This is a genomic window from Chitinophaga rhizosphaerae, assembly GCF_003958645.1.
GTDB classification, from domain to species: domain Bacteria; phylum Bacteroidota; class Bacteroidia; order Chitinophagales; family Chitinophagaceae; genus Chitinophaga; species Chitinophaga rhizosphaerae.
On the sequence record NZ_RXLO01000001.1, the window covers coordinates 807,402 to 865,072 of the forward strand.

At 56.7% G+C, this 57,671-nt stretch carries 42 protein-coding genes and 1 pseudogene (1 of these 43 only partly in view); 18 read left to right on the forward strand and 25 right to left on the reverse strand.

All coding sequences use genetic code 11. The annotated features are described in order from the left end of the window. Positions 1–47 precede the first annotated feature (47 nt). The 5 genes from proB to EJ361_RS03295 all read left to right on the forward strand — a co-directional run bounded on the left by proB (position 48) and on the right by EJ361_RS03295 (position 4,410). On the forward strand, positions 48–1,091 hold the full coding sequence (proB, locus tag EJ361_RS03275; protein ID WP_126243902.1) for a glutamate 5-kinase: 1,044 nt from the start codon (positions 48–50) through the stop codon (positions 1,089–1,091). Positions 1,092–1,101: 10 nt separating this feature from the next. Continuing rightward, entirely contained in the window at positions 1,102–2,349 is a 1,248-nt protein-coding gene (locus tag EJ361_RS03280; RefSeq protein ID WP_126243903.1) for a glutamate-5-semialdehyde dehydrogenase, read from the forward strand. A 64-nt stretch (positions 2,350–2,413) separates the two neighbouring features. Continuing rightward, positions 2,414–2,836 carry a hypothetical protein gene (locus EJ361_RS03285; protein WP_126243904.1) on the forward strand — a complete coding sequence of 141 codons (423 nt, stop codon included), beginning with the start codon at positions 2,414–2,416 and terminating at the stop codon, positions 2,834–2,836. Next, entirely contained in the window at positions 2,815–3,486 is a 672-nt protein-coding gene (locus tag EJ361_RS03290) for a baeRF3 domain-containing protein (protein ID WP_126243905.1), read from the forward strand. The genes EJ361_RS03285 and EJ361_RS03290 overlap by 22 nt, the downstream gene beginning before the upstream one ends. 45 nt (positions 3,487–3,531) lie before the next feature. Then, positions 3,532–4,410, forward strand: a complete 879-nt coding sequence (locus EJ361_RS03295) for an MBL fold metallo-hydrolase (RefSeq protein WP_126243906.1) — start codon at positions 3,532–3,534, stop codon at positions 4,408–4,410. Between the two features lie 39 nt (positions 4,411–4,449). Here EJ361_RS03295 and EJ361_RS03300 read toward each other — a convergent pair whose 3' ends face one another. Both EJ361_RS03300 and EJ361_RS03305 read right to left on the reverse strand, forming a co-directional pair. After that, a complete protein-coding gene (locus EJ361_RS03300; protein ID WP_164714061.1) occupies positions 4,450–5,448 on the reverse strand; it encodes a PorP/SprF family type IX secretion system membrane protein in 999 nt (332 codons plus the stop codon). A gap of 76 nt (positions 5,449–5,524) precedes the next feature. Next, positions 5,525–7,654 (reverse strand): type IA DNA topoisomerase, encoded by a 2,130-nt coding sequence (locus EJ361_RS03305; protein ID WP_126243908.1) that lies wholly within the window; start codon positions 7,652–7,654, stop codon positions 5,525–5,527. Positions 7,655–7,856: 202 nt separating this feature from the next. On the opposite strand from EJ361_RS03305, the gene EJ361_RS03310 reads away from it, so the two are divergent. Continuing rightward, positions 7,857–8,432, forward strand: coding sequence for a DUF4256 domain-containing protein (locus EJ361_RS03310; RefSeq protein WP_126243909.1), 576 nt, complete (start codon positions 7,857–7,859; stop codon positions 8,430–8,432). Beyond that, positions 8,420–8,824: a YybH family protein gene (locus EJ361_RS03315; protein ID WP_126243910.1), complete on the forward strand. Its 405-nt coding sequence runs from the start codon at positions 8,420–8,422 to the stop codon at positions 8,822–8,824. Before EJ361_RS03310 ends, EJ361_RS03315 begins: the two co-directional genes overlap by 13 nt. Positions 8,825–8,867: 43 nt before the next feature. Here EJ361_RS03315 and EJ361_RS03320 read toward each other — a convergent pair whose 3' ends face one another. The 3 genes and pseudogenes from EJ361_RS03320 to EJ361_RS26120 all read right to left on the reverse strand — a co-directional run. After that, positions 8,868–9,581, reverse strand: coding sequence for an EcsC family protein (locus EJ361_RS03320; RefSeq protein WP_126243911.1), 714 nt, complete (start codon positions 9,579–9,581; stop codon positions 8,868–8,870). A 145-nt stretch (positions 9,582–9,726) separates the two neighbouring features. Continuing rightward, positions 9,727–10,623: a LacI family DNA-binding transcriptional regulator gene (locus tag EJ361_RS03325; RefSeq protein ID WP_394344726.1), complete on the reverse strand. Its 897-nt coding sequence runs from the start codon at positions 10,621–10,623 to the stop codon at positions 9,727–9,729. Continuing rightward, positions 10,597–10,737, reverse strand: a pseudogene (locus tag EJ361_RS26120) (LacI family DNA-binding transcriptional regulator); the annotation flags it as partial. The pseudogene EJ361_RS26120 and the gene EJ361_RS03325, both read right to left, overlap by 27 nt. 390 nt (positions 10,738–11,127) lie before the next feature. On the opposite strand from EJ361_RS26120, the gene EJ361_RS03330 reads away from it, so the two are divergent. The 3 genes from EJ361_RS03330 (at position 11,128) to EJ361_RS03340 (ending at position 17,616) form a co-directional block, all read left to right on the forward strand. Next, positions 11,128–14,271, forward strand: a complete 3,144-nt coding sequence (locus EJ361_RS03330) for a SusC/RagA family TonB-linked outer membrane protein (RefSeq protein WP_126243913.1) — start codon at positions 11,128–11,130, stop codon at positions 14,269–14,271. A gap of 23 nt (positions 14,272–14,294) precedes the next feature. Then, on the forward strand, positions 14,295–16,118 hold the full coding sequence (locus EJ361_RS03335) for a RagB/SusD family nutrient uptake outer membrane protein (RefSeq protein ID WP_126243914.1): 1,824 nt from the start codon (positions 14,295–14,297) through the stop codon (positions 16,116–16,118). 130 nt (positions 16,119–16,248) lie between these two features. Continuing rightward, entirely contained in the window at positions 16,249–17,616 is a 1,368-nt protein-coding gene (locus EJ361_RS03340) for a Gfo/Idh/MocA family oxidoreductase (RefSeq protein WP_126243915.1), read from the forward strand. Here the strand turns inward: EJ361_RS03340 and gloA2 are convergent, their stop codons facing one another. Beyond that, entirely contained in the window at positions 17,617–18,006 is a 390-nt protein-coding gene (gene gloA2, locus EJ361_RS03345; RefSeq protein ID WP_126243916.1) for an SMU1112c/YaeR family gloxylase I-like metalloprotein, read from the reverse strand. A 16-nt stretch (positions 18,007–18,022) separates the two neighbouring features. Then, a complete protein-coding gene (locus EJ361_RS03350; RefSeq protein WP_126243917.1) occupies positions 18,023–19,966 on the reverse strand; it encodes a lectin-like domain-containing protein in 1,944 nt (647 codons plus the stop codon). Positions 19,967–20,120: 154 nt separating this feature from the next. On the opposite strand from EJ361_RS03350, the gene EJ361_RS03355 reads away from it, so the two are divergent. The 4 genes from EJ361_RS03355 (at position 20,121) to EJ361_RS03370 (ending at position 25,880) form a co-directional block, all read left to right on the forward strand. Continuing rightward, complete coding sequence (locus EJ361_RS03355; RefSeq protein WP_126243918.1) at positions 20,121–21,272, forward strand: putative sensor domain DACNV-containing protein; 1,152 nt, start codon at positions 20,121–20,123, stop codon at positions 21,270–21,272. Positions 21,273–21,300: 28 nt separating this feature from the next. Beyond that, positions 21,301–22,623, forward strand: coding sequence for an ATP-binding protein (locus EJ361_RS03360; protein WP_205686914.1), 1,323 nt, complete (start codon positions 21,301–21,303; stop codon positions 22,621–22,623). 1 nt (position 22,624) lies between these two features. Beyond that, the gene (locus EJ361_RS03365; RefSeq protein WP_126243920.1) at positions 22,625–23,881 is read left to right on the forward strand and encodes a tetratricopeptide repeat protein; all 1,257 of its coding nucleotides are present in this window, start codon (positions 22,625–22,627) and stop codon (positions 23,879–23,881) included. A 142-nt stretch (positions 23,882–24,023) separates the two neighbouring features. Beyond that, the gene (locus EJ361_RS03370) at positions 24,024–25,880 is read left to right on the forward strand and encodes an outer membrane protein assembly factor BamB family protein (RefSeq protein WP_126243921.1); all 1,857 of its coding nucleotides are present in this window, start codon (positions 24,024–24,026) and stop codon (positions 25,878–25,880) included. 73 nt (positions 25,881–25,953) lie between these two features. Here EJ361_RS03370 and EJ361_RS03375 read toward each other — a convergent pair whose 3' ends face one another. Both EJ361_RS03375 and EJ361_RS03380 read right to left on the reverse strand, forming a co-directional pair. Beyond that, positions 25,954–26,478, reverse strand: a complete 525-nt coding sequence (locus EJ361_RS03375; protein WP_126243922.1) for a GNAT family N-acetyltransferase — start codon at positions 26,476–26,478, stop codon at positions 25,954–25,956. A gap of 157 nt (positions 26,479–26,635) precedes the next feature. After that, entirely contained in the window at positions 26,636–28,255 is a 1,620-nt protein-coding gene (locus EJ361_RS03380; protein ID WP_126243923.1) for a DUF4139 domain-containing protein, read from the reverse strand. Between the two features lie 149 nt (positions 28,256–28,404). Between EJ361_RS03380 and EJ361_RS03385 the strand changes: the two genes are divergently transcribed. Both EJ361_RS03385 and EJ361_RS03390 read left to right on the forward strand, forming a co-directional pair. Then, positions 28,405–28,971 (forward strand): hypothetical protein, encoded by a 567-nt coding sequence (locus EJ361_RS03385; protein ID WP_126243924.1) that lies wholly within the window; start codon positions 28,405–28,407, stop codon positions 28,969–28,971. 194 nt (positions 28,972–29,165) lie between these two features. Further along, on the forward strand, positions 29,166–31,319 hold the full coding sequence (locus EJ361_RS03390) for a DUF5916 domain-containing protein (RefSeq protein WP_240646533.1): 2,154 nt from the start codon (positions 29,166–29,168) through the stop codon (positions 31,317–31,319). Positions 31,320–31,401: 82 nt separating this feature from the next. Here the strand turns inward: EJ361_RS03390 and EJ361_RS03395 are convergent, their stop codons facing one another. The 7 genes from EJ361_RS03395 to EJ361_RS03425 all read right to left on the reverse strand — a co-directional run bounded on the left by EJ361_RS03395 (position 31,402) and on the right by EJ361_RS03425 (position 41,649). Beyond that, complete coding sequence (locus EJ361_RS03395; protein ID WP_126243926.1) at positions 31,402–32,835, reverse strand: glycoside hydrolase family 30 protein; 1,434 nt, start codon at positions 32,833–32,835, stop codon at positions 31,402–31,404. Next, on the reverse strand, positions 32,832–33,686 hold the full coding sequence (locus EJ361_RS03400; protein WP_126243927.1) for a glycoside hydrolase family 16 protein: 855 nt from the start codon (positions 33,684–33,686) through the stop codon (positions 32,832–32,834). The genes EJ361_RS03395 and EJ361_RS03400 overlap by 4 nt, the downstream gene beginning before the upstream one ends. 50 nt (positions 33,687–33,736) lie before the next feature. Then, the gene (locus tag EJ361_RS03405; RefSeq protein ID WP_126243928.1) at positions 33,737–34,570 is read right to left on the reverse strand and encodes a hypothetical protein; all 834 of its coding nucleotides are present in this window, start codon (positions 34,568–34,570) and stop codon (positions 33,737–33,739) included. A gap of 24 nt (positions 34,571–34,594) precedes the next feature. Continuing rightward, on the reverse strand, positions 34,595–36,139 hold the full coding sequence (locus tag EJ361_RS03410; RefSeq protein WP_126243929.1) for a RagB/SusD family nutrient uptake outer membrane protein: 1,545 nt from the start codon (positions 36,137–36,139) through the stop codon (positions 34,595–34,597). Between the two features lie 20 nt (positions 36,140–36,159). Continuing rightward, on the reverse strand, positions 36,160–39,516 hold the full coding sequence (locus EJ361_RS03415; RefSeq protein WP_126243930.1) for a TonB-dependent receptor: 3,357 nt from the start codon (positions 39,514–39,516) through the stop codon (positions 36,160–36,162). 319 nt (positions 39,517–39,835) lie between these two features. After that, positions 39,836–40,984, reverse strand: a complete 1,149-nt coding sequence (locus EJ361_RS03420) for a FecR domain-containing protein (protein WP_126243931.1) — start codon at positions 40,982–40,984, stop codon at positions 39,836–39,838. 47 nt (positions 40,985–41,031) lie between these two features. Next, positions 41,032–41,649, reverse strand: coding sequence for an RNA polymerase sigma factor (locus EJ361_RS03425; protein ID WP_126243932.1), 618 nt, complete (start codon positions 41,647–41,649; stop codon positions 41,032–41,034). Positions 41,650–41,772: 123 nt separating this feature from the next. Here EJ361_RS03425 and EJ361_RS03430 point away from each other — a divergent pair, with 123 nt between their 5' ends. Beyond that, positions 41,773–42,789 carry an LLM class flavin-dependent oxidoreductase gene (locus tag EJ361_RS03430; protein ID WP_126243933.1) on the forward strand — a complete coding sequence of 339 codons (1,017 nt, stop codon included), beginning with the start codon at positions 41,773–41,775 and terminating at the stop codon, positions 42,787–42,789. A 64-nt stretch (positions 42,790–42,853) separates the two neighbouring features. Beyond that, complete coding sequence (locus EJ361_RS03435; RefSeq protein ID WP_126243934.1) at positions 42,854–43,756, forward strand: DUF4349 domain-containing protein; 903 nt, start codon at positions 42,854–42,856, stop codon at positions 43,754–43,756. Positions 43,757–43,825: 69 nt separating this feature from the next. Here the strand turns inward: EJ361_RS03435 and EJ361_RS03440 are convergent, their stop codons facing one another. From EJ361_RS03440 to EJ361_RS03480, 9 genes are all read right to left on the reverse strand, one after another. Next, on the reverse strand, positions 43,826–45,541 hold the full coding sequence (locus EJ361_RS03440; RefSeq protein ID WP_164714062.1) for an OmpA family protein: 1,716 nt from the start codon (positions 45,539–45,541) through the stop codon (positions 43,826–43,828). Positions 45,542–45,695: 154 nt separating this feature from the next. Then, a complete protein-coding gene (locus EJ361_RS03445) occupies positions 45,696–46,691 on the reverse strand; it encodes a helix-turn-helix transcriptional regulator (RefSeq protein ID WP_164714063.1) in 996 nt (331 codons plus the stop codon). 328 nt (positions 46,692–47,019) lie between these two features. Beyond that, positions 47,020–48,993 (reverse strand): c-type cytochrome, encoded by a 1,974-nt coding sequence (locus tag EJ361_RS03450; RefSeq protein ID WP_205686915.1) that lies wholly within the window; start codon positions 48,991–48,993, stop codon positions 47,020–47,022. 21 nt (positions 48,994–49,014) lie between these two features. Continuing rightward, entirely contained in the window at positions 49,015–50,814 is a 1,800-nt protein-coding gene (locus tag EJ361_RS25810) for a 3-keto-disaccharide hydrolase (protein WP_240646534.1), read from the reverse strand. A gap of 437 nt (positions 50,815–51,251) precedes the next feature. Beyond that, on the reverse strand, positions 51,252–52,109 hold the full coding sequence (locus EJ361_RS03460) for a hypothetical protein (RefSeq protein ID WP_126243938.1): 858 nt from the start codon (positions 52,107–52,109) through the stop codon (positions 51,252–51,254). 44 nt (positions 52,110–52,153) lie between these two features. After that, a complete protein-coding gene (locus EJ361_RS03465) occupies positions 52,154–53,230 on the reverse strand; it encodes a DUF4998 domain-containing protein (RefSeq protein WP_126243939.1) in 1,077 nt (358 codons plus the stop codon). Positions 53,231–53,262: 32 nt separating this feature from the next. Then, positions 53,263–54,468 carry a DUF4959 domain-containing protein gene (locus EJ361_RS03470; RefSeq protein ID WP_126243940.1) on the reverse strand — a complete coding sequence of 402 codons (1,206 nt, stop codon included), beginning with the start codon at positions 54,466–54,468 and terminating at the stop codon, positions 53,263–53,265. A gap of 30 nt (positions 54,469–54,498) precedes the next feature. Further along, positions 54,499–56,391 carry a RagB/SusD family nutrient uptake outer membrane protein gene (locus tag EJ361_RS03475; RefSeq protein WP_164714064.1) on the reverse strand — a complete coding sequence of 631 codons (1,893 nt, stop codon included), beginning with the start codon at positions 56,389–56,391 and terminating at the stop codon, positions 54,499–54,501. A gap of 44 nt (positions 56,392–56,435) precedes the next feature. After that, a protein-coding gene (locus EJ361_RS03480) for a TonB-dependent receptor (protein ID WP_205686916.1) crosses the window boundary here: on the reverse strand, positions 56,436–57,671 show its end. The gene runs 2,151 nt beyond the window's last position; the window shows 1,236 of its 3,387 coding nt (coding positions 2,152–3,387); the start codon falls outside the window, past its right edge; the stop codon is at positions 56,436–56,438.

The window sequence follows — 57,671 nt, forward strand, 5'->3', positions numbered from 1 at the left end:
GCGGGCGGCTTGCAGAAACGGGCGCGTTTGAATATTTTTATACCCGAATGAAAAATACGAACAAACCGATACTTGTCATAAAATTCGGTACCGCTTCCATTACGCACGGCAACGGCGAACTGAACGAGTCCGTCATCGCCGAGATCGCCAAGCAGGTGGCGGCCGTGCACGACCGCTATAACGTGGTGCTCGTTTCTTCCGGCGCCGTGGCGGCGGGAAAGCGTTTCCTGAAAGATTATGCCGGCTCCATCAGCGAGCGCAAAGCGGCGGCAGCCATTGGCAACCCGTTACTGCTCAACCGGTATACGCATTATTTTTTCCAATACGGCATTCCCGTGGCGCAAAGCCTCTGCGAGCGCAGCCACTTTTCGAACCGCAACCAGTTCCTGCAGTTGCATAAAACGTACGAGGAGCTTTGGGCCAGCGGCATCATCCCCATCGCCAATGAAAACGACGTGGTGAGCGACCTGGAGCTGAAGTTTTCCGACAACGACGAGCTGGCGACCCTCATCGCCGTGGGTTTCGGCGCCTCCATGCTGCTGTTCTCCACCAGTGTAGGCGGCGTGCTCGACCGCGAAGGGAAGATCGTTCCCCTCATCCCCGAAATCGACGAAGCCACCTTTTCGCTGGCAGATACCAGCAAATCGAGCCTGGGCCTCGGCGGCATGGTGTCCAAGCTCACCTTCGCCCGCCTGGCCACCCGCATGGGCATCCAGGTGGTGATTTTCGGGATCGGCACGCCGGAAGGGGTTTCCCTGGCCACGGAAGGCAAAACGGGAACGCTCTGCCCCCCGCAGCCCTGCAGCATGCCCGCCCGCCGCAAATGGCTGGCCAGCGGCAGCCTGGTGACCGGCAGGATACAGGTAGACGCCGGCGCGCAGAAAGCCCTGGAAAAACGGCACTCCCTCCTCGCCGTCGGCGTCAGGGAAGTACTGGAGAAATTCGAATGCGGCGAAGTGATCGAAATTGCGGGAGAATCCGGCGAAGTGTTTGCCGTGGCCCGCGCCAAAGTGAGCTCCGACGACCTGGCCGGCGACCGCCGCGTCAAGAACCTGGAAGTAGCCCATGCCGACGAAATCGTCATCCTTTAAACTGAACATTATGACCACCATCATACCCCTGCTCGAAAAAGCACAAAACGCCTCCCGGTCCGTCAAGTCTTCGGGAGACGCGGCCAAACAGGCCATCCTCCGCCGCATCGGCGAACTCCTGCTGGCCAATGCCGCCGCCATCATGGACGAGAATAAAAAAGACCTCGACCAGATGCCCGACGGCGACCCGCGGAAAGACCGGCTGCTGCTCAACGACGCGCGCATCCGCGACCTGGCCGCCAGCCTGGACGACATCGCCCAGCTCCCCGACCCTTCCGGCCAGCTGTTGTCCGAAAAAAAGCTGGATAACGGGCTCCTGGTGCGCAAGGTGACGGCGCCCCTGGGCGTGGTGGGCGTCATTTACGAATCGCGGCCCAACGTAACGGTAGACGTGGCCGCCCTTTGCATCCGCTCCGGCAACGCTGCGGTGCTCCGCGGCGGAACGGACGCGTTCCATACCAATACCGCGCTTGTTTCCCTCATCCGCCAGGCGCTGGAAGAAAACGGCGTGGATCCCGATGCCGTGGTGCTCCTGCCGACCGACCGCGCGCTGGTCAACGAGCTGCTTAACGCCACCCAGTTCGTGGATATCATCATCCCCCGCGGCTCCCAATCCCTGATCGATTTCGTACGGCAGCATTCCCGCGTGCCCGTGATCGAAACCGGCGCCGGCGTTTGCCATACTTACGTGGAAGCTTCCGCCGATCTCGAAAAAGCCGCCAGTATCGTCACCAATGCGAAAGTGAGCCGTCCTTCGGTGTGCAACGCGCTGGACACGGTGATCGTCGACGGCGCCATCGCCGGCAGTTTCCTCCCCATCCTCGCGCCCCGGCTGGCGGCGTACCAGGTGGAGATTTTCGCGGACGAATCAGCGTTCCCCATCCTGCAGCAAGCCGGTTACCCTTACCTGCAACACGCCGGGGAAGCGGATTTCGGACGGGAATTCCTCGATTTCAAGTGCTCCGTCAAAGTTGTGGGCAACGCCGGGGAAGCACTGGCGCACATCCGCCGTTACTCCAGCCGCCATTCCGAAGCCATCGTAACACAGAATACCGCGCTGGGTGAGCGTTTCCAGCAGGAAGTGGATGCTGCGGCGGTGTACGTCAACGCCTCCACCCGGTTTACCGACGGCGGCGTATTCGGTTTGGGCGCCGAAATCGGTATCTCGACACAGAAACTCCACGCCCGCGGCCCTTTCGCACTGGAAAAACTGGTGACCGAAAAATGGATCGTGACCGGCGACGGGCAAACCCGCTGATCCTTCCCGCTACGAACAAAAGACATGGAATGGTTGTTCTCATTTAGAACAACCCAGAATTCCCATGTTGAAAGATCAAATGCATAAGCTCGCCCAAAAGCAGGAAGGCCCCTGCGTCACCATCGCGCTGGCGACCCACCGCACGCATCCGGATAACCAGCAGGATGCCATCCTGCTCAAAAATCTCGTCAACGAAGCGGAAAACAGGCTCCTGAAAGATTATGACCGGCGCAGCATAGACGCCCTCCTTAAAAATCTCCATTCCCTCGAACCCCAAATCGATAACCGCCTCAACGATTTCGGGCTGTATGTTTTCGCCTCCGCAACTACCGCCGAATATGTGCGCACCATGTGGCCGCCGGCGGAAAATAAAGTGTACGTCGACAAGGAATTTGCCCTGCGGGATATCATCAAGGCATACAACGTTCGGAAGATTATTACATCCTCCACCTCAGCCAATCCGGCGTGCAGCTCTACGAGGCGCTGAACGACCGCATTTACGACGAGGTTTCGGGCAACGGGTTCCCTTACCGCGACAATCCGCATTACATAACCGACCGCCTGGCAAAAAGCGATCCCAAAAAAGTCGACAACCAGATAAAAGAATTTCTTAATAAAGTCGATAAATCGATGGTGGCCATCCATGGCGTGCATCCGCTGGAAATCATTGTGGCGGCCACGCGCGAGAATTTCGATTACCTGCTGGAAGTGGCCGACCAGCCGAAGATCTATTCCGGTCATTTCACGATAGACGCGGGCCGGGCGGATATTCATTATTTGTCGGACAAGGCCTGGCCGGTGGTGAAAGATTTGCAGAAAGCGCGGCGGACCGCGGCAATAGAAGAGCTGATGGCCGGCGTTCCGAGCGGGAAGGTGTTGACAGACATGCAGGAAATATACCTGGCGGCCCGGGAAGGCCGCGGAGAGCTGCTCCTCGTGAAAAGCAATTTCAACCAGCCGATCAGTATTACGCCCCAGGGGTTCGGTTACGCGAAAGACGGCACGGTGCCCGGTATCAACGACGATATCGTGAACGACATCGCCTGGGAAGTGGTCGATAAAAAAGGCCGGGTATTCTTTACCGACCAGGCGGCGCTCCGCCAGTTGGGCGATATCGCATTGCTCACGCGGTATTAATTCAAATCCGGCGGAATTGCGCTGAATTCGTTTTCTTTGCAAAGCATGTCGCTTTATTTCACATCGCTCAATTCGGGCAGCAACGGGAACTGTTATTACATCGGGAACGACCGCGAGGCCGTGCTGGTGGATGCGGGTATTTCGTGCCGGGAAACCGAGCGCCGGATGGCGCGTTTGGGGCTCGATATGGGAAAGGTGAAGGCGATCGTGGTGTCTCACGAACACGTGGACCACATCCGCGGGATACCCGTGCTGAGCAAGAAATACGATCTCCCCGTTTACATTACCGAAGCCACGCTGCGGCATAGCGGTATGCAGCTGGAAGGGCGGACTTTCCGTGCGGACGAGGCCATCCGTATCGGCGACCTGCACATCCAGCCGTTCGTCAAATACCACGACGCGGCCGACCCGCACAGTTTCCTTATCAGCTGCGGCCAGGCGCGGGTGGGCGTTTTCACGGACATCGGGCGGCCCTGCGGCGAGCTGGCGCGCCATTTTTCCATGTGCCATGCCGCGTTCCTCGAAACCAATTATGATACCGAAATGCTCGACAAGGGGCGCTACCCGGTTTTCCTGAAAAACCGGATCAGGGGAGGCCACGGCCACCTGTCGAACAACGAAGCCCTGGAAGTTTTCCTGCGTCACCGCACCAGCCACCTGAGCCACGTGCTGCTGTCGCACCTGTCGCAAGACAATAACGACCCCGATCTGGTGCATTCCCTCTTCAGCCGGCACGCCAACGGTACGGAGATCGTTGTGGCAGGGCGATACGCCGAAACACCGGTGTTCCATATCAACCCCACGGAAGCGCCGCTGCCGCCGGTACATATTCCCATCCCCCGGCAACCGGCCATCCTCCCCCAGCCTGCCAGCGGCAAAAAGAAATCAAATGAAAACCGGCCTGTCCAAACATCTTTGTTCTGAACAGACCGGAATCACATCGCATGGTCACCAGCTAACCCACTAGAAATATCTTGGACTGACTTCCCGTATACCTTTTTTCGGCATGAAAAGGCTGATGGAAATCTCGTGCGAGCCGGATTGGTAGTTCCGCAGCCCGCTGGTGGTAAAATCATATGCATACCCGACCCGCAGCCATTTTGCGGCCATGAATTCCACCATGGCGGAAGCTGCGTCGCGGTTCGTAAGGTCCATGTTTTTGCCCGATGCGTCCCAGATGCGGATGCCCGTGCGGTACGATCCGCCGATCCATACCAGTTCGTGGATATTCAGGAAGCAGGAAAGATCTACGTTACTGGGGCCTTTGAAATCGTCTTTCCAGAGGAAGGACGGCTTCAGCTTGAAGTTCTCCGCGAGGCTGATCACCGTTCCAGCGCCCAGGTACAGGTGCGGATTGCGCTCCAGCGTGCGGAAGTATTCGTCGTTCCAATTGAACCCCTTCACCCCCGTGGTTTGCAGCAGATTGCGGATGGAGGCCGTGGCGTACCATGCAGGTGTATGGTAAAACACCCCGAAATTGGCGTCCGGCTCCATATGCGAGGCATTCGTCACGGGGATGCTGTTGTCGTGCTCGTCTACATAGGTCAGCAGCGTACCGTCGAGCCGGTACTGCGTGAACCCGCCGCCGATGCCGAAGCAGAGGCGCCTGGCGCCGGAAGCGTCGAGCGGAATGCGGTAAGTATAACCTGCGCCTACGCTGAGGGTCTTTTGCGGACCTAGCTCTTCGTGCATGAAATTGGCGCTGAGGGCCATGCGGTCTTCCGCCGCCGGCGTGAGCCAGTCGATAGACGCGCCCGCCGTTTTGGGCGATCCGGGAATGCCTTCCCATTGCCGCCGGTAGATGGCGTTGAAACTGGTGCCCCCGCGATACCCGGCGTAAGCCGTGTTTACGTTCAGCATATTGAAGACATACTGGCTGAACTGCACGTCTTGCTGCGCCCGGGCGCTTTCACATAGGAGCATGGCTAAAAGTAACAAACAAGCAGGGTAGTGTTTTGCCATAAAGAGCGGTTTAAGCCGGCCGCTGGCCGACATACTACTCTATAACACGCGGATTCGCAGATGGTTGCAAAAATTTTCAGGAAGTCTGGACCACCATATTGAAATGTTCGTCGAGCGCCAGGCGGCCTTCTTTTTCGCCATCCGGCGTAGCGAGGCCTTTGATTTTCCCGGTTTTCCCTTTGGTGAGGAGGTCTTCCAGTTGTTTGTCCGTCAGTTTTTTCCCGAACAGTTCGAACGGGATTTTGAACCCGCAGGCGGCGAAGTTGGCGCAACCGTACGCGGTGTTCCCTTTTTTGACGGGGTGGGCCTTGCATTTGGGGCAGGTGGCGGCGGTGGGATCGGCCGGTTTCTTCGGCGCTTTGGGCTTGGCTTCCTTTTCCTTTTTCCCGGGCTCGGTCGGGCGTTCCGGCGCGATGGTGATGGATTTGCCGGTATTGTTCTTTACGTCGCGGATAAGGGCGATCACCATGTCGGTCAGTTCCTGCCGGAAGGCGTCCATGGCATATTCCCCTTTCTCCATGAGGCGCAGCTTGCGTTCCCAGGCGCCGGTGAGCTCGGGGCTTTTGAGCAGCTCGTTTTCGATGGTATCGATAAGGTCGATACCGGTTTGCGTGGCGAAGATGTTCTTTTTCTTCTTTTCGATGTATTTGCGGCGGAAAAGGGTTTCGATGATGTTGGCACGGGTGGAAGGGCGGCCGATGCCGTTGTCTTTCAGCAATTCGCGCATTTCCTCGTCTTCCACCTGCTTGCCGGCCGTTTCCATGGCGCGGAGCAGCGTGGCTTCCGTGTAGGGTTTGGGCGGCGTGGTTTTGCCTTTGTGGATGCGGGGCTCGTGCGGACCGCTTTCCCCAACTTCGAAAACGGGCAGGATCTTTTCGCCTTCTTCGGCGGGCTCGTCGCCCTCCCTGGGTGTGGGTGCATCGTTGGCGTAGACTTCCTTCCAGCCGGGCTCGAGGATCTGTTTGCCGGTGGCTTTGAATTCGACCTGGCCTACTTTGCCGAGTACGGTGGTGTTGGATATTTTACATTCCGGATAGAACGCGGCGATGAACCGGCGGGCTACGAGGTCGTAGATGCGTTTTTCATCGAGATGCAGGTTTTCGGGGTACATGCCGGTGGGGATGATGGCGTGGTGGTCCGTCACCTTTTTATCGTCGAACACGGACTTGAGTTTCGGGATGGGCTTTTCCAGCAGCGGTGCGATGAGGGCCGCGTAGGGCGTCAGGTCTTTCAGGATGCCGGCGATCTTGGGATGGAGGTCTTCCGAAAGGTACGTGGTGTCTACCCGCGGATAGGTGACCAGTTTCTTTTCGTAGAGGCTCTGGATGTACCGCAGGGTATCGTCTGCCGAATAGCCGTATTTCTTGTTGGCTTCCACCTGGAGGGCGGTAAGGTCGAACAGGCGGGGATTGCCTTCCTTTCCTTCTTTTTTCTCGAATGAGGTGATCTCGAAGGGGTGTTCCCTGAGATAGGCGAGCCCTTTTTCAGCGCGGTCCACGACAACGATACGATCGATGACGGCCGTGAATTCGACTTTTTTATAGATGGTTTTCAGTTCCCAGTATTCGGCCGAAACGAAGGCGTTGATCTCCTTCTGCCGGGCTACGATCATGGCGAGGGTGGGCGTCTGGACGCGGCCGATGGAGAGGACGGCCTTTCCCTGCGCGAACTTCTTGGTGAAGAGCCGGGTGGCGTTCATGCCGAGGAGCCAGTCGCCGATAGCGCGGGCGCTGCCGGCGGCGTAAAGGTTATCGTATTGGGCGGCGTCTTTGAGGGACTGGAACCCGTTGCGGATGGCTTCTTCGGTGAGCGAGGAAATCCACAGGCGCTTGACGGGCGCGGTGCACCGGGCTTTGAGGAGCACCCATCGCTGGATGAGCTCCCCTTCCTGGCCGGCGTCTCCACAATTGATGACCTCTTCACATTGCTGGATGAGGGTTTCGATGACACGGAACTGCTTTTCCACCCCGGTGTTTTCGATCAGTTTGATGCCGAACTGGGCGGGGATAATGGGCAGGTCGGCCAGCGACCAGTACTTCCAGTGGGGAGAATAGTCGTGCGGTTCCTTGAGGGTACAGAAGTGCCCGAAGGTCCAGGTAACCTGGAACCCGTTCCCTTCAAAATATCCATCTTTCCGGGTTTTGGCGCCCAACACTTCGGCAATGTCTCGCGCTACGCTCGGTTTTTCCGCTATACAGACTTTCATATCAGCCGCGAATTTCGGGGAAAAGGGGGAATATTTCAAGTGAATCGCTGTTCACGGCTTGCCGTTTTGTACCGGCGATGGTGGATATATCAAATGGAAGATTCCGGATAATTCCTGTATCCGTGCGCGTGAAATTTCGTGCCGGGTTGATTACATTTGATATAGTTTTCATACCATTATCTACTGTTAAAATCCTACGTATATGCCCACCACACCCAACAGCAAAAAGAAGTTAACCGCAGATCAGCGGGATGCGCTGCTCAAAACACTGAAGGCCCGCTTCGAAAAAAACATGCGGCGTCATAAAGGGATCGACTGGAGTAAGGTCCAGGAAAGGATCGAAGCGCATCCGGCGAAGTTATGGTCGCTGAACGAAATGGAGGAAACCGGCGGCGAACCGGATGTGATCGGTTTCGACAAAAAATCCGGCGAAATCACTTTCTGCGACTGTGCTCCCGAGAGCCCCAAAGGCCGGCGGAGCACCTGTTACGACTATGAAGCCCTCCAGTCCAGGAAAGAACACAAGCCAAAAACGAGTGCCATCGATATGGCGAACGAAATCGGCATCACGATCCTCACAGCAGCGCAATACCGCGAATTGCAGGAGCTTGGGGAATTCGACCTGAAAACGTCGAGCTGGGTCAAAACCCCGGACGATATCCGTGAGCTGGGAGGCGCCATCTTCTGCGACCGGCGGTACAACAAGGTTTTCATGTATCATAACGGCGCCGAGTCGTACTATGGGGCGCGCGGGTTTCGGGGGATATTGACTGTCTAGCAGCATCCAACCGGATTCCGCGGGAAAGCGATGTAGAGGCGGCGATCGCCTGCTACCATCCGCAGGTGGTCTCTTTCGACGTTGTGAAGAACTTTTCCTACCGGGGCACCGGCGCCCTGCGGCTCAGGCTCCAGGAGTGGCTGGGAACGCTGGCCAAAGTGATCGATTTCGAGATACAGGTGATACATGTTGAACAGGAAAGTTCCATTGCGTGGTGTGCCACGGAGAATCATGTTGTGGCGGAAATGGTACAGGGCGGCAAGCTGGATATGTGGTGGCGGGAAACAACCTGTTATATTAAGGAATCCGATCAATGGCTGATCCGGCACACACATAGCTCGGTGCCTTTCGATCCCTCAACGGGCAAGGCTTCGGTGGATTTGAAGCCTTAGCGCGACCCATTTAGATAAATCGACCATCGTTCCCTTAGCCATATCAGCGCAACAACCGCATCCGGTAAGCGTTGATCGCCGTTTCGCCCAGTTTCTTCACCAGCCGGTAATTCACGACAACGCCCACCGCCGCACCGATCACCGGCATCAGCTGCGCCATTTTGGCGATGTCGAGATAATCGCGGTATTCCTGTTGGAAAGCCCTCCAGTCAAAGGACTCTTCCTTTTCCGGCAGCGTATCCCACCGGCGGGCCCAGTCTTCCATCTGCGAAAATACCTTCCGCCGATGGTCCTGGCTGCTGAAAGCCAACTGGAAAATCAACAGGATGTACAATCGCTCGCGGTAATCCTTCACATCAAAACCATAGATGGTAGCGATATCGAACAGCAGTTTCAGTTTCATGGATAACAGGATCGGGAAATCCGCCAATCCCAGCAGGATCCCCCCGGCACCGGTCACCCCGCCTTCCGCCGCGGCGGTATGCTTGTAAAAATCGGTCCGCTTTCTCACGGCGGATTCCATATCCGCAAAAGACGCATAATCCTGTTTACCCGGCACGGTGTACTTCGACCCGAACAGTACCCCGCGCACCATTTCCCGGATCGTGGCCGTGATGGCGCGATGCACCTTTTCAGGGATGATCCGGTTCACCCGCGCCTGCAGGGTGTGCGACAGCCGCTGCACCATGCTGGGCGCCTTCCGCATGCGGAGCTTCCAGGTTTCCATCTCCGCACGCGCCTGTAATTCGTATAGCATGTTGGATCTTTAGTAAATGATGACGCGTTTTCTGAATGTACGATCACTTCGGCTGCTGCCAAAATCATTTACGGTGCAAATCTGCCGGTTCAGTCCATTGAATTCCTTATTAATAGTCCGGTTTTCATCCGGAAAACGGATCTGCTCAAACATGCACCACCAGTTTGCAGGGCAATTGGATACTCCGGGCCGATTGTTCCGCTCCTTCCCTTTCACGTATCCGCGAAAACAGCTGCATCGCCGCCTCCAGCCCCATTTCATGGGAGCTTTCTTCGATAGACGCCGCGGGCTTATGGTCCAGGTAATCGAGGATCGGCAGGTTCCCGAACCCTGTAAACGGCATCACCCCCACCAGCAGGGGATGGTATTTCTTTAAAAAAGCGATCCCGTCCAGCGCCATGTAATTCTTGAATGCGAACACGGCCGTGGGCGGCACTTCCAAGGCCAGCATCCGCGCCAGCGCCACCTCTGTATGCTCCCGCGAAAAATCCACCACTTCCACAAGCTCTTCCCGCAACGGGATGCCATGCTGCTCCAACGCCAGTTTATACCCCTCGTACCGCGCATTCCCCGTCCGCATCCCTTCCGGCCCCCGCAAATGCGCGATGTGCCGGTGGCCCTGGCGAATAAGGAAATCCGTAGCCAGGCGGCCGCCCTCCATGTTATCGCTCGATACAAAATCGAACGCCGGCGTGGCCGGCTCCCGCCCGATGCACACCACCGGGATCCCGATCGACAATAACTTCTGATATGGCGCCATGTCGGTCCGCGTCTTAGAAATCGCCGCCACCACACCGTCTACCCGGTTGCGGATCATCAGGTCGATGATCCTTTCTTCCTTCTGCTCGTCTTCCCGCGACTGCGCCAGCATCACATGGTACCCCCTTTCCTCCGCCGCCGCTTCCACGCCATTGGCCGCGAAAGCATAATATTGGTCGAGTATGTCGGGAACGATGAGGCCCAGCGTAGACGTGCGGTTCAGCTTGAAATGCCGCGCCGCCTCATTGGGAATGTAGTTCAACTCCAGCGCCAGCGCCTTCACCCGCTCGCTCGTCAGCGAACTGATCGTGGCATCGTTGTTCAATGCTTTAGACACCGTCGATACAGACATATTCAATTTCCGCGCAATATCTTTGATCGTTACTCCCCTTTTCATATTTCAATAAACGATTTCAAACGTTGTAGTAGACTTTTTTCACCCCTTGTGTAAAGTTAAATCGATTGCAAATACTAATTTGGTAAAAGAACAATGAAAAATCACGTTTGCAGCAATTTAATTTTTTCACGTTAAAACAATCCGTTCCACTACCCGCCATTCGAACCATATTGTACAACGCGACACACGAACGATCGCTATTTAATCATGTATTGAAAACTGATATGGGTCCGTCCGCCATCCGGATCAAATTACATCACGTTTGCGGTAATTTAATTTTTCACGTTTAAAACTGACATTGGCCAAACAAGCCTGTTCGACCATTTCACACAGCACATTTAACACTAACACGTCGATATTACCATTTCTAAATCCTTAATCTGATTTACCATGACAATGCGTATCGGAAGGAGGCCTTATTGGACCTCCCCGGCCTGCTGCGCCCTGCTACTCGCGCTATCGGCCGGAATCCCCGCCGCCAGCGGCATGTATGCAAACGTTCCCAACACTTCCCTCCGGGTCGTCAAAGACATCAGCGGCGTAGTCCGCGACAAATCCGGCGCCGTGCTCCCCGGCGTTACCGTCGCCATCGAAGGCACCACCAAAGGCACTACCACAGACGCTCAGGGAAAATTCTCCCTCGCTGCCGTGCCCGACAATGCCGTCCTCGTTTTCACCTTCATCGGTTATCAGCCGCTGAAAATGCCGGTCGCTTCCACGAGCTCATGGAACATCATCCTGCAAGACAATGCCACGCAACTCGACCAGCTCGTAGTAGTGGGATATGGCACCCGTAAAAAATCGGACCTCACCGGCGCCGTAGCACAGGTACAGGTGAGCAAACTGGAGAACGAAAATCCAGCCACCGTCCAGGACGCGCTCCGGGCCAATGTTCCCGGTCTTTCCGTGACATCCTCCAACTCCGCGAAAGGCGGCGGCGACCTCCAGATCCGCGGCCGCTCTTCCCTCAACGCCAACAGCGCACCGCTCCTCGTGCTCGACGGTGTCATCTACCCCGGCGCATTGGCAGACATCAACCCGAACGATATTCAAACGATAGACGTCCTCAAAGACGCGAGCGCCGCTGCCGTTTTCGGCGCCAAATCCGCCGCAGGCGTAGTATTGATCACCACCAAGAAAGGCTCCTCCGGCAAGCCCCAGGTGACCCTCAACAGCAACATCGGCCTCGCCACCCTCGCCATGGACCAGCCGCTGTACGACGGCCCCGGTTTCGTGCGCTGGCGCACAGACGTGCTAAAAAGCATGAATGCCAACGCAAAACCTTACCAGTTCGACGATCCCCGTCAGCTCCCGTCAGACATCACCATCGACCAGTGGAAAGCCTACGACAACTCGCAGGGCGACCCCGTCGATATCTGGCTGAACCGGCTGAAGATCCTCTCGCTGGAAGTGAAAAACTACAAGGCGGGCAAGCAAACCAACTGGTACGACCAGATGTTCCAGAAAGGCCTTCGTAACGATCATACGATCAGCGTGGGCGGCAGAACGGAGAACACTTCGTATTATATTTCCGCGGGATATACGAACAACGAAGGCGTGATCCTCGGTGATAAATTCAAGACTTTCCGCACCCGTATCAATATCGAGACCAAAGCCGCCAAATGGGCCACGATCGGGATTAACATGCAATTCGCCGACAGGGATGAAAGCCAGGTGACGGTAGACTGGGGGCAGATGATCAACGCCAGCCCGTGGGGAGAAAAATACAAAGACGACGGGGTGACGCTGCGCGACAGTCCAAACGATGACATCGGCAACAATACCAATCCCTTCCTCAACTACGAATATACCGACCGGCTGCAGAAGTTCCACACGCTCTTCGGGAGCCTGTACGCCAAGGGCGAGATCGGCTACGGGTTCTCGTACCAGGTGAACTTTACGCCGAACTTCGAATGGGGAAAATACTTCAACGCCAACCTGGCCAAGGATTTCCGGTATGCGGCCCGGCGTGGTTACGCCGTTCGCCGGCAGCAGGATTTCTTTAACTGGCAGATAGACAACATCCTCCGCTGGAACAAAACTTACGGCGATCATGACTTCGACGTAACGCTGCTGTACAACGCTGAAAAATACCAAAGCTGGCGCAACCAGATGGAAAACGAAGGCTTCGACCCGAACGACAACCTGTCCTGGCACAACATCGGCGCGGGCATCAAGCCCGTGATCAGCAGCTTCGACTCCCTGGCCACGGGAGACGCGCTCATGGGGCGCCTCAACTATGCCTGGAAGCAGAAATACATGCTGACGGCGTCTATCCGCCGCGACGGATATTCCGCCTTCGGACAGGCGAACCCGCGCGCCAACTTCCCCTCCATCGGCCTGGGATGGGTGTTCAGCAAGGAGAAATTCGTGAACCTGCCCTGGCTCGACTTCGGCAAGCTGCGCGCCTCCTGGGGCGTGAACGGCAACCGCGACATCGGGCGGTACGTGGCGCTGGGAGACCTTTCCACCGGGAAATACCAGTACATCATGCCCAACGGCAATATCGTGCTCGTATCGCAGCTGTATGGCAACCGCATGCCCAACCCGCTCCTCAAATGGGAAAAAAGCAAATCGTATAACCTCGGGCTCGATTTCGGTGTGCTCAACAACCGGCTCACCGGCACCATCGAAGTGTACAAGAAAATCACGACCGACCTCATCGTCAACCGCACCATTTCCGACGTAACGGGCTATTTCAACGTGATCTCCAACCTTGGAGAAGTCCAGAACCAGGGGATCGAACTGAACCTCGCCAGCGTGAACGTGAAAACGCCCGACTTCGAATGGGGCACGAACCTCAACTTCTTCACCAACCGCAACCGCATCGTGAGCCTCTATGGCCCCGCGCCGGTTAAAGGGCCAGACGGGAAGATCGTCATGAAAGAAGCCGACGACCGGGCCAACCGGTGGTTCATCGGCCGGGACATCGAAGAGATCTGGGACATGAAAGTGCTCGGCGTATGGAAAACCACCGAAGCAGACGAAGCGAAGAAATTCGGCGTGAAACCCGGCGATTTCAAACTGGAAGACACCAACGGCGACGGCAAATTTTCCGACGACGACCGCCAGTTCCTCGGCTACCGCTCGCCCCGCTACCAATGGACGCTCCGTAACGACTTTTCCTACAAAGGCATCTCGCTTTCCTTCATGCTGTACAGCCATTGGGGGCAATACAAGGAATACAACCAGGCGAAGAACAACACCGGCTTCATCGACCGCCAGAATTCCTACGTGCTCCCCTACTGGACGCCGGAAAACCAGATCGACGATCATGCCCGCCTGTTCTCCAACAACGGCAGCCTCAGTTTCACCAACTGGCGAAAAGCTTCGTTCATCCGCCTGAGCACCGTGGCGCTGGCCTATTCCGTTCCGAAGGAAATCAGCAAAATGATCGGCATCGGCTCCCTGAAAGTTTACGGGAACGTCAGCAACGCGGCCATTTACCAGCCCGACTGGATGTTCTGGGACGCCGAATACGGCAATACGCCGCCGGCAAGGAACTGGTCGCTGGGTATCAATGCTACTTTTTAACGAGTTGAAAAAAAAGAACCATCATGCGTAAGAACTTCACATATACCGGCGCCGCCGTCCTGATCGCGGGGGCGCTCACCATGGCAACGGGTTGCGGGAAAGACTGGCTCGTTCCCAAACCGCTTTCCTTTTACGAACCCGACGAAACTTTCGTTGACGCCGCCGCCATGCGCGCCGGCCTCGTTGCCTGCGCCAGGAACGCCAGGATCGAGTACTACGGCGACAATCCGCCCATCCTCACCGAAATGCTGTTCTCCGAAGTGACGGTGGAAGGCACGACCGACAAATCGGGCCCTGCGCAAGACCTCAACTTGCTCATTACGCCCGACGGCGCCAATCAGAACAGTGCAGACCGCGCGCGCATCTACCATTACTGGAGCGAAGGCTACAAAGGCATCAAATACGCCAATACCATCATTTCCAGGATCGACAACGCCAAGTACGCCAACACGGCAGAACGCAATGCCATCCTCGGTTCCGCGTACTTCCACCGCGCGCTGCGCTATTACCGGCTCTGCATGCAGTTCGGGGATGTGCCCGCGCCCATGAAGGAAATCATTTCTCCGCGTACGGATTTCAATTCCACGAAGCGCGATGTCATCCTCGAATACATCAAAAAAGACCTCGATTCCGCCAAAGACTGGGTTACCGACAACGTGGCCCGCGGGGAAGTGACCAAAGGCGCCGTGCTCCACCTGCTCACCAAAGTGAACCTGGCGCTGGGCAAGTTCGACGACGCCATCGCTTCGGCGAGCGCCGTGATCGACGGAGGCGCGTATTCCCTCATGCGGCAGCCTTTCGGCGCCACGAAGAAAAACGTGATCTGGGATTTGCACCGCCCGGAAAATAAATCGATCGGCGAAAACCGGGAAGGGATTTTCCTCGTGATCGACCGGTTCGGCGACGGCGGGTACGACGGCGGGATGCGCATCATGCGGCAGGCCGTTCCCTTCTGGGGCACCAACGTCTCCACGCCTTCGGGTAAAAAAGGTACTAACGACAACGTGAACCCCGAATTCATTCAAAGCAATTTGTACGGCCGCGGGATCGGGCGTTGCCGCCCCACGCCTTACAGCCTCTACGAAATCTGGAACGATCCCAACGATCTCCGCCATGCCAAAGGCAACTGGATGAACATGGAAGATCTCGTGTACAACGATATGGGCCTCAAGAACAGCAACGACCCCTGGTATCTGAAAAACCTCCAGCTCCGCAACGCCGCCGGTGGTATTTTGTGCACAGACACGATCCGCTGCTGGTTCGGCTGGCCGCATTACAAGATTTTTGTGCCCGATACGGAAAACTCTCCCATGCAGGGCGGCCACTCCGACTGGTACATCTTCCGGCTCGCGGAAACGTACCTGCTGCGCGCGGAGGCTTATTACTGGAAAGGCCAGTCCGGCCCCGCGATCGCCGATCTCGACCAGGTGCGTACCCGCGCCGGTTGCGCCCCGTTCACCGGAACGCTGGATATCGGCACCATCCTCGACGAACGGGCCCGCGAACTGTTTTTCGAAGAACCGCGGAAAACGGAGCTGACCCGCATGTCGATCATCTTCGCCAGAACGGGCAAAGCCGCGCCTAACGGTAAAACCTACACGATGGACCGCCTGTCCGACGACAATTTCTTTTACGACCGCGTGATCGCGAAAAACGACTTCTACCGCCTGGGGATCGTGACCAATCACGGCGATAAGTTCACGATCAGCCCTTACCACATTTTCTGGCCCGTACCTGCCAAGTCTATCCAGGCGAACGTACACGGCGTGATCAACCAGAACAAGGGATACGTGGGAACGGAAAGGAACGAGCCGGCCAAAGACGTGGTGGATACGAAAGCGGATTGATGATTTGCATATACATCCCCTTTAGCACAATGAACAGCGGTCGCCGGTTCCGGCGACCGCTTATTTTTCCCCCCTTGCAACCCTGCCGCCAATTCTTTATTTTTAAGGACATCAACCCAAATTCCACGTTATGACCCAGTTCCATATCAACCGCCGTCATTTTCTGAAAGGGGCTACCGCCGCGCTGGCACTGTCTACCCTCGGCGCCTACGGCCTCGATGTCATCAACCCATCCAAACCTTACCGTGTTGGGCTCATCGGTACCGGCTGGTACGGCAAAAGCGATCTTTTCCGGCTGATCCAGGTGGCGCCGGTGGAAGTGATCGCCCTGTGCGATGCGGATGAAAACCAGTTGAAGGAAGCCGCTGTGCTGGTATCGCAACGCCAGCAATCCGGCAAAACGCCCAGGCTGTACCGCGATTTCCGGAAACTGTTGTCTGAAAACCAACTCGATATCGTACTCGTGGGCACGCCCGATCATTGGCATGCACTGCAAACCATCGCCGCCCTCAAATCGGGCGCCAATGTGTATGTCCAGAAGCCGATCAGTGTAGACGTATTGGAAGGCGAAGCCATGGTGGCGGCCGCGCGGAAATACGGCAAAGTGGTGCAGGTGGGCACCCAGCGCAAGAGCACCCCGCATCTCATCGATGCGAAGAAACATATCGTGGACGCGGGGCTTTTAGGCAAGGTGCATCACGTCGAAATGTGCTGCTACTATCATATGCGCGCCAACGGCAATCCGCCCGTACAGGCCGTCCCCGGTCACTTCGATTATGAGATGTGGACCGGCCCCGCCCCCCGCCGGCCGTTCGACGGCCTGCCGCACATCCGCTGGTGGCGCACCTTTATGGAATACGGCAACGGCATCATGGGCGATATGTGCATCCATATGTTCGACACCGTCCGCTGGATGTTGCAGCTCGGATGGCCCAACCGCATCAGTTCCACCGGCGGCATTTACGTGCAGAAAGAAGGCAAGTCCAACATCGCCGACACGCAATCCGCCATTTTCGAATACGATGGCCTTAATTGCACCTGGCAACACCGTTCCTGGGGCACGCCGGCCGATCCCAGGTACCCCTGGGCATTTACGCTTTACGGGGAAAAAGGCACCCTGAGAGCCAGTACCATGTCTTACGACTTCACGCCCCAGGGCCAGGGCGAAGCTATCCATAAAGATGTGGTGTACGAAAAGGAAAAATACCCGGAAGACGTAACCGAAAAAGGCATTGAGCTGAACGCCGCACCGGCCACCCGGCTCCATATGCTCAATTTCCTCGAAGCCATTACCAGCAAAGGCAGACCGGTGGCCGATATCGAAGAAGGGCACATCAGTACGGCCAGCTGCATCCTCGCCAATATTTCCATGCAAACCGGCCGGCCGGTGATCTACGATCCGCAAAGCCGCATCATCAAAAACGACCGCGAAGCCACGGCACTCCTCCAGCGCCCTTATCGCGGCAACTGGCAGCATCCGTCTGCGTTGCTGGTGTGATCAGGATGCGTACAGCTCCAGCGGAAGGCCGTCGGGATCTGTGAAGAAAGTGAATTTTTTACCGGTAAATGGATCGATGCGCACCGGCTCGCAGGTAACGCCATGCGCGGCGAGGCTTTTCACCGCCGCGTCGATATCATGGACGGAAAACGCAAGATGGCGCAAACCCCGCGCTTCGGGAGACGAAACCCGGGGCGGCGGTTCCGGGAAAGAGAAAAGCTCGATGGTATATATCCCGTTGAGTGAGAGATCCAGTTTCCAGGATTCGCGCTCGGCGCGGTAATGTTCGGCGATGATGGAGAACCCCAGCACTTCCGTGTAAAACTGTTTCGAACGGTTATAATCGGAACAGATGATGGCGATATGGTGGATGTTTTGCAGTTGCAGCATGGGCAAATGTAAGTAATCAGCGGATGAGGGTCACCGTTCCCCGGCGACTGAATTTCCGCCCCGTATAATCCGTTCCTTCCACGATCCAGACGTAGGTGCCTGCAGACGCGGGGCTGCCGTTCACTTCCCCGTTCCAGTAATCGGACAGCGATTTCGATTCCCAAATGATCTTGCCCCAACGGTCCCACACCCTGAAAAACGACAACTGTGTAACGCCCGGCGCGATGACGCGGAAACGGTCGTTCACCCCATCGTTATTCGGCGTAAACCCGGTGGGGACGTAGAATTCCGGGCCGGTATACACCTTCACCATCAGTTCGTCTTCCTGCACACAACCTTCCGGCGAGCGGACGGTCAGCCGGTACAATTGGTCCCTATCCGGAACGGCAATGGTTGCCGGCGACGAAGGATCGCTGAGGCCGGTGCCGGGCCACCAGCGGTATTGCAGGTTGTCGCCGACCGCCGTAGCGTGCAGTTGCAGCGGCTGTCCGCGGGAAACGACCGTGTCGCGGCCGGCATCCAGCCCGATGTCCGTCACTTTCGCTTCCAGGGCGATGGGATTTGCGGCGCATCCGTCATCGGAAATGGCGTGCGCGGTTACGGCGTAGGTGCCCCGTTCCGGAAAGCGGTAGCCCGTATTTTGCCGATGAATGGTTTCTTTTTCATCGATATGCCAATACCAGTCGGCAATGTTGACGGCCGGTGTGCGATTGGCGGCCCGCAGAATGGTCGGCTCCCCGATGCAGGCGTGCGCTGCCGTAGCGGAGATTTCCGGTGTGGGGTAAATGGTAATATCTTTCGTGACAACGTCGCCACAACCTTCTTCGGACGTGGCTTCCAGGGTTACGGAATACGTTCCGGGCGCGGAATGGGGCGCTACCGGGTGTTGCGCGGTGCTGGTTTTGCCGCCGCCAAAATCCCAGCGCCATTTGCCGAGGGTGCCTACTTCCAACGTGGAGGTGTTTTTCAGTTGCAGCGGGGTGCCGGTGCAGAGGGTGTCGTGCCCGAAATCCGCTTCGGGATAGGATCCGATCGTCACGGTATTTTTCAAGGTATCGGAAATGCATCCGCTATTGTCTTCTATCACCATCTTCACTTCATATTTCCCTGCTGCGGGATAGAGATGCGGCTGCGGAAGCGGATCGCCGAGCTTGGTGCCGTCACCCAAATCCCAATACCAGCGCGTAATGGATCCGAACGAGCTGGAATTATCGAGAAAGGTAACGGGCGTGCCGTCGCAGAAAATTTGTCCACCGCTGAACTGGAATTTCGGGCGAAGCGCCGCGCAGAATTGCTGCAGGTTGGAAGCGCCTGCGGTGGCGGCGGCAAATCCCCAATACACCATCGGGTCGTTGCCGAAAACTTCGCCCACCAAATCTTTCACGACAGACTGGCGGAGCTGCCCGTCCACCCAAACATCCAGCTGATGCGCCGTTGCGTTCCACCGGATGCGGAATAGATGCCACTGGCAATCTTCGATATTATCTTTCCCGGCCAGCAATTGCGTAGGCCCGGCGATGTTTTCCGGCGCCGCGTGGTGAGACACGCCGTTGATCTGGATGGAAAGATGATCGAACGCGGGATCGTTTTCGTCGGCATTATGCCAGGTATCGACGAGGATGCCCACCGAAGGGGAAATCCCTTTGAAACCCAATCCCTGCCCGTTACCGCCGAGATTCGTGCCTTTGGTCTGCAATACGAAGCCCATCCCGTCTGCCCCTGCCTGATCCTTACATCCCAGATAGATCTCGAACGTATAATCGAAAGACTGCAGCAGGCTGACTTTGTTTTTATTCCACACCGAGCCGCTGGATTGCAGCTGGTCGGGCGTGAGCACATAGCAGTTGCAGCTCTGCTGCGTAGCGGAGCCGTTGAGGATGTAAGGCTGCTGTGCAGACTGTGCCGATGCTGCGATCCACGAAAATAGCAGACAGGAAATAAGGCTGTTGGCGCGCTTCATGACGATTGCTGGGCGATATCCGGACAAGATAGGTAAAAAACAGGCGGGATGGGGCGATGTGCGGGATAATCCGGGATATTTTACTGGTTTAGGTAATGTGAGCTGCCTGATTGCCCCGAAAAAGTCTAAATTAGCACCTCCAAGAAACGTGCATATGGAATGGAAGAACGGCACCACCTACCAGGCGGCCGCTAATGTAGCCGGGACGATCGAGCAGCATTTTTTGCGGCACCTGGACGAAGCCCGGGCGCAGCAAGACGAAGAAGGACTGGCGAGCGTGCCCACGGCCCGGCAAATCGAACAGATCATCGACGTGGCCTTCTGGGCCAGTTTACGGAAAGAGGAAGGCCTCCCAACCCGCATCTCGATCGCATTTCTGCAACCCGCGGAAGCAGGCAAGCCCCTGCTGTTCGAGCACCGGCTGCCCTATTCGCCCAAAGTGCTGGCCAAGCTCGCGCCCGGCGTGGAGCGCGCCGGCGTGCATGTGGGCGTGTGGGAAGAGAACGGGGAGATGGTGATCTGGGGCACTACCCTCACCCTGCCGAAATACTGCTTCGTGCTGGACGTGTCCGAACCGGGGCTCCTGGTGGTGAAGCACCGCCGTGCGGCCGGGCTCGGCAAGTTCATCAACGTGGCCGTGCTGCAGGGCGATTCGGTGAAAGTGGTCAACGAAAAGTGCGGCATCCGGACCGATTGCCCGAACATGCTTACTTCGCTCCTGGGTATCCACGCCTCGCCGCTGTGGAACCACCCGGTGAACGTACTGATACAGATCGCCGTGTCCATGCGGGCGCACCGCCGCGGAGGGACCCTCCTCGTGACGCCGCACCAGCACGATAAATGGAAAGAATCCATCGTGCAGCCGCTCACCTATCCCGTGTCTCCCGCCTTCGGCGGCGTGGCCGACCTTATCCGGCAAGACGGCGAGCCTACCAGCGAAATCTACTGGCAAAACGCGCTCCGCCGCGAAGTTGCCTACGTGACGGGGCTCACGGCGGTAGACGGCGCCACCGTCATCAACGACCGCCACGAACTGCTCGCCTTCGGCACCAAGATCACCCGGGCCGCCAGCTCCCAACCCGTCGAAGAAATACTGCTCACCGAGCCCGTTACCGACCGCCAGCCTCTCCTCATGCACCCTTCCCGCCTCGGCGGCACCCGGCACCTCTCCGCCGCGCAGTTCGTATTCGACCAGCGCGATGCGCAGGCGCTGGTAGCCTCGCAAGACGGATATTTCACCGTTTTTTCCTGGTCGCCCGACTCACAGATCGTCATGGCGCACCGGATAGACGTATTACTGATCTGACCATCTATCATATCCCGATTTCACCATTATGTCACAACAAACGATCGATAGCCTCCGCGAGGCGTTGAAATTTTCGCCAGACAATGTGCCGCTCCGGCTCCATCTCGCCGAAACCCTCCTGCAAATGGACCGGTTCGACGAAGCCGAGCAGGAATTCCGCGAAGCCCTCGCCAAAGCTCCCGGCGACAAGGCGCTGATCGGCCTGGCCAGGGTATACTATCGCAAGGGCGCTTACGCCACCTGCAATGTTATCCTGGAAGACCTCATGCGCACACAACCCGATAACCTGGACGTGCTCCTGCTCTATACCCGCTCCCTGCTGAAGGAAAACGATATGGATGCCGCCATCCGCACCTATCAGCAACTGCTGGACATCCATCCCGAATTCTCCGATCCGGAACTCGACAGCCAGTTGCGCGTCCGCAGTTATACGAACGATATGGGTGGCGACGATGATGAATATGACGAAGAAAACCTCACGATGTTCATGCAAAAACCCGACATCACGTTTGCGGACGTGAGCGGGATGGAACATGTGAAGAAGGAAATCGATGTCAAGATCATCCGCCCCATGCAGCATCCCGAACTGTACAAGGCTTACGGGAAAAAGACGGGCGGCAGCATTCTGCTGTACGGCCCCCCGGGATGCGGCAAAACCATGATCGCCAAGGCTACGGCCGGACAGGTGAACGCGCGGTTCATCAACGTGGGGCTCAACGAGATCCTCGACATGTACCTCGGCAACAGCGAAAAAAACCTGCACCGTATTTTCGAATACGCGCGCGACAATACGCCCTGCGTGCTTTTCTTCGACGAGATAGACGCCATCGGCGCCAACCGGAACGATATGAAGCAATCCGCCGGCCGGCAGCTCATCAACCAGTTTTTACAGGAGCTGGATGGTGTGGAATACGACAATTCCGGCATCCTGATCCTGGGCGCCACCAATACGCCCTGGCATATGGACCCCGCGTTCCGCAGGCCGGGCCGGTTCGACAGGATGATTTTCGTTCCCCCGCCGGACCAACCCGCGCGCACGGCCATGCTGCAAAAGAAATTGCAGAGCAAACCGGTGGACCAGGTGGATTATGAAGCCGTCAGCAAACAGATCCCCGAGTACTCGGGCGCCGATATCGAAGCGGTGATCGATATGGCGGTGGAAGCGAAACTGGAAGAATCCTTCAAAGACGGCATCCCGCAACCCATCCGCACCAAAGACCTGCTGGCAGCGGCCAAGCGCCACCGGGCCAGTACGCGGGAATGGTTTTCCGTAGCCAAGAACTTTGCCCTGTATGCCAACGAAGCAGGGCTGTACGACGACATCCTCCTGTACCTGAAAAACATGAAATGACATGGATCACAACATGATCGAACGCGCTGTATACCTCATGCAGCACCGAAAATACCGCGAAGCGGAAACCGCCATCCAGCAAACGCTGGCCCGATATCCCATGGACACCAACGCCCTGGGACTGCTGGCCGAAGTGAAAATCCAGCTGGACCAGCACGACGAAGCCCTCCAGATCGTGAACGATACCATCGGCCTCGACCCGGCAGACGACAGGCTGTATTACCAGCGCGCGCGCATCCACCTCAATAACGAAAATTACAACGCCGCCGAAGCCGACCTGCGCGAAGCCATCCGCCTCGATCCGCAGGAAGCGGGATATTTCGCTACGTACGCCCTGCTGCTCAACCAGCGCAAGAAATTCTCCGAAGCGCTGGCCATGGCCGAACAGGGCCTGCAAATCGACCCCGAGAACATTTATGCCATCAACGCCCGCAGCACGGCGCTCCTGAAACTGAACCGCAAGGAAGAATCGTTCGAGGGCATGGAAAACGCTTTCCGCCACGATCCCGAGAACGCCTACACGCACGCCAACTACGGCTGGGGCCTCCTCGAAAAAGGCGATTCCAAAAAAGCGCTGGAACATTTCCGCGAAGCGTTGCGCATCGATCCGTCCATGCAAATGGCGCAGGCCGGTATGGTGGAAGCATTGAAGGGCCGTTACCTCGTGTACCGCCTTTTCCTGAAGTACGCTTTCTTCATGGCCAAACTCAGCGAAAAATTCCAATGGGCGTTCATTATCGGGCTGTACCTCGCCACCAGGTTCCTCAGCGGCATGTCTACGGCCAGGCCCGAGCTCGCGCCTTACCTCATGCCCGTGGTATACCTCCTCATCGCGTTCGCCTTTACGACCTGGGTGATGGAACCGGTCAGCAACCTGTTCCTCCGGTTCAACAAATACGGCAAATATATGCTCGACGATAAGGAAATCAGCGCTTCCAACTGGGTGGCGGTGAGCCTTGGCGTGGCCGTTGCGGGCATCATCGGCATGTTGGCCACAGGCGGCGGTGCGGGATGGCTCGTGATGATCTACGCGGGCATTTCGTACATGATCCCCCTCAGCGTGCGCAACCGTACCTTCAAGCAGCAATTATTGATGCAGGTGTATATTTACGGACTTGGCGCGCTGGCGATCGCCGCTATCGCAACGGGCTTTATGACCGGGAAACCTTTCTCCACCTGGTCGATGATCTACCTTTTCGGGTTCATCGCTTTCCAGTGGGTGGTGAATTTCATGACGATCCGGAGAAACAACCGATAACATTCCTTTTGAAAGCGATTCGTTCTATAGCCCGCGGCACAAAGTGCCGCGGGCTTTTTCCTTCCCGCGACAATTTCCTCCCCTCCTGCCGTTATCCCGCCAACCATTTTATTTCCCGTTGCAGCGCGGTATCTTGGGGATCATGAAAACATGCTTAGCCTGGCTGCTGGGAGCGCTCCTGCTCTCCGGTACCGCCACCGCGCAGGATACCCTTTTCCGCTTCGCGCTCGTCACCGATACGCACGTAGGTACGGAAACCGGGCTGGAAGACCTGGAGCGCACCATCCGCGACCTCAACCAGCTTCCCGGGATCGATTTCGTGATTTTTTCGGGGGATATAACCGAATTCGGGTCGGATGCGGAACTGAAGATCGCCAAACAGGCCATCGATAAACTTGGGAAACCCTGGCACGTCATCCCCGGCAACCACGATACCAAATGGTCCGAAAGCGGATGCAATTCCTTCCGCACCGTGTTCGGCAGCGAAACCTTCCTGTTCGACCATAAAGGCTACCGCTTCATCGGCACCAACAGCGGCCCCAACATGCGCATGGGCCCGGGACAGGTGCCGCGGGAAAACATGGTCTGGCTCCGCAAAACCCTCGACCGCACGCCCGCTTCCATACCTATCGTCTACATCAACCATTACCCGCTCGACGAAGGGCTCAACAACTGGCTGGATGTGTACGGCATGCTCCGCGAAAAGAACGTACAGCTCATGCTTTGCGGCCATGGACACGCCAACCGGACCTACACCCGCACCGCCATCCCCAACGTGATGTGCCGCTCCAACCTCCGCGCCAAAGACAGCGTGGGCGGATACAACCTCGTGACCGTTCGCCGCGATTCCGTGCTCTTCGCCGAAAGGCGCCCCTCCGTGCAAACGCTCACCGCCTGGCACCGCATGCCCCTGGTAACGGGAGGTGCGGACAAGTATCCGCCGATCGCGGATAATGCGGCCAAACGCGTCAACGACTCGTTCCCGAACGTGAAAATCAAATGGCAGATACAGGAAAACGGGGACATGGGCAGCGCCGTGGCCATCGCCGGCGGGAAAGTCATTTACACCACCACGAACGGCGATATCAAAGCCGCCGACCTGCAAACCGGCAAACTCCGCTGGCGTTACAAAGCCGGCGGTAAAATATATGCCACGCCGCTCGTCCACGCCGGGAAAGTGATCGTTCCCTGTTCCGACGGCAAAGTGTACTGCCTCCAGCTATCGAACGGCAGGCGTGCATGGATACGGGAAACCGGCATGGCGATCGTTTCATCGCCCGCGCGGGCGGGCAACCTGGCCATTATTGCAGGATCGGACGGGTATTGCCGCGCATGGGACATCGCCACGGGCGAAATCGCCTGGGAGCGCCCCGGTATCAAGGGCTTCGCGGAAATGCGGCCGCTCGTGTACGGCAACAAAGTGTTGTTCGGGACCTGGGGCAACCGGTTTTACGCGCTCGACGCACAAACGGGAGATTCCCTCTGGCAATGGTCCAACGGCGCCGCCAACCGGATGTTCTCCCCCGCCGCCGTATGGCCCGTAGCCACCCGCAACCGCGCGTGGATCGTGTCGCCGGACAGGTTCATGACCGTCGTCGATACCGAAAACGGCCAGCAAATCTGGCGGTTCCGCGACGATGCGCAATGGGTCCGCGAATCGATCGGGATGTCGGAAGACAGTTCGCGCGTTTACGCCAAAACCATGCAGGGAAACATCCTCGCATTCGATGCAGGCGCAACCGAAAGGAAAGTAGTTTGGCAATCGCCTGTGCAACTGGGATATGAGATTTGCCCCACCCCCATCGCAGAAAAAGATGGTGTGGTTTTCATCGCCGGACAATCGGGCCTGGTTTGCGCTATCTCGGCGACGGATGGTGCTTTGCGCTGGAAGCACCAGTTCTCCAACTGCCTCGTCAACACCGTACAGCCCCTCGCCGGCAATCGCGTGCTCGCGTCTTCCATGGACGGGAAGCTCGTTTGCCTCGAAGTAACGCCATAAATCTTTTCAAACGGGAATCATCCAGAACATCGAAAGCCGGCGGGGACTACCTGACCGGCTTTCCCTTTCGGGATCAGCTCACGGCCTCGAACGGCTCCGGGTACAACACCTGCCCGGCTTTACCGGCCAGCGCGCCCGGCGTCAGTTCCTGGGCCATGAACACATCGTCCGGCACATCATACGCCGTACGGATACCGAATTTCGACGCCGGCACAAATCCGAAGCGCGGATAATACTCCGCATGGCCGAGCACGACCACCGAGCCGAAACCCAGCGCCCGCGCCTCCTGCAAAGCATGACGGACCATCTGCCCGCCTATGCCGAGCCCGTGCAACGCCGTCGTAACCGCCATGGGCGCCAGCGCCAGCGATTCGTACATTTTGCCGTCGTCTCCCAGCAAAGGCAGCCGCGTCAGCAGAATATACCCCACAAGATGCTCGCCGGCCAACGCCACGATGGATAATTCCGGAATGAACCACTCCGTTCCGCGCAGTTCGTCGATCAACCGGCTTTCCCCTTCCTGGCCGAATACCAGGGAATTCAATTCGAAGATGGCCTTTCGGTCGGCCGCAGTTTCTGGTCTGATAGTAAGTTTCATGTGTTGTGCAGGGTTAACAATCTACATTTTGATATATGCCCCAAATGTAATGGGATTATCGCTTACATCCATCAAAAAACGAGCCGGGGCACGCATGAATTTCTCAAAAATAAATGCGCGGACTTTCGCCCGCGCACCCGTCATGACTGACGCTATCCTATAAACCCTGGTATTGCATTCCATTGGGATGTTTCACGGTGTAGGTAAGCCGGAGGACTTTCGATTCGCCGGGCTTCATATCCAGCTCCCAGGTAAGTTCCCCGGTTTCGGCATTTTTCTCCGCACCGGAGGCTTCGGTCAGTTCCACTTCCACGTTTTTGTCGGTAGACACGGGATACTGATCTTTCAACTGCAGCCTGATCGCTTCCTGCTTCCCGTTGCGCACCCTGATTTCGTAGGTAAACGTTTTGCGGACGGAGCTGCCGATCATTTTAGTACCACTCGTCTGCGCCATGAGCTCCCTGCGTACCACCACCTGCCGGTCGCGGCCGAGGCTCACTTTCAGCGTATCTTCCGTAGCCTGCGGATCGATCATCGTTTTGCCGGCGTAAAGGTTGCCGATCATGATGTTTGCTTCTCCGGGCAATAAATTGAAGGCCGCGAAATCTTTCACGTTGGCCACGAGGAACGCGTCCTGGTCGAGTTTCGGAACGGAATAGTAGGTGTACGCGGACGGCATGTCCATTTCCTTCAGTACCACCGAATGGTTTTCGCCATTACCGGCGATGTCATAAGGAATATCGATGTCGAAGCTCGCGCTGGTCTGGTGTTGCACGATGTTGGCCGGAACGGCGGAAACAGGCGGCGGAGGCGCGGGGGCCATTTTCGCTTTCGCGGAATAGCGCTCCATCGAATCTTCGCTCTTCGCATAACCTACTACCACCACTTCACTCAAACCGGCCACTCTACCGGATAATGCGTGCTGTATTTCCGGGTACAGGAACCAGGTGCTCAGCTCCGGCGCTGTACCTGCGCTGGAAGGATTGCCTGTATTGAGCGTTAGTTTTACATTTTTCCAATCGAGACCGGTGTTTTGATGCACGTTCGCCTTGTAAATGAGTTTCAGGGGTTTGGCGATGGATTCGAGCTTCAGGTCGTAATGCGTTTCCCAGCCTGCGTTGGGGGTGACGTAACGGATTTCCATCGTACCGTTCACTTCCGCGGGCGTGGTGAGCTGCAGCGCGATCTGGCCGCCGGCGGCTTCGGGGTTTTCGTTCATCTCCCTGAGCTGCTGTTCTATCCGCGCGACGAGCTGCAGCTGCTTCGTTTCCTTTTCCACCAATCCATAAATACTGTTGCGCAGCTCGATCTGCTTGGCAGTATAATATTCCGCCAGTTTGGTCAGTTCGGCCACCGTGGCGTCTTTACCTCCCAGCGACTGGTTCTTGTCCAGCAACGCGAGGGTACCTTCCTGCGCCGTGCGCACATTCCGGATCCTGGACAGGGATAATTTCACGGATTCGAGGCTGTCTTTCAACATCCGGAAACCCGGCTTTTCCTCGATCACCGGCAGAAAATTCCGGCCGAAAGTGGCGCTCATGACGGTGACGCCGCCCGGAGCGCTTACCTGGATGCTGCTTTGGTCGATATTGCCCGCCACTTTCGTGATGATCACTTTACTGACACCTTTGGGTACCGACACACGTGCCGAATGCACCATTTCCGCGCCATTGCCATAAACCGTCACCGATTTGAGGGCGGCGGGAGAAAACTGTTGCGCGCCGGCGTTCAGCGCCATCAACGTTACCAACCCGAAAATTGTGGATCCTTTTATCATAGCCGTGCTTTTTTACCTTCCGGATGCGGTATTTTCCCCTTTTCCATAAATGAAATGTTAAAAAATCCCAAAAGGCGTTGCAACATGATTTTTGTCATAATCGGGGGAAGCGTTCGGTGGTACTTTTGCCCTACACCAAAACGAACAGCATGAAGCGCATATTTCCGACTTTATCTGCCGCCCTGTTAGGTGTTGCGCTCAGCCTTCCGGCGATGGCGCAAACCGGTAAAACCGGTCTCTATCTCTCGGCAGACGATTTTGCAGCCGGAAAGGTGAGCTACGGGGCCGCCCATCACAAGATCAGGCCCAACGTACCCTTTCAGCACGGCAAAGTAAAAGTGGTGCATGGCGATCGGGCCATGATGCTCGAAAAAGGCCATTTGTACGGCTACCGCGATAAAAAACAGCAGGATTTCAGGTTTGTTGGGAACGACGCCTACAAAATCATCGACACGAAAGGTTTTCCGATATATAGCAGGGATGTGGAAGTGACGAAAGGCAAAGGCCGTGTGAAGGAAACGAAATTCTATTTCAGCGCCGGGCCCGGCGGCGAAGTGAAAGAACTGACCGTCGGCAATCTCAAACAGGCATTCCCCGCTAACGGGAAATTCCACCAGCTGCTCGACATGCAGTTCCGCAGCAACGAAGAACTGGCGCGGTACGACGAGTTTTCAAAAATGTTTAAACTAAAGACGATATATAACGAAACGATTTAATCAAAGAATCAACAGCAAGTAAGTGTGAGCGAAAGGAATCGTGTGAGTGTTTTCAGTAGAGGATTAAAAGACCGGCTTGATGCCGGTCTTTTGCTTTTTACATGAACGGAGATACAACCCGGTCCCGTTTTGTGTATTTTGGCTCCCCTAACCCGGAAACACATCACACATTGCGACGAATAATTCCATGTTTATTGAGCTGCATATTCGCGCTCCATGCGGCGGCACAGAAGAAAAACGATAATTACCGGCTGAAGATGCGTAAAGCTTCTTCCGCTATCAAAATAGACGGCATCGTAGACGAGCCCGCCTGGCAAAATGCGGACTCCGCGTCCGACTTCTTCATGATCCTGCCGATGGACACGAGCTTCGCCAATGTGCGGACAGACGTGAAAATGACGTACGACGACAACCAGATCTATCTGCTGGTCATCAACTACAACGGCGCCCCGGGGCCGTATATGGTGGAAAGCCTCCGCCGCGACTGGTCTTTCCTCAAAAACGATAACTTCCTCATGTTCCTCGACCCGTTCGACGACCAGACCAATGGCTTCGCATTCGGCTCCAACGCCGCCGGCGCGCAGTGGGACGGGCTCATGTACGACGGCGGGAAAGTGGACCTCAGTTGGGAGAACAAATGGACGTCCGTTGTAAAGAATTACCCGGACAAATGGGTGTTCGAAGCGTCCATCCCGTTCAAAACCATCCGGTACAGGAAGGGCATCCGGCAATGGGGGATCAATTTCGGGCGGAACGATCTGAAAACCACCGAAAAAAGCAGTTGGGCCCCGGTGCCCAGGCAGTTCCCGTCCGCCTCGCTCGCCTATACCGGCGTGCTGGACTGGGATACCGTTCCCCCGAAAGCAGGGCCCAATATTTCGCTCATCCCTTACGTACTGGGCGGCCTCAACAAAGACCATATTTCCGGCAATCCCACCAAATGGCGGAGAGACGCCGGGCTGGACGCCAAGATCGCCGTCACCTCGTCCCTCAACCTCGACCTGACCGTGAACCCCGACTTCTCGCAGGTGGACGTTGACAAGCAGGTGACGAACCTCGACCGCTTCGAGCTGTTCTTTCCCGAGCGGCGCCAGTTCTTCCTCGAAAACGGCGACCAGTTCACCAATTTCGGGTACAGCACGCTCCGCCCGTTTTTTTCGCGGCGCATCGGGCTGGGCGCGCCCATTCACTTCGGCGCGCGCCTCAGCGGCAAGCTGAACCGCAACTGGCGACTGGGCGTAATGAACATGCAAACGGGGAAACAGTCGGCCACGGCGCAGCCCACGCAGAATTTCACCGTTGCCGCGTTGCAACGCAGGGTATTTTCACGGTCTAACGTAGGTGTACTGCTCATCAACAAGGAATCGATCAATTACGATCCGGCCGATGTAAAGCCCGGAGATCCCGTCTATTCCCGCTACAACCGCAACTTCGGGATGGAATACAACCTCGCTTCCGCCAATAACTTCTGGACGGGAAAGGCGCTGGTGCTCAAATCCTTCTCGCCGGGGCTCAGCAGCCGCGACTGGGCGCATGCCGGCAACCTGCAATACACGAGCAAAAACTGGAGCATCGGCTGGCAACACGAATACGTCGGCAAGCATTACAAAGCGGAAGTAGGATACGTGCCGCGGACAGGCTACATCAGGATAGCGCCAACCGCTACCCGCCTGTTTTTCCCGAAATCGGGCGCATTGCTCAGCCACGGGCCGCAGCTCACGTCCACCAACTTCTTCACCGAAAAAATGGAACGTACAGACAATGAAGTGATGCTGAACTACGGGATGGTCTGGCGCGCGAGAAACACCCTGAACGTCTGGGCCAGCACCACTTACATCCAGCTGCTGCAACCGTTCGACCCGCTGAACCTGGGAAAAGACAGTCTGCAGGCCTTCAGCAAACACAGTTGGAATACCGTGGGCGCGGATTACGTGTCCAAACCGCAGCGCCTCCTCACCTACGCCCTCAGCGCCCGGTATGGCGGTTATTACGCCAACGGGAAACGATTCACGGCCACGGGAGAACTGGGCTACCGTTTCCAGCCGTACGTGAGCATCGCCATGAGCGCGAATTACAACCGCCTGAGCCTGCCGCAGCCCTGGGGCGATAATGGTTTCTGGCTCGTAGGCCCGCGGCTCGACGTAACCATGACCAACACGCTCTTCTTCACGGGATTTGTGCAGTACAACGAGCAAATGAAGAACATGAACCTGAACACCCGGCTGCAATGGCGCTACCGCCCGGCGTCCGACCTGTTCATCGTCTATACCGACAATTACCTGCCCGAGCCTTTCTACGTAAAAAACCGGGCGCTGGTGCTTAAACTCGTGTACTGGCTGAACCTCTAGCCAAAAAGAAACCGGGTGCGCCATCGCGCCCCGGCTTTCGTTACCATTTATCGAACTTACTAAACACGCTTGTTTGCAGGCGTTACCACACGTACGTGCCCACCGCTCCGGCCGGCAGTTCCGTGGTCACCTGTTTGCCCTTGTACCGGATGTTGAACGACTGTGCATTGCCGCCGCCGTTGAGCACGATAAGCACTTTTTTGCCTTCCGGCGTGCGGAAAGCCACGTTTTGCAACGATCCCGATTGTGCGGAAGCGATGCGCACCGATCCGGGGCGCACGAATTTGGACGCATGGGCGATGATGTAAAACGCCACATTCTTCGTGTAATCGTTTCCGATAGTGACGGCACCCAGGCAGGTAGTGCATCCGCCGGGAGTGTGGGGCTTATAATCGGCCGTGGCGGCGAGGTTCCATTCCAGCACATTGCGGCTCCAGTTGCGGGGTGCGCCAATGATGAGGTTCGCCACGTGCCATTTCAGGTCTTCCCCGAAATTACCGGGCCCTCCCACCCATTGTTCCGTAAAATAAATATGCTTGTCGGGGAAAGCGTTGTGCAGCTCCGTAAGCGCGGAAATAGGACCGCCGTAAAGGTGGAACGCGGAACCGTCGGTAAATTGCGCCGCCTTCGCGTCTTGCAGCACCGTTGCCGGATAATCGGGCCGGTCGGCATTGTGGTCGTAGCAGATGATCTTCGTGGAAATGCCCGCCGCACGGAATGCAGGGCCGAGATGGTTGCCGATGAAATCCGCCTGTTCGGGCGCCAGCATCTCCAGGCTGGGATTGTTGCCCGGGTGCAGCGGTTCGTTTTGCGGCGTGATGGCGTCGATGGGAATGCCTTCGGCCTGCATCGCCTTCACATATTTCACGAAATACTGCGCATAGGCCGCGTAATATTCCGGTTTTAGTTTTCCTCCCTTGAAATTGCCGTTCGTTTTCATCCACACCGGTGGCGACCAGGGAGAACCGAGGATTTTAATGGCGGGATTGATGGCTAATATGCGCTTCAGCACCGGGATGAGATCGGTTTTCTCCGTTTGGACGGAAAAGTTCGCCAGCGTGGGATCGGTTTGCCCGTCGGGCATGTCGTCGTAACTGAAAGTAGTGGCGCTCAGGTCGGATGCACCGATGCTGATCCGGAGGTAGCTCACGCCGATGTGTGTACTGTCCCAACGGAACAATTCGTCCAGCAGCGCGGCTTTCCGGGATTCAGGCAATTGGTTGATGAGTGTGGCGCTGCCACCGGTGAGCGTATATCCGAACCCGTCTATCCCCTGGAAAGTCTGCGATTCGTCTACCGCGATATTGGGCCATGGGTTCAATTGGTCGCTGAAGTTGAGGATAACGTCCTGCTTTTTGAACAGGGCAGACCTGTCGCCTTTCGTGAGCCAGAAAGCCACGTCAGACGGACCTTTCGGCCCCGGCGGCGGATCTGCAGGCCCGGGCCCGTCGCTTCCCTTGCAACTGAAAACGCAGCAAACGAAGCCCAGTACGAGTGTCTTTATCGGAAAATTCATTTGTCGATCATTTTATAGGCGCGTACGTAATCGATTTCCATGGTGGCGGGAAAAACGGCATCGTCTATCCCCTGCTGCCCGCCCCAATTTCCGCCCACGGCGATGTTGAGGAGGAAATGGAATTTTTTGTCGAACGGCCAGGTTTTGTAGCCTTTGCTTTCGTTGGTAAAAGTGAACAGCAGCGACCCGTCGATATATCCGCGGATAGCGTAGGGCGTCCAGTCTACCCGGTATACATGGAATTCCCCGATCGCCTTATCGACCGTTGTGGTAGCCGTTTTCTGGGTGCCGATGGCGTGATTGTAAGCTTCGGTATGCACGCTCATATGTACCCGGTTGGGATCGTAGCCCACGTGTTCCATGATATCGATTTCGCCTGATTTCGGCCAATCCCCATACGCCCAGTCTGTGGGCAACATCCAGATGGCTGGCCAGGTTCCCTTGCCCGCGGGCAGTTTCGCCCTGATCTCGAACCTGCCGTACAGGAAATCGCCGCGGCCTTTGGAAACGAGCCGTGCGGAAGTGTAGTCCCGGTTGTCCATCTTTTCTTTCCGGGCTATGACCGACAGCATTCCGTTGGCCACCTGTGCGTTGGCGGGTTTGTCGGTATAATATTGCAGTTCGTTGTTGCCCCAGCCGCCGCCACCCAGGTCGTAAGTCCATTTCGCGGGATCGGGCAGGCCGTTGTAATCGAATTCGTCGGCCCAAACGGACGTGGCTTCGAATTGCCAGTCTTTATCGACGGGCGCCGGCGGAGAGAAAGGCGGTGGCGCGGGATCGTTGTTTTTGCCACCGCAGGCGAGCATTTGCAGGCCGATCAGCATAACCGGCAGAAAGTGGATCGTTTTCATAACGTTTCGGTAAAAACCGGGACCGGCATACCGGCCCCGGATGGGTTTTACTATTGTTCTTCGAGGAATTGCACATCGTCCATCTGGATGCCGCCGGTGCCGAGGGTGCCCCCGCTGCTGCCGGCTTTGATCACAAGATACACTGTTCCGTCTTTATCGAATTTGATGGTGCCGGTATTGGCGCCGTCGCTGGAGCAGCTGAGCGCGGTGAGATTGCCTTCGAACGCCACTTTCCCGCAACCGGCCCAGGTATTGAGCGATACGAGCTTGAAGGCCGCATAATCATTGCCCTGCACGGGTTGTGCGGTTCCGATGATCACTTCGAACCAGGTGTTCGTAGCGCCGCTGCCTTTCACTTTTCCGGCGAAGGTATATTCCACGTCCTTTTTTACCGTTACGGCCTGGTAGATGGCGCCGTTGGAGTTGCCCGTGTTCGAGAATACCAGTTTTCCGCCGGTGAACCGGATGGCCGTCTGGTCGCCGCCGGTGTTGAGGATGGTCCAGTGCGCGTCTGCGCCGGTTTCCATGTCACTGCCTTTGAGGATATTGATCCGGCGGATCCCTTCCATCGTCATTTTTTTGGATGCCGTGGCGGAGCCTCCTTTCCCGAAAGCCCTGAGCGAGATCACGTATTCTCCCGCTTCGGGGAAAGTGAGCGTGTCCCGGGAACGGGTGCCGATAGGGTTGGCGGCCACACCGTTATACCAAAGCCACCGGAACGCGCCGGGCGTGGTGCTTTCCACGATGATTTTGTGCGGTTTGTCGGGCATGGGCGTGGCGGTGAAAGAAACCTCGGGCAAAGGCCCCAGTTCCGCATCGCCGGCGTCTGGCGAGCAGGCGGCCATCAACATGGCGGCAGCCGCGATATATGGTATGCGTTTCATGTGGTCATGTTTTGTAATGAAGGATTATTTCGAGCCGCCCCATTCCTTGTTCTGCTCCATTTTCGTGCTTTGCAGGTCGTTGAACGGGATCGGGAACACGTAGTGCTTCTTTTCGTCGAACCCGCGCGCTTTCAGTACCACTTCGGCCTGTTTGGTCCGCAGCAGGTCGAAGAAGCGGTGCCCTTCGCCGGCCAGTTCCTTCCTTCTTTCCCCGAAAATATTGTCGATGGTAGCCTCTACCGGCGGCAGCCCCACCCGGCCGCGCACGGCATTGAGGAGCGCATACGCGCGTGATCCCGCGCCGCCGCCCTGGCCTTGTCGCACGAGGGCTTCGGCTTCCAGGAGGTAGGTATCCGCCAATCGCATATCGTAAATATTCTGCGGAAAATTGAGCTCCGGGATACCGCTGGGAACGCGGTTAGAGGCGCGCCCGGCGAATTTTTCGAGGAAGTACCCGGTATCGTCGTGCCCCGGGGAATACGATGCCTTCCCCGCCGCCACGAGCGCTTTCAGATCGGCGATGGTATAGGGGAACCGGGGATCGTCTTTCATCACGGCGTACAATTCTTTCGTCACCGTCAAAAAGCTCCAGCCCGACACATAATCCGGCGCATCAGCGGTTTTGGCCGTATAGCTCCTGGGGCCGGTCATGATGTTGAGGACGTTGCCTTCCGTGCAGGCCACGCAATCCCAGGTGCCCTGCGACGTGTTGGTATACGAAATCTCGAAGATCGATTCTTCGTTGAACTTGAACTGCGGCGTGGATTTGAAGAGGTCGCCGAAGTTGGTGAGGAGTTTGTAGCCGTAGGTCGGGTTGGCCATGCCGGGCGTAGCGTTCACGAGCGCCAGTTCCGCAGCGGCCGCGGCCCATTTTTCCTGGTAGATGTAAACCTTTCCGAGCAAGGCATGCGCCGCGCCTTTGGTGACACGCGCTTTTTCCTCTCCCGGCGGAATGCGGTCGGGCAGCCGGGCTTCGCCGATGGCTTCTTTCAGGTCTTTTTCGATCTGCGCCCAGACTTCTGCCGGAGCGGCCTGTGTGGCTTCGAACATCTGGTTGATTTCGACGGGCTTCACGAACAGGGGGATGTTTTTGAACATCCGTACCAAATCGAAATAAAAGTACGCCCGGAGGAATTTACACTCCGCCGCGAAGCGCGCTTTCTTCGCCTCGTCCATGGGAATGGCGGGCAGTTTTTCGAGGAGTTTGTTGGCGCGGAAAATCCCGGAGAAGCCTTTGCGCCAAAGGTCGTTGTGCGGCCCGATCTCGGGCGTCAGTTCCCAACGGGTCATCACCTGCAGATCGTTCACGTCGCTGGCGCCGCCGCCACCGGCAAAATGGTCGTCGGATGCGGCGTTGGCCATGCCCGTGCGGGTCACGTATCCCCCGCCCTGCCATCCTACCACGTCGTACACCGCTACCAGGCCTTTGAAGGCTTCCGTTTCGTTTTTGTAAAAATTCTGTTCGAGGTCGGTGCCGCGCAATTCGGGCTCCAGCCAGGAATCGGCGCAGGAACTAACCGTTAAACCGGCCGCCAGCGCACATATGATGGGAAAATATCTCGATTTCATGTGTGGATCTTCTTTTGCGATTAATAGGTAAAGTTCAGTCCGACCATAAACGTCCGCGCCTGCGGATAAATGCCCCGGTCGATGCTCAGGATGCCGCCACCGATCTCGGGATCGTAGCCGGTATATTTCGTGAAAGTGAGCAGGTTCTCGCTCATTACATGCACCCGTACCCTTTCGAAACCAGCTTTCTTCACGAGTTGGGAAGGCAGGGTATAACCGAGCTGGAGGATTTTGATGCGGAAGTAATCACCGTCTTCGAGGTAGAACTGCGAGCCGCGCGAATAGTTGTCGTTATCGTCGGTGAACGTCATCCGGGGGTGGGTGTCCGATGTGCCTTGGCCGTGCCAGCGGTTGAGGGATTTCTGCTGCCAGTTGGCGGTCAGGATATCGAGCCGGCGCAGGCCCTGGAAGATCTGGTTGCCGGCGGCGCCCTGTCCGAATATGACGAGATCGAAACCCTTGTATGCCGCGTTGATCGTCATCCCGTACGTCCAGTTGGGCGTGGGGTTGCCGATGTAATCGCGGTCGTCGTCGTTGATCTGTCCGTCGCCGTTGTTATCTTTCCACTTGAAATCGCCCGGCTTCGCTTTCGGCTGTATCTTCTGTCCGTCCTTATTGACATACGCGTCTATCTCCGCCTGGTCCTGGAAAATGCCCAGGTGTTCGAACATGTAGAACGCGTTGAACGGACGGCCGATTTCGGCGCGGGTGATGTTGCCCATATTCTGGAACGATGCGGAACCGAGGTAAAGGAACTGCCGGTTTTCACCGAGATAGGTCACTTTGTTTTTCATGTAGCTCACGTTGCCGCTGAGGTTCAGGTCGAGATCGCCGAGCTCCTGGTTGTACTGCAGTTCCAGTTCCACACCGGCGTTCTCCATGGAGCCGATGTTGGCGTTGGGATCGCTGACGGATCCCACGTACCAGGGCAGCCTGCGCTGCATGAGGATGTCTTTGGTATTTTTCCTGAACCAGTCGAACTGTACGTTCAGTTTTTTGAAGAGATACGCTTCGAAACCGATATTGGTCTGATGGGTTTCTTCCCATTTCAGGTCGGGGTTTGCGGGTGCGTTGGGACTGGAACCTTCTGCACTGGCCGGCAGGGAGCCGATGGTGTAGTTTCTGCCGCTGCCCACGGTGGGGAGATAGGAGAAATCGCCGATGGCATCGCTGCCCACAACACCGTAACCACCGCGGAATTTGAGCAGGTCTACCACATCGTTCTGCGGCCAGAAGCTTTCCCGGCTGGGCACCCATCCGAGCGAGAACGAGGGGAAAATACCGTATTTGTTGTTGGCGCCGAAACGGGAGGAGCCATCGCGGCGGATGATCCCTTCCAGCATATACCTTTCATCGTAATTGTAATTCAACCGCGCGAAGATGGACGACACGAGGTGATCGATCCCTTCGCTGCCGTCTGCCCGGCGCTTATCCTTGGCCACTTTGTAGTTGAAGGAAGCCTCATCGAAAGTAGTGGCCGGCACATCGTCGAAGAAAATCTCCGAGCTCCGCACGCCTCCTTCCTTGTAGGCGCCCTGGCCCACGAGTACCGTTCCCGTGTGCAGCCCTATTTCCCGGGTATAGGCAAGCGTGTTCTCGATGTTCCAGAAGAAGACGTTGTTGATGCCGCGGTTGAAGATGGCGATGGTTTGACTGGTGGACGAATTGAGCAGGAATTTGGGTGTAAACGCTTCGTGCCCGTAGAACGCCAGTTTGGACCCTACGGAAGAGCGCGCCTTCAATCCCTTCACCGGTTCCGCCTCGAGGTAGACATTGCCCACGATGTTATGGCTCCAGTTGTAATTGCCGAGGCGGGTAGACATGTACGCCAGCGGATTGGTCATTTCCTGCGTTACACTCGTCGAAATGCCGTAAGGCTGGCCCAGTGCGTTCCTGCGGACGAACGGGTGATTATACGGTTCCGCGTACATCTTCGCCGGGTCGGTTTCCACGACGGGCGTGATGGGATCGAGGTTGATGGCGGAACTGAGGGGGCCGCCGAATTCGGAATTGGTGTTCCCCAGCCCCACCGATTTATCGTAGGAATACCCGATGTTCTCCCCGAAAGTAAGCCATGGCGTTACTTTGTACGTGGAATTGAGGCGGGCGTTGAAACGTTTGTAGTTGGAGATATCGCTGGCCACGATGCCTTCCTGCGAGAGGTAGCCGAAAGATGTGTAGAACGTTGATTTCTCGCTGCCGCCGCTGATGCTCAGCTCATGGTTCTGGCGAACGGCGCTGTTGTTGAAGATGGTCGACTGCCAGTCTGATCCCTTTCCCAACGCCGCGGGGTCCGCGTATTTCGGCGCGGCGCCGTCGTTCACGTTCGCTTCGTTCACCATGGTGGCGTACTCCCGCGCGTCCATGAGATCGAGCTTGCGGGCGGGCCTCGAAACGCCGTAATAGCCGTTGTAATTGATCTGCAGCTTGCCGGCCTTCCCTTTTTTAGTGGTGATGAGGATTACGCCGGCGGCCGCGCGGGCGCCGTAGATGGCCTGCGACGCGGCGTCTTTCAGCACCTGGATGGATTCGATGTCGTTTTGATTGAGGAACCCGATCCCGCCGTTATCCACTACCACACCATCTACCACCCAAAGCGGGTTATTATTATTGAACGTCGTAAGGCCGCGGATGCGCACCGTGGCCGCGGAGCCCGGCTGTCCGGAATTGGAGGCGATGATCACCCCGGATGTGCGGCCCTGCAGCGCCTGCTCCACCCGGTTGATAGGCATGTTTTCCAGGTCTTTGGCGCGGACGGACGAGATCGCCCCCGTCACCACTGCTTTCTTCTGCGTACCATATCCCACCACCACCGTTTCCGTCAGGGAAGTTTCTGACAGGGCGAGCTGCACGTCGAGCGTTCCGCCGCTGGTACCGAGGGTGCGGGGCGTGTATCCCAGAATGCTGAAAACCAGTTGCCCGCTTTTGCCCGGCACGCGCAGGCTGTAGCGGCCGCTCCCGTCGGATGTGGTGCCCACGCTGGTGTTGAGGACGCGCACGGTTACCCCGGGCAGCGGCGCGCCTTTATCATCGGTAACGGTACCTGTCACGGGGAACGTAGTGTCTGCCGCCGTAACGGGAATGGTCATGGGGCGGATAACGATTTTCTGTCCCTCCACAACGTACCCCACGGGCTGGTTGAGCAACAGCAGGTTCATGGCCTGTTTTACCGGAACGTCCTTAATGTCGATCGTGACTTTGCTGGTGCCGGCGAGCAAACTTTCGTCGTACACGATCGACAGGCCCGACTGGCGTGATATTTCTTTCAACACCTTCTTTAAGGGCGCATTCCGCTCCTTGAGGGTGATCTGCTGAGACAAACCCTTGGCACTGATCTGTAAACAGGCTACCAGCAGGATAAAGGCGGTGAGTTTCATAACAATGCAGAATTTACCGAAGCGTTCCTTCCATGGTCTGTACCCCGGGATAACGTGGAATGCGGGATATACAGCGCGAACGAGCCGGACAAAGGAAGCTCCGCCGCTAAAGTTAAATTTCATACTTTTGCAGTGTTTGGGAATTACGAGATAAAAGTGCTGTCAGAGGTCTTTTTTTCGGAGCCCGAATATGCCGGAAGTGTTGCGAGCGCTTCCGGCTTTTTTATTGCAAGGCGTCCGTTAGTTTCATGAGGTGGAATGTCTGTTCATAACGTTGTGTTTAGTTTTGGTTTATATAATTGAATGGTAAAGCGTTAGGTCAAAGCACGATAAGGTTCCGGCCGTCCAGGCTGAACTTCGCGCCGTTGGCTTCCAGCATTTTGAGCAGTTCGGACAGGGGCAGGTTGCGGCTGATGCGCCCCCCGATCCGCAGGTTTCCCGGCTTCCCCCGGTACGTCACATCCACATCATACCAGCGTGCCGCCTGGCGGAGGATGTCTTCGATATCTGCATTGTCGAACTCGAAGAAGCCCGTTTTCCAGGCAATGACCTGCGGCACATCTGCCGGCGCCACCGTGATGGTGCCCGTTGCGTGCTCCACACGGGCCTGCTGGCCGGGTTTCAGCTTCACGTCCTTCACTTTCACCGCCCCTTCCACCAATGTGGTGTTCATGGTTTTTTCGTCCGGGTATGCCATGACGTCGAACCCCGTTCCCAGCACTTCCACGTTGGCGGCGCGGGTGTGCACGATAAACGGCCGCTGGGCGTCGGGGCTCACGTCAAAATACCCCTGCCCTTCCAGCTCCACGATGCGCCGGCTATCATGAAAGGCCGTGGGGAAGCGAAGTTTGGAGGTGGAGTTCAGCCATACGCGGCTGCCGTCGGGCAACACGATCTGGAATTGCCCGCCACGGGGCACGGTAAGGGTATTGTAACCTACGGCCGGTTGGGTGCCGTTGCTGTACAGCAATTGGCCGTTCTGCTGGCGGACGACCGTTTCGCCCTGGCGGATCACCTGGTTGCCGGCACTGTCGAGCGTAACCACGGACCCGTCTGCCAGCGTCAGTTCCGCCTTGTCGGAGCCCGGCGCAATGTCTGCCGGGGACACAGGATTAGCCTGCACAATGGGTTGCTTTGGAATAGATGGACGGGTAAGGAAGTAGAGCCCCCCGGCGCCCAGGAGCGCCAGGATGGCCGCGGCGGCGGCCCAGCGGCGGACGGGCAATCGGCGAACGCGCGTGGCGCGGATGCTCTCCAGCAGGCGGGTTTCCATACGCTGGCTAACTGCCGGGTCGATTTCCGGACGTTCGGCCACCATTTCCCGGAATGCTCCCTGCATCTGTTGCAGCACCTGCCGGTGCGCGCCCGTTTGCCGGAGCCATTCCATGAGTCTGATGGCCTCTTCAGGGGCAATTTGCCCGTCGAGATATCGTTGCAGCAGTTTTTCGTGGTCCGTGGATGTTGACATATCAGCCGGCACCTTTTACGCGGTACCTGCATATAATATCCCGGAAATCATAAAGAGGGTACCCCGTCCGGAAAATAATTTTTCAGGTGAAAGGCGATCGCGAGGGAAATACCGCCGTAGCGGAAGATGTAATCGTGGATGAAACGCATGCCCAGCACCATGTGCTTCTTGACCGCGTTGCGGGAAATGCCCAGGATCTCGGCGGCTTCGTCGTACGTCCGGCCTTCCTGCCGGCAGAGGCGGAAAACATTGAGCCGCTGGGGCGGCATCTGGTTGAGGGCTTCGTGGAAAAGCCGGTCGTATTCCTTTGACTTGATGCGCTGCTCGGGGTCGCCGGATTCGGGGTAAATGTTCAGCTGCGCCAGGATCTGTTCCCGCAGGTTGCGGTCTGTAGCCGCACGCTGGAGGGTCTTGAATGCGTGGTTACGGGCGATGCGGTATAAATACCCGACGAAAGGCAACTCCGGCCGGATGCGGTCACGGATTTCCCAGACTTTCAGGAATACGTCGTGAACAAGGTCCTCCGCCAGCGAAGGCACCTTGCAATATCGCAGCATAAAAACGTAAAGGGATGGGTGGTACTGACGGTATACGGCCGCAAACGCTTGTTCATCGCCGTTCTTCATCCGTTTCAGCAAATCCGTCCCGGATAGATTGCTATCCATGCCGACGCTAAATTTTGGTTGTATGGTAGGTTGTAAAGCTAATTAAATTCGGTAAATCGCCAAATCGGTCATAATGCCTACATTTATAGGCCGGATATACCGGATGGATCTAACCGACAGAAGATGAAGCAGATAAAATTGAGTGTACTGGACCAGTCCGTGATCCGGACCGGCAGTAACGTACGGGAAACCTTGCTGGAAACCATGGCTTTGGCGCAGCTGGCCGACAAACTGGGCTATTCACGCTTCTGGGTGTCCGAACACCACAACATTTCTACCATCGCCGGCTCCACGCCGGAAGTATTGCTGGCTTTTCTTTCCGCGCACACCGAACACATCCGCCTGGGCTCCGCCGGCGTGATGCTGCCCAACCACAGTTCGCTGAAAGTGGCCGAGAACTTCCGCATGCTCGAAGCCCTCGCGCCGGGGCGCATCGATCTCGGCGTGGGGCGCGCGCCCGGGGGCGACCGCCTCACCGCGCGCATCCTCAACCCGCAAAATACGTTCAGCGATAAGGATTTCGTGCAGCAGATCATGGACTTGCAGCATTTCCTCACAGACAATGCGCCCGAAGGCACGCTGTACGAAAAGGTGAAAGCCATGCCCCAGGCGGAAACGGCGCCACCCATCTGGCTACTCACGTCCAGCGGCGGCAGCGGCAGCGTAGCGGCGCATTTCGGCACGGCGCTTTCCTTCGCCCATTTCATCAATCCCGGCGGCGGACCGGAAGTGGTGCATCAGTACCGCGAAGCTTTCCGTCCCTCGGAAACGCTTTCCGCTCCCCTTGCCAACTTCGGTATTTTCGCGTTCGCTTCCGAAAACCCCGAAACGGTGGACCGCTGGCAAACGATCATGGATTACCGCATGCTGCAGATCGAGCGCGGGCGCGATGCACCTTTGCCGTCGTACGAAGAAATCCGTGATCAGGAATACATGCCCGACGAACAACTGCGTGTGAATTACAACCGCCGACGCATGGTGTGCGGATCTGCGGACGCAGTGAAAGCAAAGCTCACCGCGCTCTGCGAACAATACGAAGTGGATGAGGTCGTGATCAGCACCATCGCCGAAAGCCACGAAGAACGAATGGACTCTTTCCGCCTGCTCGCAAAAGCATTCGGACTTTCGCCCCGCAACTGATTTTAACATTTCGCTAAGGTTACATTTTGCAGGCGGTGCGTATAAAGGGAAAATCCTCCTCCTTATGCAACGTCATTCCATGTTGTGGGCAGCCGCGCTGTTGCCCGTACTGACCCTCTATGCCTGCGGGCATCACTACGAATCAGCCCGCCAGATCGATGGCGCACCGGTATCCGACTCCGCGTATTCCTCCCCAACCGGTGTACCGCCCAATGCCGCCACTATCCCCGAAAAGCGGGTAAAGACGGGCGAAATGCGGTTACAGGTAGATAACGTCGTACAAGCCACCATGCGCATGGAGCAGCTCGTCACCCGCGCCGGCGGCATCGTCGAGCAAAGCGAGATCAGGCAAACCGGCGGCCGGCAGGATGACACGCGCTACAGCAGCGATTCCCTCCGCCGCGTTACCTGGTATGCTCCCGAAGCTACTCTACGTTTGCGCGTTCCCGTTATGATTTTGGATTCCGTCGTGCATGCCATCACCGGCATGGCCGCGTTCGTGGAATTCCGATCACTGGCCGATGCGGACCTTTCGCTCCGGCACCTGCAAAACAACCTGCTCAACAACCTCACCCAACAACCCGGAAGGACGGTGGAACACACCAAACCGAACCAGGAACTCGACCTGCGCCAGTACGAAGACGAAGCCAAACGCGGCGTCATCGGCCGCACGATCGAAAACCTCGGGATCGACCAGCTGGCGGCATTTTCCACGCTTACCGTCACGCTCCGGCAGCCCGATCTGGCGGTGGTTTCCATCATCCCCGATCCTGAAAAATTCGCGCGAAGTTATTTCATGGCAGACGCGTCGCAGGCGCTGGGCAACGGACTTTCCGGGTTCCGCGCAGCGCTCATTTTCCTGCTCAACATCTGGCCGCTGCTGCTGGCAGGCGGTATTACGTGGTTCCTTTACCGGAAATGGTTCCCACGGCTGAAGGTGGCACTCGCCGAAAAGCCCAAACCCTGATGCAGCGCAAAAAAGAAAAAGGCGGTCCCGGGTCCGGGACCGCCTTCCATTTGTATACCAGATCAGTCTCTATTCTTGTAGTATCCGCACTTCTGTGCGCCGGTTCGCCTGGTGCTCTTCTTCCGTGCAATTCACACCGTTCGAGCAACGATTGACGAGCCGCGATTCACCATAGCCCTTCCATTCCAAACGGTTTTGCGCAATGCCTTTTTGAACGAGATAACGCACGGCCGATTCGGCGCGCCGGTCAGACAGGCGCATGTTGTACGCATCGTTGCCTCGACTGTCTGTATGCGATTCCAGCGAAATGCGCATGGCGGGATGTTCCTGCAAAATGATCGCCAGCGAATCCAGCACATGCGCGGCGTCCGGATAGCGGATGGCATATTTGTCGAAGTCGTAATACAGGTCTTTCAGCACGAACACATCCCCTACTTTCGGCGGTGGCGGTGGCGGAGGAGGTGGTGGCGGCGGCGGCGGTGGTGGCGGGATGACGGCGAACGCATAGATATCGTCGCTGCCTTTTCCGCCCGGCCTGTCCGACGCAAAATACCCGTTCAGCGGTTCCGTTTCCACGAAATAAAAATCGTCTCTGCCGGAATTGAACGGCGGATGGAGGTTGCGCGGCGCAGACCAGTTGTTGCCGCTGCCGGTGGAATTGAAAATATCGAGCCCGCCCATCCCGGGATGCCCTTCGCTGGCGAACGACAGCGACCCGTCGGGCTGGAAAACGGGGAACATTTCATCGTCGGGCGTATTGATGCCGGGGCCACAGTTCACGGGCGTGCCCCAGCTGCCGTCTGTCTCCCGCGGGGAGAACCAGATATCGGTGCCGCCCTGGCCGCCGGGCCGGTCGGATACGAAATATAAAGTGCGGCCGTCGGGGCTCAGCGCTGCGTGGCCTACGGAAAAGTTTTTGGGATCGTTGTAAGGGAAAGGCGTGACGGTTTCCCCGGAAACGAGGAACAGTTCCAGCCGCCGGGTTTTCACGCGGAGGGCGCGCCTCCACCCCAGCCTTTCCGTTTCCGGGCGGCCGGGCCGGCTGATGGTCAGGTAGGCCGTATCGCTCCCGTAACACACCGGGCCGGTGTGGAAATTACTGAGATCGAGCATATGCGCCAGGTTATCGACGTTCATCCGGCTCGTTTTTTCATCGTTCCAGCGGAAAACGGCGAAATAAGGCAAATGTGTTTGTTTGGATATTTTTTGATCGAGACTGTTCAGCCGGTTGAAGTTCGAGGTGTACCAAAGTTGTTGCTGGCGGCGGAAAGCGCCCCAGTCGGAATACGTGCTGTTGACCTGATCTTCGTTCCTGACGCGAACGGTTTCCGGATTGGCGCGCCACAGCAGGGCGGAATCGCAGCCGGCCATCCGCACCCCGGCGCGGGCGGCTTCCGGGCCGCCGGCGGGGTAACGGGCGTAGGCCTGGCGGGCGGAGTCGTATCGTTCTTCCATTTTGAAAAGGTCGCCGATGCGGATCCAGAGGCTGTCGGCCGCGGGGTCCCGGGAAATGCAGTTCCGGTACGCTGCGATGGCGGCGGGGGCATCGCCATTCATTTCGGCGCTGTATCCCAGCCGGTAAAAAACGTACGGTTTGGCCCGCTTGCGGCCTGCGAGTTGCTGGTATACCGGTGCGGCTTTATCGAACTGCCAGGTCACGAAATAGCGGTCTCCCAACTGTTCGTAAGTGGGTTGCTGCTGTGCCGAGGCAGGAAGGGTTAATACGGCCCCCAGGCAACCGAGGGCAAAGAAATGCGGCTTTTTACACATCGGATAGTTTTTCATGTAACCTATCATAATAACCCCCATCCCGCAGAATTGTTTGTAAGAAAAGGAGTTACGGGCATAAAAAAAGGGGTTGCCCGGCCGGACAAGCCCCTCGTATAGTACCCGGCTGGCAGGCACCATATTGGTTTTATCATAGGAATATGGTATGACTTTATTGCGCCTTGATGAGTTGTACAGGCCCCACCCGGAAGTATTTCCGGAAGGCGATGCGGAAAGCCGCCAGGGAATCGAAGCCGGTGTCGGCTGCGATCATGGTAAGACTGGCTTTCGTTTTCATCAGGGAGTGATAGGCTAAATTCATCCGCAGATCGGTGATGAATTCACCGACGCTGCGGCCATACCTTGCCAGGAAGCATTCCTCCAGCAGACGGGCGTCCAGCGAAAAGCGTTCGGCCAGGCTTTCGGATGTATGCGGCCCGGTGAAGTTGCGACGAAGGAAGTGATAACAAGCGGCGGTTTTGAGGCGGTTCTTGGTAGACATTTTGTACGCCCCGGCGCTGAGGTGCATCGTCCGCAGGAAAACGGTCAGGATAGTGACGGCCTGGCGGCGGACGAAATAGCCGCCCTGGTCGCCGATCTGTTTGCAACAGAGGATTTCCTTCAGCGCACGCTGGCAAACTTCATTGAAAAATACCGACCGCGTGTTCAGATGCCCTTCGCCCTGTATGATGGCCGGCGTCAGCAATCCGTTGAGTTCCGGGTATTCATCCATCAATTCCTTCGCCATTTCCGGCCGGAAATTGAGGTGGAAGCTGTCGAACCACTGCCCCGGCTCGAGGGGGACCGTGTTCAGGTAATCGCAGAGGTTGAAGAGGTCCATCCGCTGGTTCCGCAAATCCGCCAAACGGCCGTTCCCCATGAGCACACGCACGTGGCTGCCGAGCATGACATGGAGGATGACGTTCTGGAAAGGCGTTTGGGGGAACAGGATCATGGAGGTTTTGGGCATCACGTGGTGGAACCAGACGGAAAGCGGCCCCAGCGGTATTTCCTGGGTCACGATCTTGCATTCCGCATCATCCTCGAAATACACGCGGGCACTCCACAACAGGCCCTTCAACTGTTCTTTGGGCAGGCTGGCTACCGGGATGGGCTCGGCATGCTCCGGCCGGTCTATCCACAGAATTCTGGTTGGCAATAATGGCATATCCATACCGTATTCATTTAGACGGTTATTCAATACGACGGCTGAATTTGCCCAAAGCCAATTGGAGAAAAATTAAAACGGGGTATTCAATAGTGATAGTTCGTCGCCCGTGAATCGCGATTTCACGGATAAGTCAAGTTGGAGAAACAAGCGTTTTAAGTTTCGCTTCTTTAATACGTAGTAAAGCATCTAAATTATCATATTAATAATGCAAAAACATACCCTTAGGGGTGTATCCAACTGAAAATATTTTCTCAGGATGCTACAAAAAGAAGCGGCGGAAAACCGTGAAGTCTTCCGCCGCTGGTGATATTCCCGGTAATCAGGATTAGTTCAGCGAATTGATCCAGCTGGCGATGCGGAGGGCATCGGCCTTGGGGACCTGGGGCATGGGCGGCATTTCCGTTGCGTAGCCGGGCCAGTTTTCCGGGTTGGGATTGTAGATCAGTTTCACGATCATATCGTTGGTGTATTTTTTACGCGCAATATCCTTGAACGCGGGGCCTACCTGTTTTTTGTCTGCGTTGTGGCAGGCGGCGCAGGTGTATTTCGCGAGCAGTGGCTTTACTTCTTCGTAGGTGGCCGTTTTGGCGGCGGCTTTTACGGCGGTGGTTTCACCGGGTTTTGCGGCGCCTTTCGCGGGAGCGGATTTCGCTTTGGCGGCTTCGGCGGCTTTCGTTTTGGCGGCGGCCGCTTCGGCTTCCTTCACGGAATTGCGGGTGCTCACCCCGGTCATGGCCAGTTTGGCGCCTTCGGGGATATTGTTGAGCGTATAATAGGCGTTGGGATGCACGGTGGAATAGAAATAATCCTTTTCGCGCACGCCTTCCACGGAAATATTGTGGATATAATACTGACGCAGGTTGTCGACGATCAGGCGGACTTTCGTTCCGTCTTCAGACACTTTCACGCCTTTCACTTCGCATTTCTCGTTGTTGACGGTGGGGCTGCCATACACCGGGTGATACTTGTAAATAAAGCTTTCCACGGAATAGGCGGCCAGGTCGGAGGCTGATTTAGGGTCTACCGGCAAGGTGAACTCGATCTCGAATCCGTCGGGCATCGCTTTTACGGTCTTCATTTCGAAAGGGATACGGTTGTTCCACACCAGGCGCTGCAAACCTTCGTTGGCATCGCCGGCGGAGCCCCAGCCGCGGTTGGTTTCGCCTACGAACAGCGAACCGTCGTTCCCCCAGGCCATGCGCAGCACGCCCGACTGGAATCCCTGTCTGAAATCGAACGCCACGCCCTGGAATTCACCTTTCACCTTCTCCAGCACTACGCGCATGATCTTGCTCTGGCCCTGGTCGCCCACGAGGAGCTGGCCGGCAAACGGGCCGAAGGTATTTTCGGGGATGGGGAGGATTTCGGAATTGGAGATACCCAGCACGCCGTGCGGCAGCCAAACAGCCGGCAGTTTGATCTGCGGGATGGCTTTTTTCACTTCGAACAGTGTTTTGAATTTCTCGTCCACCACGTTTTCCGGTTTCACCATTCTGCCCTGCCCGTTGCGGACACGGCGTTGGTCCACCTGTTTATAGAGGTCTTCGTCTTTCAGTTTGATGGGAGAATTCGGCATATCCGACCAGCGGAGGCCTGCGGGGTGCCCCACGAAGTCGCCTTTCCTTACCTGCCAAACGCCACCGGACCCCATCCAGTCGCCCTGGTTTTCGGAGTAGAACAATTCGCCGTCGATCATGCCGAGGCCGCAGGGGGAGCGCATACCTGTAGCCCAGGGCTCCATGTGGCTGCCGTCTGCAGAAATATGCATTACCCAACCGCGCCAGGGAACGCGGCTTTCACCGCGCCACCATTCTTCATTACCGAACGCTACGTTGCCGGAAACAAAGAAAGAACCGTCGGGCGCGAGTTTCGGCCCGAAGCTGTATTCGTGGTAGTGACCGGAAAGCGGCCAGGCGTAAACGGTTTCGTACACGTCTGCCTTACCGTCGTTATTGGTGTCGGAAAGGCGGGTCAGTTCACCGCGCTGTGCGCAGTACAGGTCGCCGTTTTTGTAAGCAAGGCCGAGCACTTCGTGGAGGCCGCTGGCGAATTTCCGGAAATGCGGGCGGCGGCTCGTGGGGTTTTCCACGATGTAGATATCGCCGCGGCGGGTAGCCACACCCAGGTCGCCGTTGGGCAGCACGGTGAGGCCGCCTACTTCGAGCAGGGTACCTTCCGGTGCGCTCACCTTCAGGATGCGGAAATAGTCTTCTTCTTTCGGCGTTTCCTGCGCAGAGGAAGACAGTTGCGTCATCAGCGGCAGCAGGCACATCGCCGCTTTTTTAAATATATGCTTCATTGCGATGATTCAGTCATTGGTTTAGAAAAGGATGGAATAGCTCAGCTTGCCGCGAACGGGAACGATCAGTTCCTGTTTGTTGCCGGATGTGCGCACCACGGGTTTGGCGCCGCCGGTATCGGTGATGCGGAGGTAGAACGATTTGCCGTCTACCACGTACAGGTCTTTTTCCACCTGTTCGATCTGTGCGCCTTCGGCCAGTTTGGCGAAGAGGTCGGCCGCAGGGGCGGTCACTTCCAGGTCGCGGGTGAAACCGGAACCGTCGGGCAGGATGCGGATGGCGTCAGACACGTTGCTGCCGAAAGCCTGGTAGCGGAAGGTGGGCCGGTCCTTCTCATCGAGCACATATCCTTTGGGGCGGAAGCTGGTTCCGGCGGAATCTGCGCTCCAGGCTGCGCCGGCGTCTGCCAGGCGGTTGAGCGTGAAGGCGGTCCGACCGAAGCGTTGCAGCGTGCCAACGGGCCGTGCGGTGCCGTTGCCGCGCTCGTGCCACATGGGGGTGGTTTCGAGGAAGCCGCCGCGCCAGGCCTGCACGAGCATGCCATTATCGAGATCGTAGGTGTAATGTACTTTTTCGGGGCTGCCGACCGACACGGCGTGGGTGATCTTTTCGCGGCCCGGCGCGTCCATGAAGCTGCGCAGGATGGTGGTCTGATCGGCTTCGAGGAGGATGGGATCGGTGTTGTCGGGCGTGACGGGGTCACCGAACTGGATTTCGCGGAGGCCGTTGCCGGCGATGTAGAGCCCGAGTGTAGGGGCGCCCCAGTCGCCTTCGCGGCCGTAGATGATTTCCACGTCGGAGGTACCTGCGGGAAGGGTTGCCTTGCCGCGGCCGTTACCGCCATACCCGGCGATCTGCTTACCGTTGATGGCCAGGCTGGCGCCGCCGCCCTGGGCGTAAACGCCGACGTTGTAATCACCGGCTTTTTCTACGTTGAGCTTACCGGTGTAGCGGAGCTGATAGCCGTGGGTGAAGGGACCGGCGTTCGCGGTGAGCGTAGGCGCGGAGCCTTTTGCTTCGGCTTTGGCCGTGGCGGGATCGAGCTCGCGGGCGTTGGCCGCTTTATATACGGTGTAGGTGAGGCCGGTCAGGGTAGGACGGGCGGCAGGGTACCCGGTGATATTGATATTGCGGAAGGCAACGGCGCCATGGTCTCCCTGGATGCGCAGGGGGCCCGTGGGGGCTTCGTTACCGTTGGCGCCGCGGGTAGTGCCCTGCAGCTCTACGTTTTCGTGGATCACGACGCCGTTCAGTTCGGCGCGGATGATGCGGGCGTTTTCGGTCTTTTTACCGGACGCGTCGAACCGGGGGGCCTGGAAGGAAACCTTCAGGTGCTGCCAGAGGCCGGGGGCCTTGCTGGCGTTCTGCCTGGGGGCGTAGCCCTGGTAGCCTTGCTGGCCTTCGGGGCGGGAATCGTCCCAGCGTTCGTAGATGCCGCCGTTGTCGGCCGCACGGGGAGCGGGATTGCCCCAGCTGTCGAACAGTTGCAGCTCATATCGTCCCTGGAAATAGATGCCGGAGTTGGAGCCTGCGGCCATCATGTAATCGAGCTCGAGATCGATGTCACCATGTTCTACATTGGAGTAAAGATCTTGTCCATGCTGCTTTTTGCCGGGCTGGTTTACCAGGACGCCGGTGCCTTTGGTGATTTCGAGGGCGTTGGGCTTACCGAGCCGGGCGGATATGTCGCCGGCGATCTGCCAGGTACCGCCGGGTTGGCGGAAGGCGGAAAGGTCCGTGAGCGGCCATTTCCCGGATTGCGCCGCAGCAGGCTGGGCCAGCATCAGGCCGGCACCGCATGCATACAAAAAGCCGATCATGGACCGGCTTACAAAAGTGCGATTCGATTTTTGTACCATAGTTGCTCAAAATAATTATTGTAGTTGGGTTTGAAGGCAAAATATTACGGATGGTAAAGCGTGTCCCCTACCCTTTTGACGCCCCCTGGCTATATCGTTTTAGCATAAAATCGTTCGACCCGCCTGAAAAACGGGCAATTGGCGTGGCAAAACCCATTAGCTAAACGGGCCGAAACCCGCCCGTCCCGCATAGCGTACAACCTACATGAACGGCCGGAAAGCGGTGCCGGCGGTAAAACAGGGCGCCCGGGCCGGCAGCGCTTTTTCGCCCGAAAATAGTCGTCCACCCGCTCCCACCGGCCAGTCTGGGCCTGTTATTCCCGGAAAAAGCCGCGGGCAGACGCCCGCGGCCTTTTCAAATGGTTAATGGAGATGCAAAGTGGAAAGAGTTTGACGGATCAGTTGACCGGTATTGTCTTATCCCTGAACGTCATCCCCACATTGTTCTGATCGTAATTGGAAAACGATACCGGCGTCAGTAATTGCAGGTTTTCCCATCGCTCATTATAATCGTACGGGTTGATCTCACTATAGCTGGAACCTGCCAGAATCTTCACATAAGTTGCTTCCGCGACGATCTCCGCAGGAATGTTGACTTCCGTGAAAGATACTGAATTCGTTTGCCCCGAACCGGTAACTGCGCCCACATAATATCCCTGGCTATCATAAAACTTCATCCCGATATATACCGTTTCCTCGCGGTACACGTAGTTCGACGGGTTGTAGACCCAACTGAACCTGAAGTAATGACGGTTGATGTTCGACCATTGCTCCCTCATCTGGGTGCCCTTCATTTCCGACAGCGATCCCTTGAGTGGCGTTCCCACGCCGCCGGGCGGCGGGTTTACGCTGATATTGGTGGTGGCTACGTTGCCCTGGTTATCGTCTACCTGCACGGTAACGGTATAGCGGGAGGTAGGTATCTCACCGGTCGACAGCTGGAAATACGCGGACGTATTTGAACCGTTGGGCCACATCACGCCATATTGGGTTTGCCCGCTGTAATTGATGGCCACATCCAGCAGATTGGCGCCGCCTGTATAGTTGCAGGCCACGAGGATGTAGGGAGGTCCGTTCAGCGAATACCAGAGGTCCATCCCGAGGTTTTCCAAGATTCCTGACGTGATGTTCATCCGCTCCTGTTTCAGTTTGATTTTTTCGGGAACAGGTGCTATATCCTTTTTACAGGAAACGATGGCTGAACAGCAGATCAGCAGTGCCATCAACAACCGGCCGGCGTGTTTTTTTACGTGCATGATGATTAAGCTATGAATGGTGAAAAAAATGGCGGAATGTTTCCTCACTTCATTGTCATCGTTTCATCGAACAGGGTGCGGTGCGTTTCTCCTGGCTGGTTCATCCAGTATTTCACCTGCAGCACCTTCGCGACGGGGTCGTACTTGTTGACGCCAGACGGGTCTAGCTGGGCAGACCGGCCGTTGGACGAGGGCTGACCGTGTTTGTTCACCACGCCGGTTACGTTATTGGCGGCATCCAGCGTAAACACCAACCCGAAGGAGCCGTAATACGAAGGCGAACCGTTGCTGAGAATCTTGTGGAACACGTCATGCGTCTGATCGTCGTCTACCATTTCGAGCGTCAGTGCTCCGGTTTGCCGGAGCGTGACGTTCCAAGGATAAGGCCCGGTGAGCGATGCGTTCGTATAATCGGTCATGGTGCCGGTACATACGAAACTGCCGGATGCCGGATTAACAGGCACCGTTGCTTCGGCGTAAAACGTATCGATGCATTTGTCTGGAAGGTAGGCGGTGCGGAACACCAGGGAAACGGCAGACGGATGAATATTCTCCAACGTGTCGAAACTGGCAGCAGTACCGGCAATCCTTTTTTGCTGCAGGGTTCCGCCGGCGTCTTTATACGTAACGTCCGTATACCTGGCGGAAGCATCCGCCTCGAAAAATTGCAATGCGAAGCCTTTCCGGCAGTTGGACGCCCGGATTTTCCGGATGAAAAGCTCCGATTCGAACCGGCTGCCCAGCGCCCTTCCGCTCACGATGGCAGACTTTGGCGTGGATGAATTGCCGGATCTGTACATCGAAACGATCTCGAACGTGTAATCCCCTTCATCCAGGCCCGGCACGATCACTTTCATGACGGCGTTCTGCTTATCAGGGATGACTTCCTGTTTCTGCTGGCGGTTGTTCCAATACAACACGTATTTAACGATATCGGGATCTTTCGACTGGGTGAACTGTACTTCTATTCTCCCTCTGCCGGCATGTGTTTCCAACTTGTAGGGAACGCCCGGATAAAGCTGTTCGCCATTTTCCAGGTAAGGCGCATAGGAGTGGTCCATTTTCGTGCATGCGGTCAGGAGGATGACCGCCATCATCAGCAATGAATATTTTTGAAACATGCGAGTAGTAGTTTAAAAGTCTGGAATCTGGATTATAAATAATCGCCCATGAACTTGAGGGAGGATATTTCCATCCCCAGGCCACCGCTGAAGGTTTCTATGAGCATCAGCCTGAAATAGCGCATGGGAACGGCCGGGAGCGGCATGGTGAATTCGGAGCCGCTGTCGATCACTTCATGATCCGCCGCGTTTTGCTGGCCGTAGGGTAATCCTGAAGGTTTGACCAGTTCGTACACCCCGCCGATCTGCGTCCAGCTGCCGTCTATCGCGCCGCTGGGATTCGGGTTCATGCTGCCGTATATCTTGAAGAAGCGCAGCGTGCCGTTTTTGAACTCGGCCCCGCCGTTTTTCCGCATGTAATACCGGAAGCGGCTCAGTACGACCGGTTTGCCCATATCTACCGTGATACGCGGCGGCGTTGAATCGCCAGGGTTCCGGACACCATAGAAGGAATAGTCGCCCGCCTGGTACGGATTTCGCAACGGCACGTTGAGATCGGAACCGCAACAGGCCGTCTGGTCGCCCGGCAAGACGAGCGCCTGCATAATGGTCCGGTCCAGCTCCACTTCGTTCATGGAACGGACGGTTTCCCAAACGGTATCGCTGGTATTGCCCCAGCGGTCGCGCACACAGGCCCCGTACTTCCGGTCGCCCGACCGGAATCCGCGCACGGAAAAGTTGCCGGCGGTATTTTTTGTATAATGCGTGTAAACGTATTCCCCCTTCCCGATCGTGTCTACCAGCGAAATGATCGCGATTTCCCCGCCGGTGGGGTTTTCAAATGCGATATTGGCCCCTCCGAAATCTCCGTACACTTTCAACGAAGCCTTCACACTCTGATACGGTGGAATGCCAGGATGAACGGTCACTTCCACCGGGTCTGATTTCACCTCGCTGCGGTTGACACAGGAGAGCATCACTTTGTAGTCGCCTTCCCGCTCAAAGCCCCTCACCACGATAGTGTCGGTGTAAAACGAAGATTTCACCTGTTGGGAAGCCGTGGAGTTGATCTTGAAATCGGCCTGCACGTACAGGATACCCTGTTCGGCCGGGATATCGTATATGATGGTGGCTCCGCCGGGAAAATTCTGGACGCGCACATTTTTTACAGGCAACGGCTTTTTCCCGTCTTTGTAAATCGGCTCCCTGTCGGTACCCGTCTGTTTCTGGCAGCCGGAAAAGACCATACCGGCAACGAACAACAGGCTATATGAGATATATTGGAATGATTTCTTCATGATGTAATTTTTGATGATGGGAAAGCAGGATTACCACAACGGGTTTTGCACCAGGTTAGGGTTTACGTTCAGATCGTTTTCCGAGATCGGCGCCAGGTACTCGCGATAGGTATTATTGGGCGTATAGAGCGTCCGCATCCGGTAGAACATCGACGGTGTGTTCTGCTGGATGTCCCAACCCGTAACCGGACGGTTCATGTAATCCAGCCGTTTCCAGCGGCGCATATTCCAGTAGTTTTCCCCTTCGAAGATGAATTCCGCCATCGTTTCATGCTGGATGATGCCGCGAAGCCCTTCTTTGGAAGCGGGCCGGGAAGGGTTGCGGGAATGATTGGCCCAGGATTCCACGACCCCGTTCAGCCCCGCTCTTGCGCGCACGCTGTCGAGATACTGGTAAGCCCTTGCACCGGGGCCTTCCGTTTCGTTCAATGCCTCGGCATACATCAGATACAATGCCGACAAACGGATGGCAGGCCAGGCGTAACCATCCGCCAGGTATGAATTCCCGGTACCGGAGGTTTTCCAGCTGACGATCTTTTTCGGCCAGTATCCCGTGAATGAGGTCCGCGACAGGCCGTTCGACGAAGATGAGCCCCACATGGTATTGATGTAAAGCAAGTTGTCTTCGTTAGGGCGTTGCTTCATGAAATAGGAAGAGCCGTCAAACGCGAGGTCGGCGTAAAAACGGAATTCCCGGTCGATATTGAAAGACGATGTCGTATAGTTGGGCTTCAGGATAGCGCGGTGCGTGGCGGGAACGGTTTTAAGGGTGGTGTACCTGTTTGCATAATCCCAGGAAGGGTCTTCATCTATGGGCACGCCGTTCTTCGTATAGAATATCTCGCAGGCTTTCATATTGGCCGCCCACAAGGAAATGGTGTACGAATACACATCGTTCCTCGGTGCGCATTGCCGCTGCAAAGCGTCTGTATTGCTGTGCGTGAGCGTCCAGATCACTTCGGAGTTCCATTCTTCCGTTACAGCTCCCCTGATATCCATGCATATCCGCGTGGAATCGCCGATATCTTTGACATCGAAAGGTTTTACGAAGCGGTGCAGTTTGTAACCGGCATCATGCGCAGACTGGATGGCGTCTTCACAGGCCTTTGCGGCTAAAGTCCATTTTTGCGCGCTGAATTCGGGATTGAACAGCGGCTGGCCGGTGGCATGGCCGAACGCGGCATAGTCTTTATTCCCGTTGAAAAGCGGGCTGGCATTCAACATCAGCGTATAAGCCCGGATGGCCGTCGCGATGGGCTGCGTCATTCTCCCCAGTTCTTCGCGCTGATTGGTGATGATAAGCGGAAGGTCGGCTTTCGCTTCATCGAGCAATTGCACGATATAAGCCGCCACTTCGTCTACCGGCTGCCGTTTCACCCTTACGGCTTCCACCCCTGCGGAAATAGGCAGGCTTTCCTTCACGATAGGGATCGGCCCATACATCCGCAGCAGCCAGAAGTGATAGAACGCCTTTAGGGTCTTAACTTCTGCGATCCACCGCCTGCGCTCGGGCTCCTGGATATCGGGGACCTTGTGAATGTTGGCCAGGAAAGTATTGCAGGTACGGATCGCCACGAACATCGGCGTGCCGCCGTAATCGCCGCCGCCGCTCCAGTAATTGGCGATGGGGTTAACGACGTTTTGGTAGTCATACCCCAACTCGATGATGGAATTGCGGATTCCGGACTGCGAGCCCGGATAGGGCGTAGAAATTTCGCGGGACCCGAGGATGGAATAATTGCTGCTCGCATCGCCCAGTTCCGGGATATAGGAATAACAGGTGAACAGATATTTTTTGGCGGTGGCGCGAAGCTGGAAAGCCTGGTCGAGCGTAGCCACGTTGTCGGGTACGATATCCAGGAACTTTTTGCAGGACCCCATCGTGGCCAGGCAAGCCACCAGCAGAATGCGTATGATCTTCATGGTAATTTTCATTTTCGTGTCAGGATGTTGATAGAATGCGGTGATTATTTGATAGACAGCATCACGCCGGCGTTGAATACTCGCTGGATGGGGTACCCAAGGCCATTGCCTCCCATTTCCACATCCCACAGGTTGAATTTGCTGAAAGTGAAGAGGTTGTTCCCGTTCACGTAAACGCGGGCATTGGTCAGCCGCAGCCTTTTCATGAGATATGCCGGAAGGGTATATCCGATCTCGGCGGATTTGATGCGCAACAATGCACCGTTCCGCATGAACCAGGTGCTGGCCTGGATGTTGTTTTCGCTTTTCTCGATGCTGAGGCGCGGCCAAAGCGCGTAGATATTCTGGTTGTCTTCGCTCCAGTGATTATCCGCCCAAACCTTCAGCAACTGGCGTTGTTCCTTGATAAACGGCGAAGTCTTGTCCGCATTGATCCAGAACGATTCCCGGGCAAGCCCCTGGAAGAATACGGAGCAGTCGAACCGCCCGAAACCGGAAGACACCCCGAAGCCATACACGATCTCCGGCGTAGACGGGAAACCGATGGGCGCCTTGTCGAGCTCGGTAATCTGCCCGTCGCCGTTCAGGTCGCGGTATTTGATATCTCCGCCACCATAAGGACCAAAATTCTGCCGCGGGGAATTCCTGGCATCGAGATCGTCTACGAACAGTCGTTCCGCGATATATCCCCATTGCTGGCTGAGCGACTGGCCAACGTGCAGTTTATTCGCTTCTTTATACTGCGGTTCTTCATAAACATCGAAGGCACTGGTGGCATACGTAAAATTGGCCATGCCCTTTGCCCACCAGTTCCGCCGGATCTGGTGCGTAAAGTCCAGCGCAAAATCGATCCCCTCCGAGTGCGCCTTTCCCACGTTCGCGCGGGACATTGCCGACAGCCCCATCGTGGTAGGTACCGAAGCACGGTCCATAAGAATATTCGACCGCTGTTCGCGATAGATATCCATATCGATATTCACTTTTCCCAGAACAGACATTTCCAGCCTCAGGTTCGTTTTCGCAGCCTGTTCCCAGGAGATGTCGTTATTGGCGTACCGGGAAATGCTGATACCCGACAGCGTATAATTTTTTAACGTACCGAACGTCATGCCCAAACCGCCGTCTTTCATATTGACGTTGGAGAGATAAAAGAACCGGTCTTTCGAGTCGCCGATCGCATCGTTGCCCACCAGGCCGTATGTAGCGGCGATCTTCAGCTTAGGGATCCAGCTCTTGTAAGGGTCCCAAAACTTTTCTTCCGAAATGGTGTAAGCCACGCC

Excerpts from the sequence above, each read along its gene's own strand:
- proB (WP_126243902.1), top strand. The coding sequence starts at position 48 with ATGAAAAATACGAACAAACCGATACTTGTCATAAAATTCGGTACCGCT.
- EJ361_RS03280 (WP_126243903.1), top strand. The coding sequence starts at position 1,102 with ATGACCACCATCATACCCCTGCTCGAAAAAGCACAAAACGCCTCCCGG.
- EJ361_RS03285 (WP_126243904.1), top strand. The coding sequence starts at position 2,414 with ATGTTGAAAGATCAAATGCATAAGCTCGCCCAAAAGCAGGAAGGCCCC.
- EJ361_RS03295 (WP_126243906.1), top strand. The coding sequence starts at position 3,532 with ATGTCGCTTTATTTCACATCGCTCAATTCGGGCAGCAACGGGAACTGT.
- EJ361_RS03300 (WP_164714061.1), bottom strand. The coding sequence starts at position 5,448 with ATGGCAAAACACTACCCTGCTTGTTTGTTACTTTTAGCCATGCTCCTA.
- EJ361_RS03305 (WP_126243908.1), bottom strand. The coding sequence starts at position 7,654 with ATGAAAGTCTGTATAGCGGAAAAACCGAGCGTAGCGCGAGACATTGCC.
- EJ361_RS03310 (WP_126243909.1), top strand. The coding sequence starts at position 7,857 with ATGCCCACCACACCCAACAGCAAAAAGAAGTTAACCGCAGATCAGCGG.
- EJ361_RS03320 (WP_126243911.1), bottom strand. The coding sequence starts at position 9,581 with ATGCTATACGAATTACAGGCGCGTGCGGAGATGGAAACCTGGAAGCTC.
- EJ361_RS03330 (WP_126243913.1), top strand. The coding sequence starts at position 11,128 with ATGACAATGCGTATCGGAAGGAGGCCTTATTGGACCTCCCCGGCCTGC.
- EJ361_RS03335 (WP_126243914.1), top strand. The coding sequence starts at position 14,295 with ATGCGTAAGAACTTCACATATACCGGCGCCGCCGTCCTGATCGCGGGG.
- EJ361_RS03340 (WP_126243915.1), top strand. The coding sequence starts at position 16,249 with ATGACCCAGTTCCATATCAACCGCCGTCATTTTCTGAAAGGGGCTACC.
- gloA2 (WP_126243916.1), bottom strand. The coding sequence starts at position 18,006 with ATGCTGCAACTGCAAAACATCCACCATATCGCCATCATCTGTTCCGAT.
- EJ361_RS03350 (WP_126243917.1), bottom strand. The coding sequence starts at position 19,966 with ATGAAGCGCGCCAACAGCCTTATTTCCTGTCTGCTATTTTCGTGGATC.
- EJ361_RS03355 (WP_126243918.1), top strand. The coding sequence starts at position 20,121 with ATGGAATGGAAGAACGGCACCACCTACCAGGCGGCCGCTAATGTAGCC.
- EJ361_RS03360 (WP_205686914.1), top strand. The coding sequence starts at position 21,301 with ATGTCACAACAAACGATCGATAGCCTCCGCGAGGCGTTGAAATTTTCG.
- EJ361_RS03365 (WP_126243920.1), top strand. The coding sequence starts at position 22,625 with ATGGATCACAACATGATCGAACGCGCTGTATACCTCATGCAGCACCGA.
- EJ361_RS03370 (WP_126243921.1), top strand. The coding sequence starts at position 24,024 with ATGAAAACATGCTTAGCCTGGCTGCTGGGAGCGCTCCTGCTCTCCGGT.
- EJ361_RS03375 (WP_126243922.1), bottom strand. The coding sequence starts at position 26,478 with ATGAAACTTACTATCAGACCAGAAACTGCGGCCGACCGAAAGGCCATC.
- EJ361_RS03380 (WP_126243923.1), bottom strand. The coding sequence starts at position 28,255 with ATGATAAAAGGATCCACAATTTTCGGGTTGGTAACGTTGATGGCGCTG.
- EJ361_RS03385 (WP_126243924.1), top strand. The coding sequence starts at position 28,405 with ATGAAGCGCATATTTCCGACTTTATCTGCCGCCCTGTTAGGTGTTGCG.
- EJ361_RS03395 (WP_126243926.1), bottom strand. The coding sequence starts at position 32,835 with ATGAATTTTCCGATAAAGACACTCGTACTGGGCTTCGTTTGCTGCGTT.
- EJ361_RS03400 (WP_126243927.1), bottom strand. The coding sequence starts at position 33,686 with ATGAAAACGATCCACTTTCTGCCGGTTATGCTGATCGGCCTGCAAATG.
- EJ361_RS03405 (WP_126243928.1), bottom strand. The coding sequence starts at position 34,570 with ATGAAACGCATACCATATATCGCGGCTGCCGCCATGTTGATGGCCGCC.
- EJ361_RS03410 (WP_126243929.1), bottom strand. The coding sequence starts at position 36,139 with ATGAAATCGAGATATTTTCCCATCATATGTGCGCTGGCGGCCGGTTTA.
- EJ361_RS03415 (WP_126243930.1), bottom strand. The coding sequence starts at position 39,516 with ATGAAACTCACCGCCTTTATCCTGCTGGTAGCCTGTTTACAGATCAGT.
- EJ361_RS03420 (WP_126243931.1), bottom strand. The coding sequence starts at position 40,984 with ATGTCAACATCCACGGACCACGAAAAACTGCTGCAACGATATCTCGAC.
- EJ361_RS03425 (WP_126243932.1), bottom strand. The coding sequence starts at position 41,649 with ATGGATAGCAATCTATCCGGGACGGATTTGCTGAAACGGATGAAGAAC.
- EJ361_RS03430 (WP_126243933.1), top strand. The coding sequence starts at position 41,773 with ATGAAGCAGATAAAATTGAGTGTACTGGACCAGTCCGTGATCCGGACC.
- EJ361_RS03435 (WP_126243934.1), top strand. The coding sequence starts at position 42,854 with ATGCAACGTCATTCCATGTTGTGGGCAGCCGCGCTGTTGCCCGTACTG.
- EJ361_RS03440 (WP_164714062.1), bottom strand. The coding sequence starts at position 45,541 with ATGAAAAACTATCCGATGTGTAAAAAGCCGCATTTCTTTGCCCTCGGT.
- EJ361_RS03445 (WP_164714063.1), bottom strand. The coding sequence starts at position 46,691 with ATGCCATTATTGCCAACCAGAATTCTGTGGATAGACCGGCCGGAGCAT.
- EJ361_RS03450 (WP_205686915.1), bottom strand. The coding sequence starts at position 48,993 with ATGAAGCATATATTTAAAAAAGCGGCGATGTGCCTGCTGCCGCTGATG.
- EJ361_RS25810 (WP_240646534.1), bottom strand. The coding sequence starts at position 50,814 with ATGATCGGCTTTTTGTATGCATGCGGTGCCGGCCTGATGCTGGCCCAG.
- EJ361_RS03460 (WP_126243938.1), bottom strand. The coding sequence starts at position 52,109 with ATGCACGTAAAAAAACACGCCGGCCGGTTGTTGATGGCACTGCTGATC.
- EJ361_RS03465 (WP_126243939.1), bottom strand. The coding sequence starts at position 53,230 with ATGTTTCAAAAATATTCATTGCTGATGATGGCGGTCATCCTCCTGACC.
- EJ361_RS03470 (WP_126243940.1), bottom strand. The coding sequence starts at position 54,468 with ATGAAGAAATCATTCCAATATATCTCATATAGCCTGTTGTTCGTTGCC.
- EJ361_RS03475 (WP_164714064.1), bottom strand. The coding sequence starts at position 56,391 with ATGAAGATCATACGCATTCTGCTGGTGGCTTGCCTGGCCACGATGGGG.